The sequence below is a fragment of the Clostridioides sp. ZZV15-6597 genome, from assembly GCF_020657815.1.
Classification (GTDB): Bacteria; Bacillota; Clostridia; order Peptostreptococcales; family Peptostreptococcaceae; genus Clostridioides.
Genome location: NZ_JAGWCT010000031.1, coordinates 1 through 42,401 on the forward strand (window position 1 = coordinate 1; position 42,401 = coordinate 42,401).

35 protein-coding genes are annotated in these 42,401 nt (G+C 29.1%); 2 read left to right on the plus strand and 33 right to left on the minus strand.

Annotated elements, in window-relative coordinates:
- Positions 1-114 precede the first annotated feature (114 nt).
- From KGF52_RS09070 to KGF52_RS09205, 28 genes are all read right to left on the minus strand, one after another.
- Positions 115-2,454: a diguanylate cyclase gene (locus tag KGF52_RS09070; RefSeq protein WP_227839906.1), complete on the minus strand. Its 2,340-nt coding sequence runs from the start codon at positions 2,452-2,454 to the stop codon at positions 115-117.
- Positions 2,455-2,990: 536 nt separating this feature from the next.
- Positions 2,991-4,532 carry a ribonuclease Y gene (gene rny / locus KGF52_RS09075; protein ID WP_227827476.1) on the minus strand — a complete coding sequence of 514 codons (1,542 nt, stop codon included), beginning with the start codon at positions 4,530-4,532 and terminating at the stop codon, positions 2,991-2,993.
- Between the two features lie 175 nt (positions 4,533-4,707).
- Positions 4,708-5,754: a recombinase RecA gene (gene recA, locus KGF52_RS09080; protein ID WP_227827209.1), complete on the minus strand. Its 1,047-nt coding sequence runs from the start codon at positions 5,752-5,754 to the stop codon at positions 4,708-4,710.
- A 289-nt stretch (positions 5,755-6,043) separates the two neighbouring features.
- Positions 6,044-6,586: a CDP-diacylglycerol--glycerol-3-phosphate 3-phosphatidyltransferase gene (pgsA, locus tag KGF52_RS09085; protein WP_227827208.1), complete on the minus strand. Its 543-nt coding sequence runs from the start codon at positions 6,584-6,586 to the stop codon at positions 6,044-6,046.
- Positions 6,573-7,907, minus strand: a complete 1,335-nt coding sequence (gene rimO / locus KGF52_RS09090; RefSeq protein WP_227839907.1) for a 30S ribosomal protein S12 methylthiotransferase RimO — start codon at positions 7,905-7,907, stop codon at positions 6,573-6,575. The genes pgsA and rimO overlap by 14 nt, the downstream gene beginning before the upstream one ends.
- Entirely contained in the window at positions 7,901-8,959 is a 1,059-nt protein-coding gene (mnmH, locus tag KGF52_RS09095) for a tRNA 2-selenouridine(34) synthase MnmH (protein WP_227839909.1), read from the minus strand. Before mnmH ends, rimO begins: the two co-directional genes overlap by 7 nt.
- Positions 8,960-8,961: 2 nt before the next feature.
- Positions 8,962-11,367 carry an FtsK/SpoIIIE family DNA translocase gene (locus KGF52_RS09100; protein WP_227839911.1) on the minus strand — a complete coding sequence of 802 codons (2,406 nt, stop codon included), beginning with the start codon at positions 11,365-11,367 and terminating at the stop codon, positions 8,962-8,964.
- Between the two features lie 122 nt (positions 11,368-11,489).
- On the minus strand, positions 11,490-12,224 hold the full coding sequence (locus tag KGF52_RS09105) for a ClpP family protease (RefSeq protein ID WP_227827204.1): 735 nt from the start codon (positions 12,222-12,224) through the stop codon (positions 11,490-11,492).
- 111 nt (positions 12,225-12,335) lie between these two features.
- A complete protein-coding gene (gene dapG, locus KGF52_RS09110) occupies positions 12,336-13,559 on the minus strand; it encodes an aspartate kinase (RefSeq protein WP_227827203.1) in 1,224 nt (407 codons plus the stop codon).
- Positions 13,560-13,568: 9 nt separating this feature from the next.
- Positions 13,569-13,814 (minus strand): YlmC/YmxH family sporulation protein, encoded by a 246-nt coding sequence (locus KGF52_RS09115; protein WP_003419503.1) that lies wholly within the window; start codon positions 13,812-13,814, stop codon positions 13,569-13,571.
- A 34-nt stretch (positions 13,815-13,848) separates the two neighbouring features.
- Positions 13,849-15,096, minus strand: coding sequence for a M16 family metallopeptidase (locus KGF52_RS09120; RefSeq protein ID WP_227827202.1), 1,248 nt, complete (start codon positions 15,094-15,096; stop codon positions 13,849-13,851).
- Between the two features lie 156 nt (positions 15,097-15,252).
- Positions 15,253-15,996, minus strand: coding sequence for a polysaccharide deacetylase family protein (locus KGF52_RS09125; protein WP_227827201.1), 744 nt, complete (start codon positions 15,994-15,996; stop codon positions 15,253-15,255).
- A 384-nt stretch (positions 15,997-16,380) separates the two neighbouring features.
- Positions 16,381-17,781, minus strand: coding sequence for an MDR family MFS transporter (locus KGF52_RS09130; RefSeq protein ID WP_227839918.1), 1,401 nt, complete (start codon positions 17,779-17,781; stop codon positions 16,381-16,383).
- A gap of 47 nt (positions 17,782-17,828) precedes the next feature.
- Positions 17,829-18,245 (minus strand): MarR family transcriptional regulator, encoded by a 417-nt coding sequence (locus tag KGF52_RS09135; RefSeq protein WP_227827475.1) that lies wholly within the window; start codon positions 18,243-18,245, stop codon positions 17,829-17,831.
- A 251-nt stretch (positions 18,246-18,496) separates the two neighbouring features.
- Positions 18,497-20,608, minus strand: a complete 2,112-nt coding sequence (gene pnp / locus KGF52_RS09140; RefSeq protein WP_227827199.1) for a polyribonucleotide nucleotidyltransferase — start codon at positions 20,606-20,608, stop codon at positions 18,497-18,499.
- Positions 20,609-20,732: 124 nt separating this feature from the next.
- Positions 20,733-21,578 carry a DegV family protein gene (locus KGF52_RS09145; protein WP_227827198.1) on the minus strand — a complete coding sequence of 282 codons (846 nt, stop codon included), beginning with the start codon at positions 21,576-21,578 and terminating at the stop codon, positions 20,733-20,735.
- Positions 21,579-21,816: 238 nt separating this feature from the next.
- Positions 21,817-22,074, minus strand: a complete 258-nt coding sequence (rpsO, locus tag KGF52_RS09150; protein WP_227434225.1) for a 30S ribosomal protein S15 — start codon at positions 22,072-22,074, stop codon at positions 21,817-21,819.
- A 103-nt stretch (positions 22,075-22,177) separates the two neighbouring features.
- Positions 22,178-23,107 carry a bifunctional riboflavin kinase/FAD synthetase gene (locus tag KGF52_RS09155; RefSeq protein WP_227839919.1) on the minus strand — a complete coding sequence of 310 codons (930 nt, stop codon included), beginning with the start codon at positions 23,105-23,107 and terminating at the stop codon, positions 22,178-22,180.
- A gap of 130 nt (positions 23,108-23,237) precedes the next feature.
- The gene (truB, locus tag KGF52_RS09160; protein ID WP_227839920.1) at positions 23,238-24,143 is read right to left on the minus strand and encodes a tRNA pseudouridine(55) synthase TruB; all 906 of its coding nucleotides are present in this window, start codon (positions 24,141-24,143) and stop codon (positions 23,238-23,240) included.
- A 12-nt stretch (positions 24,144-24,155) separates the two neighbouring features.
- Positions 24,156-25,139: a DHH family phosphoesterase gene (locus KGF52_RS09165; protein WP_227839921.1), complete on the minus strand. Its 984-nt coding sequence runs from the start codon at positions 25,137-25,139 to the stop codon at positions 24,156-24,158.
- The gene (gene rbfA / locus KGF52_RS09170; protein WP_227434221.1) at positions 25,120-25,500 is read right to left on the minus strand and encodes a 30S ribosome-binding factor RbfA; all 381 of its coding nucleotides are present in this window, start codon (positions 25,498-25,500) and stop codon (positions 25,120-25,122) included. Before rbfA ends, KGF52_RS09165 begins: the two co-directional genes overlap by 20 nt.
- 42 nt (positions 25,501-25,542) lie before the next feature.
- Positions 25,543-27,483, minus strand: a complete 1,941-nt coding sequence (gene infB / locus KGF52_RS09175) for a translation initiation factor IF-2 (RefSeq protein ID WP_227839923.1) — start codon at positions 27,481-27,483, stop codon at positions 25,543-25,545.
- Positions 27,484-27,504: 21 nt separating this feature from the next.
- Positions 27,505-27,816 carry a L7Ae/L30e/S12e/Gadd45 family ribosomal protein gene (locus KGF52_RS09180; protein WP_227434219.1) on the minus strand — a complete coding sequence of 104 codons (312 nt, stop codon included), beginning with the start codon at positions 27,814-27,816 and terminating at the stop codon, positions 27,505-27,507.
- The gene (gene rnpM / locus KGF52_RS09185; protein ID WP_227839927.1) at positions 27,806-28,087 is read right to left on the minus strand and encodes an RNase P modulator RnpM; all 282 of its coding nucleotides are present in this window, start codon (positions 28,085-28,087) and stop codon (positions 27,806-27,808) included. Before rnpM ends, KGF52_RS09180 begins: the two co-directional genes overlap by 11 nt.
- A 6-nt stretch (positions 28,088-28,093) precedes the next feature.
- A complete protein-coding gene (gene nusA / locus KGF52_RS09190) occupies positions 28,094-29,248 on the minus strand; it encodes a transcription termination factor NusA (RefSeq protein ID WP_227839931.1) in 1,155 nt (384 codons plus the stop codon).
- A gap of 29 nt (positions 29,249-29,277) precedes the next feature.
- Complete coding sequence (rimP, locus tag KGF52_RS09195) at positions 29,278-29,739, minus strand: ribosome maturation factor RimP (RefSeq protein WP_227839932.1); 462 nt, start codon at positions 29,737-29,739, stop codon at positions 29,278-29,280.
- A gap of 212 nt (positions 29,740-29,951) precedes the next feature.
- Complete coding sequence (locus KGF52_RS09200) at positions 29,952-34,250, minus strand: PolC-type DNA polymerase III (protein ID WP_227839934.1); 4,299 nt, start codon at positions 34,248-34,250, stop codon at positions 29,952-29,954.
- Positions 34,251-34,463: 213 nt separating this feature from the next.
- A complete protein-coding gene (locus tag KGF52_RS09205; protein ID WP_227839936.1) occupies positions 34,464-36,293 on the minus strand; it encodes an SH3 domain-containing protein in 1,830 nt (609 codons plus the stop codon).
- Between the two features lie 314 nt (positions 36,294-36,607).
- Between KGF52_RS09205 and KGF52_RS09210 the strand changes: the two genes are divergently transcribed.
- Positions 36,608-37,345 (plus strand): NAD-dependent protein deacylase, encoded by a 738-nt coding sequence (locus KGF52_RS09210; RefSeq protein WP_227839938.1) that lies wholly within the window; start codon positions 36,608-36,610, stop codon positions 37,343-37,345.
- A gap of 118 nt (positions 37,346-37,463) precedes the next feature.
- Positions 37,464-37,784, plus strand: coding sequence for a MazG-like family protein (locus tag KGF52_RS09215; protein WP_009905401.1), 321 nt, complete (start codon positions 37,464-37,466; stop codon positions 37,782-37,784).
- Positions 37,785-37,997: 213 nt separating this feature from the next.
- On the opposite strand, the gene KGF52_RS09220 is transcribed toward KGF52_RS09215, so the two are convergent.
- The 5 genes from KGF52_RS09220 to KGF52_RS09245 form a co-directional block, all read right to left on the minus strand.
- Entirely contained in the window at positions 37,998-38,147 is a 150-nt protein-coding gene (locus KGF52_RS09220) for a hypothetical protein (RefSeq protein ID WP_227827188.1), read from the minus strand.
- Between the two features lie 1,037 nt (positions 38,148-39,184).
- Positions 39,185-40,636 (minus strand): leucyl aminopeptidase, encoded by a 1,452-nt coding sequence (locus KGF52_RS09230; RefSeq protein ID WP_227839943.1) that lies wholly within the window; start codon positions 40,634-40,636, stop codon positions 39,185-39,187.
- Positions 40,637-40,651: 15 nt separating this feature from the next.
- Positions 40,652-41,092: a MarR family transcriptional regulator gene (locus tag KGF52_RS09235; protein WP_227839945.1), complete on the minus strand. Its 441-nt coding sequence runs from the start codon at positions 41,090-41,092 to the stop codon at positions 40,652-40,654.
- A gap of 260 nt (positions 41,093-41,352) precedes the next feature.
- Positions 41,353-41,781 carry a GerW family sporulation protein gene (ytfJ, locus tag KGF52_RS09240; RefSeq protein WP_227434208.1) on the minus strand — a complete coding sequence of 143 codons (429 nt, stop codon included), beginning with the start codon at positions 41,779-41,781 and terminating at the stop codon, positions 41,353-41,355.
- Positions 41,735-42,367 carry a DUF2953 domain-containing protein gene (locus KGF52_RS09245; protein ID WP_227827185.1) on the minus strand — a complete coding sequence of 211 codons (633 nt, stop codon included), beginning with the start codon at positions 42,365-42,367 and terminating at the stop codon, positions 41,735-41,737. Before KGF52_RS09245 ends, ytfJ begins: the two co-directional genes overlap by 47 nt.
- Positions 42,368-42,401 lie beyond the last annotated feature (34 nt).

Here is a 42,401-nt window from a genome sequence, read left to right on the forward strand (position 1 = left end):
GTATTAAAAAATTTAAAAACCTGCTAATAAAAATAGATTGATTTTTAGCAGGTTTTATTTATAATCTTTGTATATTGATACTATTATATTAAATTTTATATTTTGCTGTGATATTTAATTTTTATTTTCTGATATGAGACTAAGACTTGATATATCTGTATAAATCGCATAAAAAACAGGATAACGATTTTGATATAACTCGTTTACAAATGTACCTTGCATTCTTACAGGGAAAATATGACCATCTGTATGACACAAACGGAAAACCACTTCAAAAGTCTCTCTCTTAGAAATTGCTTCTCCTAATGTATTAAGTACTATTTGTAAGTCATCTTGTAATACTGGTGAAAGAACATCAAAGTTTGCAGATGAAACAACGTGTGCAGAATATCCAGTGAATTCAAGCATTTTTTGATTAAAATAAAGTAATTTCAACTTTTCCATACAAGCAAATTTGACAATACCATCAGTAGCCATTTCCAATAATACTTTTATATCTCTAGGGTTTATGTGAAATGACATACTATCCATAGAATCATCCGAAAATACATGATAAGAATTTTTCCCATGGCTTTTTGCATAATAAAGTGCTTGGTCTGCTTTTTCATATAACTCAGAATATACGCAACCATGTTCAGGATACATTGCTACACCAATACTACATGTAATAGAAAACTCCTCTTGCTCAGCAAATTTCTTCTGATTAATTTTAGAACAAAAACGCTCTAATTTATCTATAAGTACATAGTTATTGCTATTAAAGTTTTTTATCAATACTACAAACTCATCTCCACCAATACGTCCTATAATATCATCCTCTCGAAATTGAGATTTCAATTCTAATGCAAATTCATTTATAATAAAATCTCCAAATGCATGACCATATTTATCATTTACATTTTTAAAATCATCAATATCAAATATTAGAAAAACATGTTCTGAATCTTGATTGTTCTTGTTTTCTAGAAATGAACTAATAAATTCCTCTGTTACACCCTTATTGTAAAGGCCAGTAAGAGAATCAAGTTGTGAGCGTTCAAGTAGTAATAATTCTCTATTTTTTTCCTCATCTATATTTTTACGATAAGATATCATACGAACAGATTCATCTGATGTCCAAAAGAAAATTCGTGCATTAATTCTAATCCAGTGATAATTTTCCCCATCTTTCTTAATTAAAAAATCATAGCTTATATTATTAATTCCGCTATTATAACACTTAAGAACATTTTCTGGTAAGAACGTCTCTAAATAACCCTGTGCATACTCTCCTTTGATTTGTTCTTTAGCAATTGTATATAGTGCTTCATCATATGGTGTATTAAGCCCTAAGCCAAACTCATGAAAATATCTATTTGAATCTTCACAACCAGCTCTATTATTAGTAACATCAATCTCAAAAATATTTTCATAAAGTTCTTCAGTAGATTGACTTAACAACTTTTGATATTCTAATTTCTGAGAAACACTAAGCTTCATTATTTGACTTTTATACTTCTTAAGTACACGTGTAATTGTAAAAAGTACAAATATTATAATCAAAATTATAACTGCAATTCCTTTTAAAAATTGTATCTGAAGTTGCTTACTCATTACAGTCAAATCAGTCTCTAAAACAAGATGCCATTTTAAACTAGATATATACTGACATACAACATAACTTTTTGATTTTTCAGATGAATGCCAAAAACTCCTCTGCTCTTTTTTATTATTTAATATTAACTCCTTTGAATCATATAAATCACTACTAGAATTTTCAAAGAAATTTATATGCTCATAACCAGTTTTTTCTGATGTTAATTGTACAAATCCTTTATCATCAATTAAATGTGCTACAACATCAAATTTATCATCATATTCTTTAAGCAACATTTGTAATGAATTAACCTTTAATCCAACTCCTATAATTCCCATAGTTGATCCATTATCATCTTTTATCTTACAGTTTACAAATACTGTAATACTATTATTGCTTGCTTCATCATTATCAACATTTAATGAATATTCATCATTATTCTTTAAGAAATTATAATACCATTGATTCTCTGAATTATTAACACTAAGATTTCTATCAAGCCCATTAAAATGATAATAGTTATTTGTTTTAGCGGATACTAGAAAAACAGAATCATATGAGTATTTATTCTTGTATGCATTCAAGTAATCTTGTAATTTATAAGTAAATTCCTCATCATTTATATGTTCTTTCTCACCATCTAAAAAGTTTTTTAATAAACTATCATTTGCCATGGTAAGAGATACATTTATAGGTTCTGAAAGGAGTTTATCTATCTGATAATAGATACCTTCAGCAGCCAATGTGGATACATGCTCAATATCATTTTTAAAAATATTAGTATTAGATTGGTATCCAATTACAGAAGTAGCTACAAAACCAAGAGTAATAATAGTGCAAACAATAACATTTGTATGTAAAAGTGTATTTTTTTTCATAGTATGTCCCCTCTTTAACCCTCACTTTGGCTTCATTGTATTTTCACCTTCTTTAAATATAATTATTTCAAGTAGTAAACTCTTTAAAACTTTAAATTTTTATATTCATCTGTTACTTTTTATAAAACAACAGAAATATACAAATACATCATATAAAGCACATCATCAAAATTAAAAGTCTAAAAAGATTTATATTTTTTTCAAATATATTATTTATCGTTCACAATAACGTTGATTAAAAGTTTTTTGATATGACATTCCTATAGTCAATTCTGCCTAACTATAATTTGTCATATAATAGATTATTTTATCACTTCATTATATCAAACAAACTTAAATAATTATACAAACAATGTGTATATAAGGATTAATTTTATTAATTCTTTATAATTAATTAATCTTTATCCCCTTTATACTTATTTCAAATTGTATCATTTTAAGCCCTAAAAATTAAAAAACCACAGGATAAATCATTCTATCCTGTGGCAAATTTAAATTTTTAAAAATATTTTTGTTATCATTTAGATATTTATATTTTATTTTGCATATTCTATAGCTCTTGTTTCTCTTATTATACTTACTTTTATTTGTCCAGGATATTCAAGCTCATCCTCTATTTTCTTAGTCATATCTCTCGCTAATAAGTGTATTTCTTCATCATTTATGGCTTCTGGTTTTACCATTATTCTAATCTCTCTACCAGCTTGTATAGCAAATGATTTTTCTACACCTTCGTATGAATTAGCTATTTCTTCTAATTTTTCAAGTCTCTTAATATAAGCTTCCAAAGTCTCTCTTCTAGCACCAGGTCTAGCAGCTGATATCGCATCTGCTGCTGTAACTAATACAGCTTCTACGGTCTGAGGCTCATAATCTCCATGATGTGTACTCATAGCATGTATAACTTCTTTAGATTCCTTATAACGTCTAAGTAAATCCATACCTATTTCAACATGTGTACCTTCCATTTCATGGTCTACAGCCTTACCTATATCATGTAATAAACCAGCTCTCTTAGCTAATCTAATGTCTGCACCTATCTCAGCAGCCATTATACCAGCTATATGAGCAACTTCTATAGAATGTTTAAGAACATTTTGTCCATAACTAGTTCTATAATTAAGTCTACCTAATAATCTTATTAATTCTGGATGAATTCCATGTACACTAGTTTCAAATGCAGCTTGTTCACCATATTCTTTTATAATATTGTCAACTTCTTTTCTCGCTTTTTCAACCATTTCTTCAATTCTAGCTGGATGTATTCTTCCATCTGCTATTAATTTCTCTAGAGCAATTCTTGCAATTTCTCTTCTTATTGGATCAAATCCTGATAAAATTACTGCTTCTGGAGTGTCATCTATTATAAGGTCTATCCCTGTTAAAGTTTCTAGAGTCCTTATATTTCTACCTTCTCTACCTATTATTCTACCCTTCATTTCATCATTAGGTAAGCTTACTACTGTAACAGTAGTTTCAGCTACGTGATCTGCTGCACATTTTTGAATTGCATATCCTATAATTTCTCTTGATTTCTTATCAGCTTCTTCTTTAGCTTGACCTTCTATCTCTTTTATCATTATAGACATTTCACGTCTTACATCTCTCTCAGCATTTGTTAAAATAATTTCTTTAGCCTTATCAGATGTAATTCCTGATATGCTTTCTAATTTTTCCAATTGTTGAGTTTTTATTACTTCGACTTCTTCTTCTTTCTTTTCAACTGTCTTTAATTTTTCACTTAGATTTACTTCTTTAGATTCTAAATTTTGTAATTTTCTATCTAAGACTTCTTCTTTTTGTACTACTCTTTTTTCATACTTTTGTACTTCTGTTCTTCTTTCTTTGTTTTCTCTTTCAGCTTCTGTTCTCCACTTATGGATCTCTTCTTTAGCTTCTAATAACTTTTCTTTCTGTACTGTTTCTGAGTCGTGGTGTGCTTTATCTATTATTTCTTTGGCCAAGTTTTCAGCTTGTCCAAGTTTTGCTTCAGATATATTTTTTCTAACAAAATATCCAGCTATAATACCAACAGCTGCACCTATTACAATCATTACTACACTATCTATGACATCCACCTCCTTCGTTAATAATCCCAAAATGTCATCACTATGATTAAAAAATATTCCTAATAATTAAAATTAAATTTAGATATTTTATCCTCACTTAATTTTATAATTTTTTCAACATTGTGTCAAGCTAATAGGGAGCGTGGTATGTCCTTATTTAATAGTTATTTTTTTATATTTTCACTTATTTTTCAACAACGTCTTCTGATACCAAAGTACCGGCTTCTTCACTAACCTCATTTAAATTGTAAAATGTTCTAACTTTTTCATCTATTTCATTAGTTAAATCCATATTATCCTCTAGGAATTTTTTTACATTTTCTCTTCCTTGTCCAAGTTTAGTATCATTGTAACTATACCATGAACCTGATTTTTTAACTATATCTATGTCAGCAGCTATATCTAAAAGATCTCCAATTTTTGATATACCTTCTCCATACATTATATCAAATTCAGATTGTTTAAATGGTGGTGCTACTTTGTTTTTAACAACCTTAACTCTTGTTCTGCTTCCTATAACCTTGTCACCTTGTTTTATTGTGTCTATTTTTCTAACATCCAATCTAACTGATGAGTAGAACTTTAATGCACGTCCTCCAGTAGTCGTTTCTGGATTTCCAAACATTATTCCTACTTTCTCTCTTAATTGGTTTATAAATATAGCAACACAATTTGATTTTTTAATCGAACCAGTTAATTTTCTAAGTGCTTGAGACATAAGTCTAGCTTGTAAACCTACATGAGAATCACCCATATCTCCGTCTATTTCTGCTTTTGGAACCAATGCTGCAACTGAATCTATTACTATTATATCAATTGCACCACTTCTTATTAATGCCTCTGCTATTTCTAAGGCTTGTTCTCCTGTATCTGGTTGAGATATGATTAGATTATCAACATCCACACCTAATGCTTTTGCATATACTGGGTCAAGTGCATGTTCAGCATCTATAAATGCAGCTATTCCTCCATTTTTTTGAGCTGATGCTACACAACTAAGTGCAACAGTCGTCTTACCAGAAGATTCTGGACCATATATTTCAACTATTCTCCCTCTAGGTAGACCTCCTATACCAATAGCTATATCTAAACCGATTGCTCCTGTTGATATAACATCTATAGACATAGACGTTGCTTCTCCCAATTTCATTACTGAACCTTTACCAAAATCTTTTTCAATTTTACCTAAAGCTTCATTCAACGCTTTTAATTTTTCTTGATCTACACTCATCTCTATACCATCCCTTCATTTATCTACAAACATTTGTTCTCTTGTTATATATTAATTATATAACATAAATCAAACCTAGTCAATTTAAAAACGCTCCTAATGATTATATTTTTATTTGCTACATTTTATTTATAAACCATTATCAATAATTATATACACAAAAGAAAATATTACCGAAAAAGAAAAGAGGTATACTATAATAGTATACCCTTTTTTACATTTTTAAAGTTTTAAGTTGCTATTTTTTATTTATTAATCAATCAATTTATGTTTTTTAAATGATAATATTCTATTTTGAGGACATGAAAAGTTCTTTATTTTTATATAGGTATTCCCATCCAGAATATAAAGTAAGCAGTGTTGCTATAAGTATAAGAATCCCACCTATATTTAGTATTAATTCATTTTCAAACTGAGCTCCTAACAATAAAATCACTACTGATACCATTTGAGTTATAGTTTTAAGTTTTCCACTGCCACCAGCTGCTATTACTTTTCCATCAGCAGCTGCTATAGCCCTCAATATACTAACTGTAAGTTCTCTAGCTACTATTATAATTACCATCCAACTACTTACTAGACCATCTTCTATCATACATGTAAGTGCTGAGATTACTAATAATTTGTCTGCTAATGGGTCCATAAACTTCCCAAAATCAGTGACTAAGTTATACTTTCTAGCTATTTTTCCATCTAGTGCATCAGTAATTGAAGCTACTATAAAAATAATACAAGCTAATAAAAACTTGTTTGGTACATTAAATAACATTATTAAAACAAATACTGGAATTAAAAATATTCTAAACAAAGTTAATTTGTTAGGCAAGTTCATATACAACATCTCCCATTAAATCGTATTCCATTGCATCATTTATTTGAACACTTACGAATTCTCCTACTTCAAGATTATCTACACTTTTTACATATACTATACTATCAATTTCTTCTGCATCGCCCTGTGTTCTTCCTGTATATACATTATCTTCTATTTGCTCTTCTATTAGTACTTCATATGTTTTTCCTATTTTTTTATCATTAAGTTCTTCAGATATTTTTTGTTGAATCATCATTAAAGTATCTCTTCTTTGTATTTTTACTTCTTCATCTATATGATTTGGTAATTTATCTGCTGGTGTATCTTCTTCTCTTGAATATGCAAATGCACCTAACCTATCAAATTTGACTTCTTTGACAAAATTTACAAGCTGTTTAAAATCTTCTTCTGTTTCACCAGGAAAACCTACTATTATTGTAGTTCTAAGTATAGCATCTGGTATATTCTTTCTTATAAGTTTAATTTTATTTAATATATCCTCTTTACTAGTTTTTCTATTCATTAACTTTAAAATACTGTTACTTGCATGTTGTATTGGCATATCAAAATAGCTACATATATTATCATGTTCTTTTATAACTTTAATCAATTCTTCTGTTATTGATTCTGGATATGAGTACATGACTCTTATCCATTTAAGCCCATTTATCTTTGCAAGTTCTTCTAAAAGTTCTGGTAATCTCTCTTTACCATATAAATCAAAACCATACTTTGTAGTATCTTGAGCTATAACTACAAGTTCTTTTACTCCAGATTCAGCCAATTTATTTGCTTCTTTAATTATATCTTCAAATCTTCTACTTCTATATTTACCTCTAAGCTTAGGTATTATACAATAAGTACAATTATTGGAACATCCTTCTCCAATTTTTAAGTATGCCATATAGCTAGGCGTAGATAGATATCTTGGTAAGTCCTCATTAAATACAAACTCTATATCATCAAGACTTACAATTTGATGTTTCTCACTCAAATCTTTAAGTATATCATCTATATTTTGGTAGCTTCCTGTACCAACTATTGCATCTATTTCTGGAATTTCAGTTTTTAATTCCTCAGAGTATCTTTGAGCTAAACATCCTGTTACTATCAACAGCTTTAGATTCCCAGTCTGTTTTAATTCTGCAAATTCTATTATAGTATCAATTGATTCTTGCTTAGCTGACTCTATAAACCCACAAGTATTTACTATAATTACATCAGCTTCTTCAAAATCTCCTATCAATTTATAACCTTTTTTATTTAAAATTCCCATCATTATTTCTGCATCCACCAAATTTTTTGAGCATCCTAATGATTCTAATGCTATCTTTAACATTTTTTCTCTCCTTCCAATATGCTCTCATATAAGCCTATAACATATTCTAGGGCTTTTTGTGTGTCATCAAAATTTACAATTTTATTATACTTATATTTTTCCACTGAATGCATATAAAGTGGGTCGTAATATTCTATAAGATATTTTTTTACAAGTTCTTCATATTTGCCTAATTCTAATAAATCAATATATTCATCTACTGCTTTATGACCCAATCTTTTTCTGAATTTATTTATACACTCTTTTAAAACCAATATATTATCTTCATCTTTACCATAAATATAATCTCTACAAAGTCTATTGACTCTATTATCAATATCACATTCCAGTAGTATATGATACCCATCTCGTATCATTGCATCGAAGATTTCATTAGGAACTGTGACACTTCCAACTCGCTTACTTTCACTTTCAACAAATATATAATCCTTTTTTGAGAAAAATATACTTTCAAATAATTTAGTTTCAAAGTTCTTTTGAGATGGTGGCTTCTCATCAAATGTTATAAAACCAAAAGTTGAACCACTATTTTTAGCTATTCCTTCTAAATCTAATACATCTATTTCTTTTTTCTTCAATAAATGCAATAAATCAGTCTTTCCTGAGCCAGTTAATCCATGCACAGATATAAAGTTCTTTGTATTCATTATATTTCTTAAGTAATCCAATACAAAGTTTCTATAAGCCTTATATCCACCTTCAAGTTGATAAACATTTACACCTAATGATGACAATACATTTACTATACTTCCACTTCTCATTCCGCCTCTTGCACAATATATGACAATATTATCATAATTTGCTGTAAGCTCTGCTGCTTGTAAATATATATCCTTTAGCTTATACGATACATAATCAAATCCCTTTTGTATTGCTTCATGCTTTCCCTGCATCTTATAAATAGTTCCAACTTCATTATGCTCATTGTTTTTAAAAAGGGGCATATTAAAAGCATTTAATATATGGTCTTCTTCATATTCCCCTTCTGTTCTTACATCTACAAAAACTACTTTTTCTAGCTTAAGTGCCTTTTCTATTTCTATAACCGACAATTCTATTCACCTTCTAAATTCTGCAAATCTTGTTTGCTTATTAGTACCTTTCTTGGCTTGCTTCCCTCGCTAGCTCCAATTATACCTCTTTCTTCCATAGAGTCAATAAGTCTAGCCGCTCTATTAAATCCTATTTTAAATCTTCTTTGCAACATAGAAGCAGATGCTTGACCACTTTCTACAACAAATTCTATTGCCTCACTTAAAAATTCATCCTCATCGCTAGATTTTGATGTATTAACTTTAGATATAGTTTCAATTATATCTTCCTCATACTTTATTCCATCCTTAACCTGGTCTTTTACAAAATCAATTACTCTTTCTGACTCACTTTCTGATATAAATGCACCTTGAAGTCTAACTGGTTTTGCCGCTCCAAGTGGATAAAATAGCATATCACCTTTACCTAAAAGTTTCTCTGCCCCACCCATATCAAGTATTGTTCTTGAATCAGTTTGAGATGACACTGCAAATGCTATTCTAGACGGTATATTAGCTTTTATAACACCTGTTATGACATCAACGGATGGTCTTTGTGTAGCTACAATCAGGTGCATTCCAGCAGCTCTGGCCATCTGAGCTAATCTACAAATATAATCCTCTACATCATTTGCGCTTGCCATCATTAAATCTGCTAACTCATCTATTATTATTACTATTTTAGGTAATTTTTCCTCTGATTTTTCATTATAACTTGTTACATCTTTTACTTGAGCATCTGCAAATAGTTTATATCTTCTATTCATCTCTGTCACTGCCCAGTTTAAGGCATTAGCAGCTTTTTTAGGGTCTGTAACTACAGGTATCAGAAGATGTGGTATTCCATTATAATTTGCAAGTTCAACCACTTTTGGGTCTATTAAAAGTAATTTTACTTCATCAGGGTTTGCCTTATATAATATACTACTTATCAAAGTGTTTACACAGACACTCTTTCCTGAACCTGTAGAACCAGCTATAAGTAAATGTGGCATCTTACCTATATCTCCAATTATAATTTTGCCTGCTACATCTTTCCCAAGCCCCATTGCAAGAGGAGAATCAAAATTATTAAACTCTTCACTTTCTAGAACTTCTCTTACTCCAACCATTTGAGCTTCCTCATTTGGAACTTCTATTCCAATTGCACTTTTCCCAGGAATTGGCGCTTCAATTCTTATACTTTTAGCTGCTAAACTTAAAGCTATATCATCAGTTAAGTTTACAATTTTACTTACTTTAACCCCTGGACTTGGCTGTATCTCATATCTTGTTATAGTTGGACCAACTGTAACTTGATTAATCTTTGCTTCTACTCCAAAATCTGAAAGTGTCTTTTCTAAAAGAGAGGCATTTTTTAAAACCTTCTTTTTGCCATTTTCATCAGATTTTTTATTTACTTTATTTAAAAGTTCAACACTAGGTTTTTTATAATTTGAATAGTCTTCATTATTTGACTCTGATACAATGCTTATTGGTTGAGTTTTTTCTACATCTAAATTAGATTTGCTTATATCAACTTTCTTTTCTGGTTTAGTCTCTACAACTGAATTTTCATTTGTAGCTTTCTGTAACTCTTTTAAAACATCTAGTTCTGGCATACTTTGAGTTCCTTCTAATATTTCTAAATATTCATCTTCTGCCTTGTTAAAACCAACTATTTTAATAGTCTTATCGTCTACACCATCACCATTTTCTTCTTCTAAATATTCATCTTCTTCATTGTCACGACCTTTTGACATTAACCCTTTAAAAAATCCAGGCTTCTTATTTACAGTAGTATCGTCCACTTCATCAGTTATCATATCTATTGCAGATTTTTTCATATTTGAAATTTTATCTTTAAAAGTTAAATTACTGTCTTTTGATGCTTTAGATTTTGACTTTGCATTTGATACCAAACCTTTTATAGAAATATTAAATATAAACATTATAGAAAGTATAAGAGCAAATATACTTATTAGCCATCCACCTGCTATACCAAATATTTTACTCATATAATACGCAATGGTTGTTGCTATTAAGCCACTACCTTGTCCACTTACACCCAATTTCATAACATCATCAAACATATTACCTTTTAGTGGGCTATCTACAGGAAGAGTTCCTGCATTTAACAATCCATAAAATACAAAAATAAATAAAATAATTATGTAGTATAATTTAGTCTTTCTCAATCTATATATATATTCATTTCCATCAAAAAACCCTAGAAGTCCTGTTATAATTACTATAAATGGTATTGCTATGGAAAGTCCTCCAAATAATCCTTTAAAGAGATTTTGCATTATCACAGGTATCCATCCCATAGAATTAGAATTTAAACTATATAATAAAAATACACCTATAAATATTGTTATCAAATTATGATATTCTGCATTAAAGCTTAAGGTATTTACCTTCTTTTTTTTCTTCTTTTTCGTGGCCATTAATATCACTCCTTATTTTTAGCAAGTTTTACCCCTTCATAGCAAAAAGTGCTAATGCCTTAACACTAACACTCCTACTTTATTACATCATTATATCATAAATTTTATTATTTAAACAAATTTTAATCATTATTTTTTTCTTCCTCTGATTCTTTTATAAGGTCTTTTAATTTTTTAATAGCATCTTTTAATCCACCAACTTCATCTATAAGCCCGTAATCTACAGCTTCTTTTCCTATTAAAACACTACCAACATCACTTATAAGCTCATCTTTCTCATGCATAAGTTTATCAAGTATATCTCTTTCGATATTAGATGTTCTTATGATAAATTGAATTATTCTCTCTTGCATCTTTTTAAAATACTCGAAAGTTTCATTTATACCTATTACAAGTCCAGTTGTTCTTACAGGATGTATAATCATTGTTGCAGTTGGAGCTATAAATGAGTAATCACCTGCAGTAGCAAGAGGAACACCTATACTATGACTTCCCCCTAATACAAGAGTAACTACTTTTTTGGATGTACTATTTAAAAGTTCTGCAATAGCTAGACCTGCCTCAATATCTCCTCCAACAGTATTTAAAACAACTAGTACTCCTTTAACATCATTACTTTCCTCAATTGAATAAAGCATTGGAATTATATGTTCATACTTTGTAGCTTTTTTCTGAGGATTTCCTATAAAATGACCTTCAATTTCTCCAATTATAGTTATACATTGGGTATCTTTAGGAGGCTGAGGAGGCATCTCACTAGTGCCAAATTGTTTTATACATTCTCTTTCCTCACAGCTAGAATCTCTTCTACAATTATCTTTATCAAATGTTTCATTATCATCTTTATAATCTTTCATAAAAAAACTCCTATCAAAATATATTTAACTTAGTTTTACCAAATAAATCAAATATATTAAGATATACGAAAAATTATTAAATTTTGAATAAAAGTAATTGCATTACGATTCTTATTTTACATAAAATTGTTGGTGTATTGCATGTACTGCTGTATGCATATCTTCTTCACTAACTAAACAAGATATAGTCATATTTGAATCTGATGTTTGTAAAAGAGATACTCCTGCTTTTGATAAACCTCTAACTACTTTTGACATGATACCAGACATTTCATCAGCTATTCTTGAACATATCAATGTTACTTTAGCACAATCTCTATTTACTTCATAATCTAATTCAAATTTATCTAGTATTTCTTTTAATTCTTTTATATCAGCATCTTCAATAACAAAGGCTTTTTCTGATATAAAGAAATTTATCATATCTATATTTATAAGTTTCTTTTCTATTTCATTTAATACTTCTGTAAACACTTCTTCTGCTGATTTAATCTTAACTTGAGCAACACTATCTTTATTTGCAACAGCAACTTTAAGGTCTTTTTCTTGTTCATATTCTATATTTTGTTCTAAATGCTTACATAAAGAACCTATTTTTGTACCTTCAAAAGTTGGATTCATTGTATTTTTTATTGCTAGAGTTATATTTCCACTTTTAGCTAACTGTACTGCTCTTGGATGTATTACCTTAGCTCCTTTATCTGCCATTTGAAATACTTCTTCATAATCTATAAAACTCAATACTTTAGCATTTGGTTCTACTCTAGGGTCTGCAGTCATTATACCATCTACATCAGTGTAAATTTCAACTGTCTCACATTCCAAAGATTTACCAATAGCAACTGCTGATGTATCACTTCCACCTCTTCCAAGAGTAGTTACTTCACCATCATCTGTTACACCTTGAAATCCAGCTATAACAACAACTTTGCCATCATCTAATGCTCTTTTTACCTTTTTAGGGTTTATATATTTTATTTTAGCATTAGAATACTCATCACTTGTAATTATACCTGCTTGTTGACCAGTAAAGAAAACAGATTCTATACCTTTTGCATTTAATAAATTAGCAAGAATTGTCCCTGATATTATTTCACCACAAGACATTATTAAATCAAGTTCTCTTTTATTTGGTTCATCATTTACTGAATTACACAGATTTATAAGTGTATCTGTTGCATATGGAGCGCCCTTTCTACCCATTGCTGAAACTACTAATACTAATTGTAACTCTTCATCATTATCTCTGTATGCTTTTACTATCTTACATACTTCATTCATTTTTTCATATGATTCTACTGATGTCCCACCAAACTTTTGCACTAAAATACTCATTTTTTCCTCCTAAATATATCCCTCATATTCTATAATTATCATATCATTGCCTATTTTTTTTACATTTCTCCATGGAACTTCTAAAAATGACTTATCTTTTCTTCTGGCAAAAAAGCCTTTTTCTTTTGGAATTAAAAGCGCCAATATCCCGCCTGTAGTTTCATCTAGTATAAGGTCACACTCTCCAATAACTCCTAATCTTTCTCCTGTGACTAAGTTAACTATTTCCTTACCTGCTATTTCAGATAAATTCATATTTTATACCTCCAGAGATTCACTTTTTAAAATATTAATCCAAATGCAGAATATCTTCTACATCTCTTCCAACTATACATGTACCAATATTTTCTATATTGAATACCTTATCAACAACTTTTTTTACTGAATTAATATCAACATTATTTATACATTCAAGTATTTCATCTGTAGTTTTTACTTTTTTACTCAACAACATAGATTTACCAGTAGACATCATTCTACTGCTAGTACTTTCTAAATCCAATATATAATTACCTTTTAGTTGTTCCTTACTTTCAAATATTTCTTTTTCTGTAAGATAATTTTTTCTTATATTTTCAATTTCTTCTTTTATTAAATTATAAACATCTTGCAAATTTTCTGTACTCATACTTGCGAATATACCTAATTCACCACATTTTCTGTATAGTGTTTGTGACGAGTATATTGAATATACTAAACCTTTTTCCTCCCTTATCTTCTGAAAAAGTCTTGAGCTTATACTTCCACCAAAAATATTGTTTACCACCGCCATTGAATAAACTTCATCATCATTTTCAAATGGAATACCTTTTAGACACATAGCTAAGTTTACCTGTTCAGTATCTTTGTTTTTTGATATAAAACAAGGATTAAACTTGGCCTCAGTTATGTCTATACTTAAGTTTCTCTTTTTCCAGTTTCCAAATTTAGATTTAAGTTTATCTACCATATCATCAAAATCAAAGTTTCCAACTATAGAAATAACAGCATTATTTGGAATATAATATTTGTTTAAGTACTCTAACATAGACTCCTTAGTTATATTGTATAGAGAATCTTTTGTCCCAATTATATTCATCCCTAAACCATCATTAGCATATATATTTTCGACTAATAAATCATAAGATAAATCGTCTGGAGAATCTTCATACATCTTAAGTTCCTCCAATATTATAAGTCTTTCCTTATCTATATCATTTTTATCAAATCTAGAATTTAGTATCATATCACTTAATACATCTATTCCTGTATCTATATGCTCATCTATTAATTTTACATAATAACATGTACATTCTTTACTTGTAAATGCATTGATTTGCCCACCTAAATTGTCAATTGTGCTAGCAATCTCTTTTGAGGTTCTATTTTTGGTTCCTTTAAACATCATATGTTCTATAAAATGAGAAGTTCCACTTACCTCTTCTTCTTCTATTCTAGACCCTGCATTTATCCAAATACCTAACGTTATTGACTTTAGATATGGTATTTCTTCTCCAATTATTGTAAGCCCATTTTCCAGTATTTTTGTCTTATACATTACATTCTCCTAAAAATTTATTCTTTATGTTACATTGGATTATTGAAAACACTATGTTCTAATTCTATTTATTTTTATATGTATTACATTATAAGTCAGTCTTTTAATTAATTCAACTACAACTTATACAATCTTAATCAAATATTTATACTTTGTCTACTTAAATACATCACTAAGTTTACCTGGTTTTAATCCTTTTTCTCTTACAATTGCTATAATATCATCTATACATTTTGTCGTTGCATCAGTTGGGTGCATTAAGATTATACTACTATCTTTAATATCTTTTTTCTTCATTCTATCTATAATTACTTCTGGTTGATCTTTATATTTCCAGTCTATAGTGTCAGCATCCCATTTAATTGAAGTATATCCTAATTCTTTAGCAGCCTTTACTGTTTCTGCTCCAAAAGAACCTGCTGGAGCTTGAAAAAACTTAGTCTTCTCATTTATAATTTCTTCAATTATCTTTTTAGAGGTTTCTATTTGTTCATAGTTATCCTCATATGATAGTGTCGAATAATCTAAATGTTTGTATCCATGATTGCCTATTTCATGCCCTTGTTTCTTTATCTTCAATAATTCGTCTTTATTTTTTTCTGCCCACTTCCCAGTTACATTAAAAGTAATCTTTACATTCTCTTTTTTAAGAGTTTCCAAAATAGATTCTATGTACTCTGTTTCCCATCCAAGGTCTACGTTGCATGTTAATGCAACGTATCCACTTTTATCTTTTGTACCTCTCTCATATGGTAAATCTACTCCATTAAACAAGTTAAAAACGGGCTTATTGTTAAACAATTTTAATACCATTACCCCTCCTGATAATCCTAATAATATCACTAAAATTAGTATTATAATTTTTTTGAGCTTACTCTTATTAAGTACCATCATTATCATTAAAACTCCCCCTAATTATGTACAAATTGTTTCTTATTTAATACTATTAAAGGAAAGCTCTATTTATGCACTAAATATAACATAAACCTTTCTCTGTATATCAATAAAAAATTCTATTAAAAATCTCTTAAATAAACCTATATTATTAAACAGCTTTTTAATTAGCTCTTTACTTTTCCTATCATTTTAGAATTTCCTACAGTACTTTCTACTGTTACTTTTAATACAATAGTATGTAATACATTTTATATAAAAAGCCTCTGTTAGAAAGAGTAACAGAGGCTTTTTATTTCATGTTCAAAAGTTTAATTTCATACTTGAAAATATATTATAATAACTAGAATATGTTTATGTAATTGTACTTTTGAAATCTATAAATAATCTTTAATTTGTTGATTTCTTTAAACTTTTTCTTTCTATAAAAAAGAGAGCCACTAAAAGCTGAACTACTGCAACAATTGAAATACAAATAAATGCAACATCTATTCCAAATACATTTGCTGTAGTATTTGTCATACCTCGTGATGTTACTGTAGCAGTTGTCATTACTGCAACAAAAACTGCTGAGCCAATAGCACCAGCTATTGTACGCAGTGAAGTAAGTAATGCTGTTCCATGAGCAATATTTTTTTCCCCAAGCACACTCATTCCCCAAGTAACAATAGGCATCATAATTAATCCAATAGCTATCAGACGTATAATATAAAAAGCAGAGATATACAATACTGAAGTATCTTTTCCTACAAAAGATACACCAAGACAACTTATTGCCAAGAATATACTTCCACATACAACTAGCTTTCGTATTCCAAACCTATCATAAAATCTACCTGCAAAAGGACTTATAAGTGCCATTACAAGAGAACCTGGCATCATAATGAGACCACACTTAGTTGCTGAAAATCCTCTTACTGTCTGGATATATATTGGAATTAAAGTGGAACCTGCCATCATTACAACATATAGAAGCATACTTATAATTACAGCAAGTCTATAACTTTTATTCTTAAGAATACGAAGTTCTAGGAATGGCTCTTTTGAGTGAATCTGACGCAAAGAAAATGCTATAATTGATACTATACCTACAAATAATGGTAAAGCAATATTTATACTGAAAAACTCAGTTGTTCCAATATTCCCAAGTCCAATCAAAAGACCACTAAATCCTACTGCACATAAAATCATAGAAAACGTATCAAATGATTGTTTTTTTGTCTCTATTACATTTTGTAACACTCTAGATGCTATAATAATATCAATAATACTTATAACTAAAGAAAACCAAAAAATAGCTTGCCAATTAAAAATATCAATGACAATTCCTGCTAGAGTTGGCGCAAATATTGGAGCAGCCCCAGCAGCCAAGCCGTATATACCCATTATGGAACCCATTTGCTCTGCAGGATAAATTGTTAAAATTATTACTTGTGTCATAGATAGCAACACTCCATTACCCATTGCTTGCAATATACGTCCAAACAAAAGAGGTGTAAATGAAGATGCACTAGCAGAAAGCAACAATCCTACCGCAAAAAGACTCATAGCACTAATGAAAAGTGGTTTTGTTGGAAATCTCCTAATCAAAAATGCAGTGGCAGGAACCATAATTCCCATAGCAAGTGTATATGCACTAGTAAGCCATTGAGCTGTTGTGGCTGATATATTTAAATCCCCCATCATAACTGGCAATGCAGTAGTAAGAGATGTCTGAAGTAATGAGCCAACTATAGATCCAATCAATAGTACAGCAAAAATCATATTTCTAGATTGCTTATTTAAATTCATGTCTTTACCTTCTTTCTGTTTTTATTAGCAACGCTTAAGAAATATCTTTATTTTTTATCTTCAAAAAACTTTATAATCTTTTTTTGAATACGTATATAAGCAATAGCATCTTCTGGACCTAGTGCTTTTAAAAATTCAACTGTATACTCTAAAAATTCTTTTTCATTTATTTTCTGCTGTTGTATTCCCTTAGGCATTAATTGAACTAGTGTCTGTCTACCATTTTGTGGGTCAACACAGCGCTCAATCATTTCCTTTGATTCTAACTGATTAAGAATAGCAGACATTCTAGCAGTACTAACATTCATAGTACTACTTATTTCTTTTGGGTTTACTTTTTTATTGTTTTTAGATAAATAACCCAATACAAATTTTTCACCACTTTGTATATCTGCAATTTTATCTTTATGTGGTATTTTTACCATCAACGTCTTAACCTTTCCAAGTTCAAGTGCTAATTCCATATAGTCCACATTATCACCTCCTTAATTGCTAACACTATTAGTAATTTACCATATATTGTCAATAAAATCAATATTAACATGATGTTTAATAGTCATTATCACATTAGCAATAAAATATTATAATAAGAGATTATATATTCGCAATGATACTTAATTATTTAGCACTTAAACTTCTCAAATATTTGTACTAAGTATATTTATACAATAAAAAAAGCAAAACCCTAAGATTTTGCCTTTAATTATTTAATATATTATTTATTTTTATGCTCTGGTTTTGGTAAAAGAACTTTTCTAGATAAGTTAACTCTTCCTTTTTCATCTATTTCTGTAACTTTAACTTCAACTTCATCTCCTATATTTAATACATCTTCAACCTTAGCGACTCTTTCATGAGCTATATGAGATATATGAAGTAATCCTTCTTTTCCTGGAAGTATTTCAATAAATGCTCCAAAATTCATTATTCTACTTACTTTACCTTTGTAAGTTTTTCCTACTTCTGGTTCAATAACTATATTATTTATAAGTTCTTGAGCTCTATTAATCATATCAATTTCAATACCTGATATGAATACTTCTCCAGTTTGTTCAATATCTATCTTAACTCCAGTTTCATCTATTATCTTAGTTATTATCTTTCCACCAGGTCCTATTACATCTTTTATTTTGTCAGGATTTATTTGCATTTTAACAATCTTAGGTGCATATGGTGAAAGCTCTGGTTTTGGTTGAGATATAGTTTTTCTCATTTCTCCTAGTATATGGATTCTACCTTCCTTAGCTTGTTTTAAGGCACGTTGTAGAACTTCTTTATCTATACCATCTATTTTTATATCCATTTGTATTGCAGTTATACCATGTTCTGTCCCAGCCACTTTAAAGTCCATGTCTCCTAAGTGGTCTTCCATACCTTGTATATCTGAAAGCACTGCTACCTTGCCATCATGCTTTATAAGTCCCATTGCTATACCTGCAACCATGTCTCTTATAGGTACACCTGCATCAAGCAGAGATAATGTTGAACCACATACACTCGCTTGAGATGTAGAACCATTTGAACTCAATACTTCAGAAACTAATCTAATAGCATAAGGGAAGTCTTCTTGAGATGGTATCACTGGTAATAAAGCTCTCTCAGCTAAAGCACCATGTCCTATTTCTCTTCTACCTGGACCTCTTGATGGTCTAGCTTCTCCAACACTATATGCTGGGAAATTATAGTGATGCATATATCTTTTGTTTTCTTCTTCATCTAATCCATCTAACTTTTGAACATCTCCTAAAGCACCTAAAGTAGCTACATTAAGTACTTGAGTTTGTCCTCTAGTAAATATAGCTGAACCATGAGCTCTAGGTATCATACCAGTTTCACACCATATAGGTCTGATTTCTTCTAATTTTCTATTATCTGGTCTTACATTTTCATGCACTATAAGTTTTCTTACTTCTTCCTTTATTATATCTTGTAATACTTCCTCTATATCACCAATAAGTTCTTCAAAATTTTCAATAGTTTCTTCAAAATGAGCTAGAGTTTCTTCTTTAACTCTATCCATCTTTTCCATTCTTTCTAATTTTTCAAAAGTTTGAACTGCATCTTTCATCTTAGCAGTTGCAAATTCACGAACCAATTGAGTTATTTCTTCCCCTGCATGGTATAATTCAACAACAATTTTTTCTTTTCCAACTTCTGCAACTATACCATCTATAAATTCAACCACTTTTTTTATTTCTTGATGAGCAAATAAAATAGCATCTAGCATTATATCATCTGGAACTTCATCTGCTCCAGCTTCAACCATCATTATTGCTTCTTTTGTACCTGAAACAACTAGATGCATTGAACTTTTCTCTCTTTGCTCTGCATTTGGATTTACAACGAATGCACCATCTACAAGACCAACACATACTGAACCTGTTGGGCCATTAAATGGTATATCTGATATAGAAAGTGCTATAGATGAACCTATCATTGCTACTATATCTGGTGTGCAGTCTTGATCTACTGATAAAACTGTTGCAACTACCTGAACATCATTTCTAAATCCTTTTGGAAATAATGGTCTTATTGGTCTATCTATCAATCTTGATGTAAGTATCGCTTTTTCTGAAGGCTTACCTTCTCTCTTTAAAAAACCTCCAGGTATTTTACCTACAGAGTATAATTTTTCTTCATAATCTACACTTAAAGGGAAAAAGTCTATTCCGTCTCTAGGCTTAGCTGACTTAGTTGTATTTACCATTACCATACTGTCGCTGTATCTAACTATACAGCTACCGTTAGTCATTTCACAAATTTTTCCTATTTCTACAGAAAGTTCTCTCCCTGCGAAATCCATTTTAAATATTTTATGTTCAAACATTAATGCTTGTCCTCCTCTTATTAAAAACACGTATATCACTCTATTTACTATATTATCAAAAATACTATAAATTAACAATATAAAAATTATCTTTGCCTATATATGCAAGAAGCTTATATTTCTGCTAATTAGAACAACTTATAGCTAATATATCCGGCCCTGTATGAGAGCAAATAGAAACTCCACCTCTAGTAAACAAGACTCTTCTTGCTTTTATTCTTTTATTTACTTCTTCTTTTAATATTTCATAATCATGTAGATTATCTCCACAACCTATTGTTACTATTTTCCCTTCTAAAGACCCTTCATTCATTTCTAAAATTATATCTACTAGTTTACTTGCTATATTTTTTACTCCTCTAACCTTGTTTACCAACTTAGCTTCCCCATTATCAAAGAAAAATATAGGTTTTATATTCAACATATTTCCTATTAAAGCAGTTGCTACTGGAACCCTTCCACTTTGTTTTAAGAAATCAAGGGTATATGGAGCAAAAAGTAATCTTATACTGCTACGAATGTTTTCTAACTCATTTATTATTTCTTCAAACCCCAAACCTTCTTCAACAAGTTCACAGGCCTTTATAACATATTGCCCACTACCAAGTGATAAGTTTCGAGTATCAAATATATGTATTTTTTCTTTTTCATTCATATCATTTTTAGCTATTACGGCACTTTGAAAAGTTCCTGAAGCATTTGATGCGCCTGTTAAACAGATTATATGGTATCCCTCTTCTATAAACTTATCAAATACTTCTTTAAACTCCATATATGTAGCTTGTGAAGTCTTAGGTATTTGTTTTATTTCTTTTACTTTCTTGTAAAACTCTTCTTTATCTATATCCACTCCTTCTATATATTCTCTATCATTAAAAATAACTGTAAGTGGAACTATTTCTATACAATCTTTCTCTGATATTTCATCTGGAATATCGCACAAACTATCACATACTAACTTTATTTTCAAAATAATTTCCTCCTTATTCTAACTAAATATTATAGTATAAAATTTCTATATTTATCTTGTCTTTCCTTTTTAATTGATTATGTATTTATATATTACCTTATATTCTTACCCAATATTATTCATTTTATAATTTTTTATAATGTATAAATTACTTTTATTATTAACTATTTTACTCTATAATAAATTAACTATAAAAAAGCAGGTATACACTATACCTGCTTTTTTATAAAGAATGAAATTACTTTCTTAATCCTAATTTAGCTATTAATGCTCTATATCCTTCAAGATCTTTTTCTTTTAAGTAAGCTAATAAGTTTCTTCTTCTACCAACCATTTTTAATAGTCCTCTTCTTGAATGGTGGTCTTTCTTATGAGTTTTTAAATGTCCATTTAGATCATTTATTCTAGCTGTTAATAAAGCTATTTGTACTTCTGGAGAACCAGTATCTCCTTCAACTCTTCCATATTCTTTGATTATTTCTGTTTTGTTTATCATTTAGATTACCTCCGTATTTTTTTAGAAACGCCTATTACTAAGCATTGATTGGAGTATTCAAAAGCTGAGTAATGGTTATTTTCCTTAATCATTTTATCATACATTACTTGTTTTTGCAAACATAGTTTTCATATACATAGTTTGTGTCATTAGACAATTGATTTTTTAAGTCATTTATTGAATTAAATTTTCTCTCATCCCTTATTCTTTCCAAAAATTCAACAATTATATTTTTACCATAAATATCTCTGTCAAATTCTAAAATGTTTGTTTCAATAGACAAAGATTTTCCATTAACTGTCGGGTTATAACCTACATTTGTAGCACCAAAATAAACCTCATCTCCAATATGTACAATAGAAGCATAGATACCTCTCTTTGGAACGAGCATATTATTCTTAAGGTCAATATTTGCTGTTGGGAATCCCATAGTTCTTCCAAGGTGTTTAGAATGTATAACACACCCTTCTAACTTGTAATTACGGCCTAAATACTCTTTAACATTAGTCATATCACCTTGGGATACTAAACTTCTAATATAAGTACTACTCACTCTTACATCATTTATTTTGATTGGTTTTATTACTTCCACCTCAAAACCAAATTCATCTTCTAAGCTTTTTAATAGATTGACATTCCCTTCTTTAGCTCTGGCAAACGTAAAGTCATATCCAATCACTATTTTTTTAGCCTTTAATTTTTTTACTAGTATCTCCTCTACAAAATCATTTGCAGGTATTTTAGTCATATACTCATCAAATGGTATAATTACAACTATATCTATTCCCAATTCTTCTAATAAATTTATTTTGTCCTCATTACTTATAATATTTTTTGTTGAGTTTGGTCTAAAGTAGTTTACAGGATGATTTGCAAATGTAAATACAATACTCTGTATATTTTCTTTTTTTGCATATTCAACTGCTTTTTTTATAAGAACTTGATGTCCTTTGTGTATGCCATCAAAGTTCCCTATGGTAATGACACTTTCTTTTATGTTTGCTATTTCTGCTATAGATTTTATAATCACCATAATAAATTTTCCCCGCTAAAATTATAATTTACTCTTAACTTATTCACAAACTATTATAGCATAAGTAAAAGAGATAGACTATAGAAGTTATTATAGCACTATCTCTTTTGGTGTTTTTCAAATACATTGATTATATAAACATCTTATCACTTTTAACACTTACTGTATTATTATGTTTTGATAATTTTCCTAATCCTAAGAAGTTATCTTTACTATATACTCTTACAAATTCATCATCTTTACTGAGATTATTCTTTAAAAATCTCTTATCATCTATTGAACCACCATTACTATAATATTTTATAGCATTAGGGTTTAATACAATATAATTAAACGAATCCAATACATAATCTATATCATATAAGTGTTTATCCAGAGTTTGATTTGCATAAAATAATTCTAATTCTTCTAGAGTTATCGAATTTTCCAAGTTAAATTTACCAGAAGATGTTCTATTTAAAAATGACATATGTCCTCCACACCCTAGATATTCTCCTATATCATGGCAAATGCTTCTCACATAAGTCCCTTTAGAACATTCAACATAAAACATTACTTTATTACCTTTTATACTAAGGATTTTTATATCTTTTATGTTTATTCTTCTAGTTTTTAAAGTAATCTCAGAGCCTCTACCACTTCTTACTAAATCACACATTCTCTTTCCATTTACTTTTAAAGCTGAGTAAATTGGAGGAAGTTGGTCTATTTCACCTTTTTGTGTATCAAAAGCTCTTTCTATATCTTCATTACTTAACTTAAAATCATCAATTTTTTTTATAATTTCTCCAGATGAATCATAGGTATCTGTACTTATACCTAAAGTAAGTTCACATATATACGATTTATCTTTGTTTAAAATAAGTTCACATACTTTTGTAGCTTTTCCTGTGCATATTGGTAAAACACCTGATGCATCTGGGTCAAGAGTACCTGTATGCCCAACTTTTTTCATATTTAAAATCTTTCTTACCCTACTTACAACATCATGAGATGTCATACCTGTGGGTTTCAATATATTTATAATCTTATTCATTTTATTGTCACCTTAAATTGATTTTAACACTGCCTCTAATACCATTTGTTTAGCATTATCAATACTATCTTTGATAGTACATCCAGCAGCTCTTATATGACCACCGCCACCAAATACTTTAGCTATTTCACTTACATCAACATAATTTTTTGACCTAAAACTCACTTTAATTTCATCTTGTTTTTTTTCTTTAAATAAAATTCCAACTTCAATACCTTTTATATCTCTAGTATATGTTGTTATACCATCAACATCATTGAAACTCATGTTATTCCTATTCATCATATCCTGAGTTAAAATTATACTAGATACCTTTGAATCAAATATCTCCAAAGATTTTAAAGCTTCACCTAATAATTTGTAATAATCAGAAGAATTACTTTGATATATATTTTGTATTATAGTATTTTTTTCTGCACCTAAAACAAGTAAATTCTTTGCCATCTCAAAACTACTTGCATGCACATTTGAATAGGAAAAATTTCCAGTATCAGTCACAAGACCTGTATATAAACATGTTGCTATATCTTTATTCATAATCTTAATGTCTTTTATTTCTTGAAATCTAACTAATAAATTATACACTAGTTCACAAGTAGAAGATGCATCAATATCTACATAGTTTAAATCTCCATATGAATCATTACTAGCATGATGGTCAATACAGATTACTTTTGATGCATTATTTTTGATTTCATCACTTACACATATTCTCATCTTATCTCCGCAGTCAAGTGCAATTAGAGAATACTTATTTATATCAAATTCATGAGACTTATAAATTTCTACACCTTCAACTAAAAACTTCAAATTCAATGGGGCTTCATCATCAAGTACATAATATACATTTTTCCCTAAACTTTTTAGTGTATAATACATTGAAAGTGTTGAACCAATATTATCTCCATCTGGACTAATATGAGAGGTAACTATAAAATAGTCACCCTCATATATATAATTTATAATACTATCAATATTATTCATCATAATTTTCATCCTCATTTTTTTGAGTATTTTTTTCATTTACTCTCTTTATAAGGCTATCCATATACATTCCTTTTTCTATTGAATCATCAAGTTTAAATATTATCTCAGGAATATATCTAAGCTTTATATTTTTTCCTACTTCTCTTCTTATATACCCTCCAGCACTCTTAAGTCCTGCTAATGTAGATTCTTCATCTCCACCTAGAATACTTACATATACATAAGCATATCTTAGGTCATTTGTAACTTCTACATCAGTTACACTTACCAAAGATGTTATTCTAGGGTCTTTTACTCCATTTATAAGCATAGTGCTTACTACTTTTCTTATTTCTTCTGCAATTCTTCTTGTTCTATTATATGATGCCATACCATCGACCTTCTTTACTAACTGATTTTCTTTGATACGAATTTATAATTTTCTTTCTACTTCTTTAGTTATATAAGCTTCTACTATGTCGCCTTCTTTTATGTCATTATAATTTACAAAACTCATACCACATTCGTATCCAGAATTAACTTCTTTTACATCATCTTTAAATCTCTTAAGTGCTGCAAGTTCACCTTCATGTATTATTATACTATCTCTAACTAATCTTATTTTACAGTTTCTAAATATTTTACCATTAGTTACATAACATCCAGCTACTGTTCCAATACCAGATATTTTATATATTTCTCTTATTTCAGCTTTTCCTGTTTCTTCATCAACATATTCAGGGTCTAACATACCAGTCATAGCAGCTTGTATATCTTCTATAGCCTTGTATATTATAGTATATGTTCTTATATCAACATTTTCCTTTTCTCCTAGAGATTCTGCGCCTGGAACTGGTCTTACATTGAATCCTATTATTATTGCATTAGAAGCTGCTGCAAGTAATATATCTGATTCTGTTACAGCTCCAACACCTCCATGTATTACTTTAACTTGTACTTCTTCATTTGATAATTTTTCTAAAGATTGTTTAACTGCTTGTACTGAACCTTGTACATCTGCTTTTATAACTATGTTAAGGTCTTTTATAGCACCTTCACTCATTTGACTAAATAAAGCATCTAGTGATAATCTTTGAGTTGATTTTAACATCTCATCTCTAGCTAATTGTTGTCTTCTTGCTGCTACACTTCTAGCAATTTTATCTGTTGGAACCTCAACGAATTGGTCTCCACCTTGTGGAACTTCTGATAGCCCTAATATTTCTACTGCTGTAGATGGTCCTGCTGTCTTAACTCTTTTACCTTTTGCATTTATCATAGCTCTAACTTTACCACATGCAACACCTGCAACGATTGGATCACCTACTGTTAGAGTACCACCTTGAACAAGTACTGTTGCAACTGGACCTCTTCCCTTATCAAGCTCAGCTTCTATAACAGTTCCTACTGCTCTTTTATTTGGATTTGCTCTTAATTCTTCTATTTCAGCAACCAACAATACCATTTCTAAAAGTGTATCTATTCCTTCTTTTTTCTTAGCTGATACTGGAACTGCTATTACTTCTCCACCCCAGTCTTCAACTAATAATCCTTGGTCTGCTAATTCTTGTTTAACTTTATCTGGGTTTGCACCTGGTTTATCTATTTTATTTATAGCAACTATTAAAGGTACTCCTGCTGCTTTAACATGGTTTATTGCTTCTACTGTTTGAGGCATTATACCATCATCTGCTGCAACAACTAATATTGCTATATCTGTAACTTGTGCTCCTCTTGCTCTCATTGATGTGAAAGCCTCATGTCCTGGTGTATCTAAAAATACTATTTTTTTGTCATTGATTTTAACTTCTGAAGCACCTATATGCTGAGTTATTCCTCCAGCTTCACCTGAAATTACATCAGTTTTTCTTATTGCATCTAGTAAAGATGTTTTACCATGGTCAACATGTCCCATAACTGTAACAACTGGTGGTCTAGATTTTAAATCCTCTTCATTATCTTCTTCAATTTCCATTAAAGCTTCTATTTCTAAAGCTTCTGTATCATCACTTTCTGCTACTGTTAATTCAAATCCATAGTCTTTGGCAGCTAAAGCAGCAATCTCAAAATTTATCTCTTGATTTATTGTTGCCATAGTTCCCATTTTCATAAGCTTCATAATTATTTCTGATGGAGATTTATCTAATTTAGTTGCTAATACTTGTACTGTCAACTGTCCATCTATTTCTATAACATTTTCATTTTCTTGAGATGAATCTTCACTTAACACTTCAAGTGCTAATTCTAACGCTTCACCTTCTAATACTGAATCTTTGTCAGTTACATTAATATCTAATTCAGCTAACTTATTTATAAGCTCTTCATTTGATATATTTAATTTTTCTGCTATTTGGTATACTCTTGTTTTTGACACAAGATCACCCCCTATTTTATTTTAAATTTCTATTAGTTCAATTATCTTTTTAGCAAAATTTTCATCTTTTATTCCTACGACTGCTCTTGGAGATTTTCCTATTGCAAATCCTATTTCATCTTTTGTTGAAAAAAATAGATATGGAATATTTCTAAAAGTTGATTTATCTTTAAAAAGTTTTTTTGTGTTATTTGATGCATCTTCTGCAATTAAAATTAATTTTACTTTTCCTTTTTTTAAGTCAAGCAAAGTTGAATCATCACCAGACACTATTTTCCCTGCACGAGTTGCGAGCCCTAAGAACGAGTGTATCTTTTCTTTATTATTTTTCATATTCTTCTAACTCCATAAGTAGATTATCATAGACTTCATCAGGAACATCAATTTTAAAAGCTTTATTTAATGCTTTGCTTTTTATAGCTTTTTTTAGACATTCAGAGCTTTTACATACATATGCTCCTCTTCCATTAGCTCTTCCTGTTTGGTCTAAAAATATTTTTCCTTCTTTATTTTTAACTATTCTTATAAGCTCTTTTTTAGAGTCTCTATCTTGACATGCTATGCATTTTCTTTGAGGCACTTTTTTTACTTTTTTCAAAGCCATCCCTCCTTACTCTTCTTCTTTGAAATTATCATCTGAGACATCTAACTCATCTTGATTGATAAATTCAGCTTTAATACCCTCATCTTCTATTTCTTTGGAATTTTCAAGATTTATCATTTCTTGTTCTGCTTGAGATTCGCTCTTAATATCTATCTTCCAGTTTGTCAATTTTGCTGCAAGTCTTGCATTTTGACCTTCTTTACCTATAGCAAGTGATAACTGATAATCTGGAACAATAACTAAGGCAGATTTTTCATCTTCATTTATATCTACTTTAACAACTTTTGATGGGCTAAGTGCTGCTGATATAAACTCTGCTGGATTTTCACTATATTTTATTATATCTATTTTTTCATCACCAAGTTCATCCACTATATTTTTTACTCTAAGTCCTTTTGGACCTACACAAGCTCCAATTGGGTCTATTTTTTCATCTATAGATCTTACTGCCATCTTAGTTCTTGACCCAGCTTCTCTTGCCACTGATTTTATTTGAACTATACCCTCATATATTTCAGGAACTTCTTCTTCAAATAATCTCTTTACTAGACCTGGATGACTTCTTGATACAACTATTTGAGGTCCTTTGTTAGTCTTTTTAACTTCAAGTATATAGAATTTTATTTTTTGACCTGCTTTGTAATTTTCAAATGGGATTTGTTCACTTTGAGTCATTATCCCTTCTATTCTTCCAAGATTTACATAAACAATATTTTTATTTGCTCTAGCAACCTCTCCTGTAACTATTTCATTTTCTTTTTCTATAAATTCATTATACACTATTTCTCTCTCAGCTTCTCTTATTCTTTGAACAACTACTTGTTTTGCTGTCTGAGCTGCAATTCTTCCAAAGTTTTTAGGTGTAACTTCATGCTCTATAATATCACCCAATTCATAATTAGGGTTTATCTCTCTAGCATCTGCTAACTCTATTTCTAAGAAAGTATCATATAGGTCTGATTCATCGACAACTACTCTTTGAGAAAATACTTTTATATCTCCTTTGTCTCTATCAAACTCAACTCTAACATTTTGTGCTGAACCAAAGTTTTTTTTGTATGCAGTTAAAAGAGCTTGCTCTATAGTATCTATAAGTATTTCTTTATCTATACCTCTATCAACTACTAATTCGTTTAGTGCTTCCATAAATTCATGATTCATTTTTTATTTCCTCCCTATTTAATATACCACTAAAACTTTATTGCTAATCTAACAATAGCAACATCTTTTCTATTAAATTCTATTTCTTCACCATTTATAATGATTTTTATATTATTATCTTCTGTTAATCCTACAAGTTCACCTTCAAATTGTTTACATCCATTTAATGGTTTATATAATTTTAAATCTACATCTCTACCTTGGTATCTAACAAAATCTCTGTCTTTTTTTAATGCCCTATCAAGCCCTGGAGAAGATACTTCTAAAAAATAATTCTCTTTTATAGGGTCTTTTTCGTCTAATATTGGGCTTAGTTCTCTACTAACTAATTCACATTCGTTTAAAGATATTCCTTCTTCTTTATCTATGTATACTCTTAAGTAGTATTCTCCCGCTTCTTTTACATATTCAACATCAACCATTTCAAATCCATGTTCATCCGTTATTTTAGTTACAATTTCTTCAATTGCTGCTTCTAAATCTTTTTTCATTAAATTACCTCCTATTCAATTGTAAATGACTAGTTTAATTTTATTAAATAATTTTTAAATTAAATGTATTCAATAAAATTAAACTAGTTCTTAATAATATATTTAAAATAAAAGAGTGAGAACAGCTGTCTCACTCTTAGTTTCTGCAAAGTATACTATTTTCTATACTATGATATCATAAAATTCTTTTATTTGCAACTTTTTGAACTAACCTAAAACAGAGACAATTGGTTTTCATCGCTCATATTTTCAAGTGAGCCATGATTAGTAAGTGTTTCTATTACTGTTTTTGATACTTTTGCTCTCTTTCTTAAATCTTCTTTTGATATAAATTCACCATTTTTTCTTTCATTTTGAATATTTAAAGCTGCATTTCCTCCAAGGCCTTGTATTGCTGCCATTGGTGGAAGTAATGTTTTTTCTCCAACAACTATAAAGTCACTTGCATCTGATTTATATATATCGACTGGTAACAACTTTATCCCCCTTGCATACATTTCAAGAGCAACTTCTAATACAGTCAACATACCTTTTTCCTTTGTAGTTGCATCATTTCCCAATGATTCAATCTCATTTATTTTTGATTTTATAGTATCCAAACCCTTAACAATTAAATCTGCATCAAAATCTTCCACCTTTGTAGTAAAGTAAGTTGCATAAAAGGCTTCTGGGTAATGTACTTTACAATATGCAATTCTAAATGAGGTCATAACATAAGCAACCGCATGTGCTTTGGGGAACATATATTTAATCTTTTTACATGAACCTATATACCATTCTGGAACATTATTTTTCTTCATTTCTTCAATATGTTCTGGTTTCAAACCTTTCCCTTTTCTTACACTCTCCATTATTGTAAAACTCATCTTAGGAGGTAAGCCTTTAAATATTAAGTAGTTCATTATGTCATCTCGTGTAGATATAACATCTTTTAATCCCACTATATCTTCTCTAACTAAATCTTGTGCATTGTTTACCCAAACATCCGTACCATGAGAAAGACCAGATATACGTACGAGCTCTGCAAACGTAGTGGGTTTTGTGTCAAGAAGCATTTGTCGTACAAACTTAGTTCCAAATTCAGGTACAGCAAGACATCCTATAGGACAATTTATCTCTTCTGGTGTAACTCCTAACGCTTCTGTAGATGTAAATAAAGACATAGTTTCTTCATCGTCTAGAGGAATTTCTGTTATATTTATTCCAGTAATATCTTCAAGCATTCTTATGATAGTAGGACCGTCGTGTCCAAGTATATCAAGTTTAAGTATCCTACCACTTATTGAATGATAATCAAAGTGAGTAGTTATAACACCACAAGAAGTATCATTTGCTGGATATTGTATAGGTGTAAAATCATATACATCTTTATAGTCTGGTATAACCATAACTCCACCAGGATGCTGTCCTGAAGTTCTTTTTACACCAGTACACCCATTTGAAAGTCTTAGTACCTCTGCATTTGGTACACTTATATTATTTTCTTCTACATATTTTCTTGCATATCCAAAAGCTGTTTTTTCTGCTACAGTACCTATAGTTCCTGCTCTATATACATATCCCTCTCCAAATAATTCTTCAGTGTATTTATGGATTGTAGGCTGATAATTTCCTGAGAAATTTAGGTCTATATCTGGTTCTTTATCACCTTCAAAACCTAAGAAGACCTCAAATGGAATATCATGACCATTTTTAGCAAGTTTTCTTCCACATTTTGGACAATCCTTATCTGGCAAGTCAACACCTGACCCCCATTCACCTATTTCATAAAAAAAGGAATATTTACAATCTTCATTTTCACAAATATAGTGCGCTGGTAGAGGATTAACTTCTGTTATATCACTCATAGTAGCTGCAAATGACGAACCAACAGAACCTCTTGAACCAACTAAATATCCATCTGAGAGAGATTTTGCAACTAGTTTTTGAGCTATGATATACATAACTGCATATCCATTACTTATTATTGAATTTAATTCTCTATCCAATCTCTTTTGAACTATTTCTGGTATTGGCTCTCCATAAATCCGTTTAGCTTTTTCATAGCACATTTCCCTTAATTCTACATCTGAACCTTCTATAATTGGTGGATATGTATCATCTGGTATAGGTTTTATATTTTCAACCATATCAGCAATCAAATTACTATTTTCAACCACAACTTCATATGCTAACTCTTCTCCAAGATAACTAAACTCCTCCAACATTTCATCTGTTGTTCTAAAATGTAAATAAGTCTCTTCTTCATCTACCTTAAATCCTTGAGAATACTTTAGAACTTTTCTTAAAACAGCTTCATGTTTATCTAAAAAATGAACATCTCCAGTAGCTACTGGAATTTTATTAAACCTCTTAGCTGTATCAATTAATTTTCTATTTAATTCTCTTAGCTCTTCTTCATCCTTTACTTCTCCTTTATCAATCATAAACCTATTGTTATCTATAGGCATCACTTCTATATAATCATATAAATCTATTATTTTTTTCATTTCTTTATCAGGTACATTTTTCTTTACAGCTTGAAAAACAACTCCTGCTTCACAAGCTGAACCAATTATGAGACCTTCCTTATACTCATTTAAAATACTTCTAAGGATTCTTGGTGCTCTAAAAAAATGATTTACATGTGCATCTGAAATTATTTTATATAAGTTTTTTATACCTACAGAATTTTTTGCTATCAAAGTTATATGATTTGTACTAAGCTTTGTATAATCAATTTTTCCAAGAATATTATTCACATCACTTAAAGTTTTTGCACCTTTTTCTGTAAGCATCTGTAAAAATTTATTAAATATAAGTGCAGTTGCCTCTGCATCATCAACTGCTCTATGATGGTTTAAAAGAGGTATGCCAAGCTCTTTAGCAACAACATTTAACCTATGTCTTTTTAACTTTGGAAGCATTACTCTGGCTAACATAAGTGTATCTACCTTTTTGTGATTATACATTATCCCCTGTTCTCTGCACTTTTGTGATATAAATCCAGTATCAAACTCTGCATTATGTGCAACTAGTACACTATCTCCAACAAACTCCATAAATCTTGGAAGAACTTCTTCAATAGTTGGCTTGTCTTTAATCAATTCATTAGTTATTCCCGTTAATTCTTGTATCTTATACGAAATATCTTTTTCAGGATTTATCAGTTCACTAAATCTATCTACAATTTTAAAATTTTCTATTTTTACAGCACCAATTTCAGTTATTTTATCATTTGTATTAGAAAATCCAGTAGTCTCTATATCAAATACAACAAACGTCTGAGAAAGTTCTTTATCATTTGCATCTTCTATAATAAGAGAATCATCTTCAACTAAATACCCTTCTACTCCATAAAGTATTTTTATGTTGTTTGCCTTACCAGCATTCATAGCATCTGGGAATCCCTGTACAACACCATGGTCTGTTATAGCAATCGCTGGATGTCCCCATTGGGCTGCACGTTCTACAAGTTTTTTAACAGAACAAATAGCATCCATAGAGGACATCTGAGTATGTGCATGAAGTTCTACCCTTTTTTCTTCTGAAATATCTTTTCTCTCTGGTCTATTTTCTTGTCTAATTCCACTAATCATCATACTAATTTCTCTTTGATATGTATCATAAACTATGTCACCTTTAAGTTTTAAATAAGCTCCTTTTTTAACATTTTCAAGTACTCCATCTTTATTGGTATCTGTTAAAAATAGCTTACAACTTATTGAACTAGTATAATCTGTAATCGATGCTATCATAAGTATTTTTCCATTTTTAAGTTCTTTAGTCTCAACATCAAATATATCCCCAACAACTGCAACTGTTCCAGAAGATGCATTTAATCCAGATATATTTTCAATCATAGCATTTGCATTATCTCCATAGACTAAATTTTCATCAACTTCTGATTTAATAACATAACCTTCTTCTTCATTTTCTTCACACTTATTAATTTGTCCAATTTCCAATGCTCTAATTTTTTCTTCCATTTCTCTATCATTTATTCTTATGAGTCTTTCTACATTTACCTTTTCATCAACAGCTTTTTCAATAGTTATATCTAAGTCCAATCCCAATTCTTCACTAAGAACAGTTTTAAGTACATGAACTACATTTTTTCTTATTAATCTCTCATAAAATATACCCTTTGGGAGTTTTATTTTTAATTCTTCATCTAAACAAAGAAATTCAACTTGCTTATACCATCCTGCAATGGACGGACACAAGTACTTTAATATATACAAGATATTATTCCAATATTTTTTTATAACATCTTTGTTAGATTTTCTTTCAAAGCCAGTAAATCTTATTTTCATCTTTATATCTTTAAAATAATCAAGCTTATACATCAATTCTTCTCTAAATTTATCTAAAAGTTCATGGGAAACAATCTCTTTAGACGTTAGGTAAAAGTAAACAATTTTATTTTCTTTAAAATAAACTACTCTATTTATGTAAACTTCTTTAAGTTGTTTTCCAAGGCCACTGTTATTAATTTCTAATTTATCTAAATATTCCTTAACACTTTCCATTTATATCCTCCTTTCCTAACATTATATATATATTATTACCACTTTTTCTCTATTTCTATCTATTACTCACTTATATTTACTTAGAATTAATATTATAACATAAAAATTTTACTAATATTAAGGTTTATATCTAGTAAATTATATACAAAAAGACTACAGATAATTTAAACAAAATGAAAAACTACCCATAGTCTATATTTTTTTACTTATGTATTACTTATATTGTGGTACTTCAAAGACTAAACTACTTCCACCACCATAAAGGCCAATTAAATTTTCCATAATTCCAGAAATTCCATTAGCCCAATTTACATCAGTTGCATATTGGTGCCATGTATAATCATAATTCCACTTCATCTTGTAAATAGTATTTTGATTGTACTTAGAACTATTTACATAGTTTTGAGATATCCATTTTGCAGAACCATCTATTGTAGCTTCAATACTAGTCCATCCATTAGAATATGCTGCCTCTGCTCCTGAAACATTAGCACTTTTATCTATTGCTCCTATTCCAAAAAAATTATACACTTTAACTGGCTTGCTAAGAGCTTGACCTTTATAAGAAGTCAATGTCTGACCTTGTGCAAGTGTAGATTTACCATAAGCAGTTTCCCACATAGCATGAGATACTAGATATACTACATCTATATTATACTTCTTAGCAGCGTTTATAAATGCAGCTCCTTGATTCTTAAATACACTAGAAGATAATCCGTTAAGGTACGAATTTAAACTTGACTCTGATATACCACTTCTATAACTATTAATCTTCAAAAATTGCATCATACCTTTTGTAGTATTTGTAAAGTTTTTAGGATTTAAATAATATTCTATATCACTTGAACTAGCATTTACAAATGAACTTGTTCTTTGTGCTGAAAATGTACTAAATTCAGGACTTGGAGTACTTTTTCTATTACCTGGAGCTATTACATTCCCTCCTGCTGTTGCTTTCTCAACTTGTTTACTTATATGAGAAGCTAACGTATAGCTTAGAGATTTGTAATCAATCTTAGCCCCACTTATATTTGCCATACCATTTACTTGTCCTGATGTTGTAGAATCATTATTTCCATTATTGTTGGAATTGTTATTTGAGTTATTATTATTTGTATTATTATTTGATGTATCTGTTGAATCAGATAGATAATTTCCCACAACAAATGCTTCTTTATTATTAAAATTAATTTTAGCCCATCCACTACTTTCTGATATCACAGTTACTTTGCTTCCCTTATAGACCTTTCCTAATTTACTATATGTAGAACCTGGACCACTTCGTACATTTAAAGAAGCTGTATTTACAAATTTATTAGTATCTTTTTTATCAGTATCTTTGCTAGAATCATTTGTATCACTCTGACCTGCATCTGATAAATACATACTAGATACATATCCATCTTTTCCATTATACTTTATTTTTGACCAGCCATTAGATTCTGATATTACTTCTACCTTACTTCCTTTTTGTAACTTACCTAATACACCATAGCTTGTATTTGGACCACTTCTTACATTTAGTGAAGTTGTATTTACCTGCTTAGTTTTTGATTTATTAGTTGAGATTGATACATCTCCTAGATAAGAACTCGATACATAACCTAGTCTTCCATCATATTTGATTTTTGACCAGCCATTACTTTCTGATATTACTTCTACTTTTTGTCCCTTTTTTAATACAGTTATAACTCTATAGCTTGTTCCTGCTCCATTTCTCATATTTAAACTATTTGAAGTAACTTGTTTTTCTTTATTTGTAGATGTTCTTAAAAAATCACCATTAGATTTTGCTATATATTTTGATGAAGCCCAACCTTCTTGTCCAGATTCAGCTTTTATTTTATACCATCCATTAGAAGAGTCTTTTATTAAAACTTTATCATCTTTTTTAGCAACAAAAGATATACTACTTTCGGCAGTTGGTTCATTTCTTACATTTAAATAATTTATAGTCACTATACCTATTTCTCCATCAGCATGTGCATTTACCATAGTTAATGGTAATACAGCTAATGTTGCTAAAGCTGCTCTTTTCTTCACTTACTTCCCCCGCCCTTCTTTTAACACTAAAACAATTTTAATATAATTATACGACAACTTATGATTTTAGTAAATATTGTCTATTTATATTATGTATACATTTTATTTATACTTTCTTTATTTTTATTTCTGATTTTAATCTATATATTTATATATTGAAAAATATAAATTTTTTTAGCTCGTATAATTTTATTTATACCCACTCTTTAAATTGATTTTTAAAACATTAAGAAAATACTCAGAATCTAATAAAGTAACATAAACTTTATATTATGTAGTACAATCTATATATAATAATTTTGGAGGTGTAGACTATGGATGCAAATAACCTAAAAGACTTAATATCTAATCATAATAATATAGTATTTTTTGGTGGAGCAGGTGTTTCAACTGAATCTAATATACCAGATTTTAGAAGCTCCACTGGACTTTTTAGTCAAAAACTTAATAAACAATTTACTGCTGAGCAATTAGTTTCACATACTTTCTTTGTTAAATATCCAGAGGAGTTCTTTGAATTCTACAAAGACAAACTAATATATCCTAATGCAAAACCTAATAATGCCCACATAGCTTTGGCAAAGCTAGAAGAAATGGGCAAACTTAAAGCTGTTATAACTCAAAATATTGATGGGCTTCATCAAATGGCTGGAAGTAAAAATGTTTTAGAACTTCACGGTTCTGTACATAGAAATTACTGTACTAACTGTGGTAAATTTTTTGATTTAGAAGCTATGCTAAATCTAGGAGGTAATATTCCTCATTGTGATGATTGTGGCTCTATAGTAAAACCTGATGTAGTGCTTTATGAAGAAGCTCTTGACAGTGATATTATTACCAAGACAATTTCTGCTATAAGTAATGCTGATTTACTGATTATAGGAGGTACATCATTAGCTGTATATCCAGCAGCTAGTTTTATAGATTATTACAAAGGTAAATATATTGCTCTTATTAATAAAGCAAACACCGTTTATGATAAATCTGCATCTCTTGTAATTAATAGACCTATTGGAGAAGTTCTATATGAAGCTGTATTAAGACAAATATAGATTTATTTCACTATTTTTATTATATATATGAGTTTTTATGTTGAATTTAAAGTTTCTTTTTAGCATTATTTTTGTTATAGTATTTTAGTATAAATATATAATTTGAAAGGAGCTTTTTATGAAACTAAAAACTATATCTTTACCAGAACTTAATAATTTAGACCCAACACTGGAGTCTACATTTATCAAAATGGGTGAAGAACAAGGCGAATTAGCTGAATGTATAGGCAAATTCAGAAATCTAAGTGGAGAAAATAATGACTTAGATGAAGTTGATATTATAAAGAAAACTGCTAAAGAATTGATGGATGTGGCTCAAACATGTGTAACTATGATGTTTAAACTAGAAGAGCAATATGGTATTAATCTTGATGAAATACGCAAAGAACATATAAAAAAACTAGAAAAAAGAGGTTACATAAAAAACATAGATAAGTAAACCTTCTATCTCTAAATATTTATTAAAATAAATTTAAAGTATGAAATATGTAATTTCTATGTAAATTTGCTATTAAATGGTATCTCAAAATGATTTTTTTAGATTGTAATTGAGATACCATTTTTTGTTTTATTTGCATATATTATTTAATATTTTCATAAACGATTAAATTTTATCCAGTATAACGAGTTTTTTGTCAGCAAAATTTTATTTTTAACTTCTATATTGTTCTCTCTTATTTTCATAAATTTTACTATATTCTTCTACTGCTTCCTCCCATGCTTCTATATCTGTTATCCCCTTTTCAATTGCTAATAAATGAACTATCTCAGCTAACTTTGATGCTGATTCTATTATTCCCATTTGTTACACCCTCTCTATTGTCAAATACTTACAAAAACTGTTAATTAGTTCTAATATTTGTTATTATTATTCCCAAAAACTTTAATAAATAAAAATATTTTTATTTTTTGACATGATTCCAATATGCCCACTAAATTTAAAAATTTTTATCTCTTTAATATTTCTATATAAAATCTTAACTTTATTAAATTTTTTATATATTAAATTGATAGAGGATGAATATATTTATATAGGTACATATTAATTTATTATAGGAGAGAATGCTCTATGTTTAAAATTTTTCTTTTTTCTAGTGAACAGTTTGTAAGTCTTTTTATATTCGGATTATTTCTATATCATTGTCCAAAGCTAACAAAAAATATTTTACCCTATAGTTACACAGTTGAAAAAATACTTTGTACCTTAATGGTAATAGTCGTTGCTTTAGAACAAATTTTAATTATTTCTTCAGGGAATTATAGCACCTTGAATTCCTTACCAATTGGAATTAGCCATATTTGTATATACATATGTATAGCTATATTAGCTTTTAAACAGTATCATTTTTTTAACATATTTTTTTCTTGGAGTTTAGTCTGTTCTGTTGGAGAACTTATTTTTTCTAAAAACTTAGGATACGAATTCCCTAGCTTTATATATTTTCTATTTATCTTCTCTAAATGTTTGATAATATATGCAAATATTTATATGGTTGATGTAAGAAAATTTAAAGTTAACAGACATGCATTTAGAGATAATTTTGGAATTTGTCTTATTTACTTTTCATTTATATTTTTACTAAATACATTTACTGATTCACAATATTACTATAGCTTTTTAAGTTACAATACAACTACCATTTTCATATTTATTTTTGCTACTAGCATTGTGTACATACTTCCTCTTTTATCTAATATAGATACCTTTATCCTTGAAAAAAAGAAAAAGAGTAAATAATTTATTTAAATTTATAAATAAAGCCACTTGGACATTTTTTAAGTTTTAAAAATATCCAAGTGGCTTTACACATTAAACTATAGTTTTTGTATTATATAATTTTATATCTCTGCTAAATAATACAATGTCCTAACAGGCTCCCCTGTCGCTCCTTTTGATTTATATCCCTTTGATTTTGATGATGTACTTGTACCTGCTATATCCATATGTATCCATGGAGTACTGCCAACAAATTCTCCAATAAAGGCTCCTGCTGTTATGCATCCAGCATTTTTACCTCCAGTATTTTTAAGGTCTGCTTCTTCTCCCTTTACCATATTTTTAAACTCATCATAAAGTGGCATCTTCCAGACTCTTTCTCCAGATAAAGTAGATGCTTTTTCCAACTCACAATAAAAATCCTCATTATTTGTTACTACAGGAGTTGCAACATTCCCTAATAATGTTAGAGCTGCACCAGTCAATGTTGCTACATCAACAACTTTTGTCACTTTTTCATTATTTATAATGTAATATATTGCATCAGCTAATGTAAGTCTACCTTCTGCATCTGTATTTAAAACTTCAATAGTTTTTCTTGCCATAGAATTAATTATATCTCCTGGCTTATATGAACCTCCTGATAAAGCATTTTCACATGCAGCTACTACTGCTATAACATTTTTCTTTAATTTACTCTGAGATATGGCACACATAGCTCCTATTACACTTGCCGCTCCAGCCATGTCTGTTTTCATATCTAGCATAGATGCATTTGATTTTAAAGAATATCCACCAGTATCATAAGTCAATCCTTTACCCACTAGACCTAGTATATCTGTATTTTCTTCATCTCCAAAATAGCGCATTACTATAAATCTTGGTTTATTAACTGAACCTCTTGATACAGCAAAAAAAGCTTCCATACCCAATGCTTTTATTTTTTCTTCTTCATAAATCTCAACATTAAATCCATACTCTGCCCCAAGTCTAACTGCCTCTATTGCCAATGTCTTTGGGTATATTATATTTGATGGTTCGTTAACTAAATCTCTAGCTATTATAGTTGAATTAGATAGTATTTTAGCTTTTTCTATTTCATACTCTGCTTCTTTTTCAGTAAATATAATTATATTATCTATTTCTCTTTCTTCAAAAGCTTCACTTTTTGTCTTATATTTATCAAATTTATAGTTGCCAAGCAATATTCCTTCTGAAAAAGCACCTATCTGCTCTATGTCTAAATTAACATTTATTATGTTAATATCATTATTTTTACATACTTTATTTCTAAATACCCCTTTTATTTTTTTACACAAGTTGCCACCTATGATTCTAAGTTTTTCCTTATCTAAAGATTCTTTCTTACCAAGACCAACTAAACAAAGGTCTATTAGATTGTCATTTTCAAGCAATGTCACAATTTCTATGTTATTTTCTTTAGCACTGAAGTTTTTACTTACAATATTTAATTTATCAAACATTGTAGAAACATTCTCATCTTCAAACACAGTAACTACAGTTATAGCATCATCCAAACTTTTTAATATTTCTTTAGAACATTTTATATGCATATTAAATTCTCCTTTTTAAAATAATTGTTCAATTATATTTCTAGAGTCTTCCAAAGAAGCAAATAATTTATCTTTGTTTTCTATATCTAAACAGTTCATTTTATCACTTATTATAGATATAAATTTTAATATTTCATCATCTAGTATTTTTTCTCCACTTTCAGTTATTCCATAAAAAGTATTTCGTCTATCTCTACTATCTTCTTCCCTATATACATACTCTTGCTCAACTAACTTATTAAGTAATATACACAAACTAGAAGTAGATACATGTAAATCTCTACTCAAATTTTTAAGTTCCATTTTATTATGTTTTCTTATACTTACTAAAGCAAAAAATTGCCTTTCTGTAAGTACTTTACCTTTTTTATATCTTTCATTATTAATAATCTTTATTAAATTATGAAAGTTATTCATACTCTCCAACAACAAAATAGATAACTCTTTATCACTCATAAAATTCACCTCAAAATTAATAATTGGGACTCCCTCTTATCCCCCAAATATGTTTATATATCTCTAATATAATACTTCTTTTCTTTTTATAATTATACTATAGATAAACTTTATTATCCATTTAAATTGTTTTAAACTAAAATATTATTAGGTATAAAGTAAAAAACATTTAAATTACATTATAAAATAGTGAGACTTATATCAATCTCACTATTTTACTCAATGATATATTTTATTTTCAAAACTATTCTAATCTTATACTACATATTGTTCTTGTCTGTATTTTTATTATTTTGAGATATATTCTGAATTTTTTCTAATACTCTAGGAGTTATAGACAGAATATTATCCACTAGATTAATATTACTATCTAAGCTCATTATTCTAGTCTCTCCACTTTCAACTACTACAAATGCTACTGGTTGTACAGATATAGCTCCTGCACTACCTCCTGCAAAATTTGTATCTGCTTTTTCACTTTTTATTTCAATATTTTTATCTTTCTCATCATATCCTTTTGAATACTCTCCTCCACCTATACCAAATCCAATTGTTACTTTTGATATAGGAACAACTACTGTAGTATCTGTTTTTATAGGGTCTCCTATAATAGTATTTGCATCTATAGAACCTTTAATAGTTTCAAGAGTTGTTTCCATAAGACTTTGTATCGAACCTGTTGCTCTCATTACTATCACCTCCCTTATAATTTCCTTTATTTTTATTCATAACCTTATTAACCATTATTATAAAATGAAATAAATCTTTTATTCTTGACCTTATATGTATCCTTACATTTCCCAAAAAGTAATCTTTTGTAAAATTTGGATTTACATTTAAATATATTTTTTCTGCATCAATTATATTAAATAAATTTCCATATAGAGTATTTATTAATACATACACAGAAGATGTCAAACTTATATTTTTAGTTCCAAAATCAATGTTTGAATAAAATTCATGTATTTTTATCTTTTTTAATAGTCTATAAACACTTAAAAGGTCATCAGCCAATAATATACTAGAGTCTATATTATTCTTCATCCCCTCTTTTTTATCATTATTGTTACTATTTTCAGCTGGATAGAGTTGTCTATTTATATTTATTAAATCAAACATGTATTTTATATTAAGTTTTAAACAAACATCTTTATTGTTTATATCTGCTATTAATAAGATATTTATATGAGACATTAAAAACAATATAATTATACTTATTATAAAAATTATCGCTACTATTAAGTATTTAAAATTAAGTAATTCATTAATCTCCATGTTTATATTATCATCAAAAAATTACTATTTATAC

Coding starts and splice junctions, on each gene's coding strand:
- KGF52_RS09070 (WP_227839906.1), bottom strand. CDS start 2,454: ATGAAAAAAAATACACTTTTACATACAAATGTTATTGTTTGCACTATT.
- recA (WP_227827209.1), bottom strand. CDS start 5,754: ATGAGTGTAGATCAAGAAAAATTAAAAGCGTTGAATGAAGCTTTAGGT.
- pgsA (WP_227827208.1), bottom strand. CDS start 6,586: ATGAACTTGCCTAACAAATTAACTTTGTTTAGAATATTTTTAATTCCA.
- rimO (WP_227839907.1), bottom strand. CDS start 7,907: ATGTTAAAGATAGCATTAGAATCATTAGGATGCTCAAAAAATTTGGTG.
- KGF52_RS09100 (WP_227839911.1), bottom strand. CDS start 11,367: ATGGCCACGAAAAAGAAGAAAAAAAAGAAGGTAAATACCTTAAGCTTT.
- KGF52_RS09105 (WP_227827204.1), bottom strand. CDS start 12,224: ATGAAAGATTATAAAGATGATAATGAAACATTTGATAAAGATAATTGT.
- dapG (WP_227827203.1), bottom strand. CDS start 13,559: ATGAGTATTTTAGTGCAAAAGTTTGGTGGGACATCAGTAGAATCATAT.
- KGF52_RS09115 (WP_003419503.1), bottom strand. CDS start 13,814: ATGAATTTATCTGAAATAGCAGGTAAGGAAATAGTTAACTTAGTCACA.
- KGF52_RS09120 (WP_227827202.1), bottom strand. CDS start 15,096: ATGTATAAGACAAAAATACTGGAAAATGGGCTTACAATAATTGGAGAA.
- KGF52_RS09125 (WP_227827201.1), bottom strand. CDS start 15,996: ATGATAATGATGGTACTTAATAAGAGTAAGCTCAAAAAAATTATAATA.
- KGF52_RS09130 (WP_227839918.1), bottom strand. CDS start 17,781: ATGAATTTAAATAAGCAATCTAGAAATATGATTTTTGCTGTACTATTG.
- KGF52_RS09135 (WP_227827475.1), bottom strand. CDS start 18,245: ATGGAATTAGCACTTGAACTTGGAAAGGTTAAGACGTTGATGGTAAAA.
- pnp (WP_227827199.1), bottom strand. CDS start 20,608: ATGTTTGAACATAAAATATTTAAAATGGATTTCGCAGGGAGAGAACTT.
- rpsO (WP_227434225.1), bottom strand. CDS start 22,074: ATGATAAACAAAACAGAAATAATCAAAGAATATGGAAGAGTTGAAGGA.
- KGF52_RS09155 (WP_227839919.1), bottom strand. CDS start 23,107: ATGGTGATTATAAAATCTATAGCAGAAATAGCAAACATAAAAGAAAGT.
- truB (WP_227839920.1), bottom strand. CDS start 24,143: ATGAATAAGATTATAAATATATTGAAACCCACAGGTATGACATCTCAT.
- KGF52_RS09165 (WP_227839921.1), bottom strand. CDS start 25,139: ATGAAAATTATGATGAATAATATTGATAGTATTATAAATTATATATAT.
- rbfA (WP_227434221.1), bottom strand. CDS start 25,500: ATGGCATCATATAATAGAACAAGAAGAATTGCAGAAGAAATAAGAAAA.
- KGF52_RS09180 (WP_227434219.1), bottom strand. CDS start 27,816: ATGAAAAATAATAAAGAAAAGATACACTCGTTCTTAGGGCTCGCAACT.
- rnpM (WP_227839927.1), bottom strand. CDS start 28,087: ATGGCTTTGAAAAAAGTAAAAAAAGTGCCTCAAAGAAAATGCATAGCA.
- nusA (WP_227839931.1), bottom strand. CDS start 29,248: ATGAATCATGAATTTATGGAAGCACTAAACGAATTAGTAGTTGATAGA.
- rimP (WP_227839932.1), bottom strand. CDS start 29,739: ATGAAAAAAGATTTAGAAGCAGCAATTGAAGAAATTGTAACTAAAATA.
- KGF52_RS09200 (WP_227839934.1), bottom strand. CDS start 34,250: ATGGAAAGTGTTAAGGAATATTTAGATAAATTAGAAATTAATAACAGT.
- KGF52_RS09210 (WP_227839938.1), top strand. CDS start 36,608: ATGGATGCAAATAACCTAAAAGACTTAATATCTAATCATAATAATATA.
- KGF52_RS09215 (WP_009905401.1), top strand. CDS start 37,464: ATGAAACTAAAAACTATATCTTTACCAGAACTTAATAATTTAGACCCA.
- KGF52_RS09220 (WP_227827188.1), bottom strand. CDS start 38,147: ATGGGAATAATAGAATCAGCATCAAAGTTAGCTGAGATAGTTCATTTA.
- KGF52_RS09230 (WP_227839943.1), bottom strand. CDS start 40,636: ATGCATATAAAATGTTCTAAAGAAATATTAAAAAGTTTGGATGATGCT.
- KGF52_RS09235 (WP_227839945.1), bottom strand. CDS start 41,092: ATGAGTGATAAAGAGTTATCTATTTTGTTGTTGGAGAGTATGAATAAC.
- ytfJ (WP_227434208.1), bottom strand. CDS start 41,781: ATGAGAGCAACAGGTTCGATACAAAGTCTTATGGAAACAACTCTTGAA.
- KGF52_RS09245 (WP_227827185.1), bottom strand. CDS start 42,367: ATGGAGATTAATGAATTACTTAATTTTAAATACTTAATAGTAGCGATA.